Below are 56,124 nucleotides of genomic sequence, written 5' to 3'. Positions count from 1 at the left end.
CCACGTGGCCGCTGTCGAGCGCAACCGAGAACGAGTTGTCTTCCCAGCCCATCCGCCCCTCGCCTGCCACTATGGGCGGGTGGGTGCCGAGCGGACGGACCGCCAGGCCAGAGAAGTTCGACGTGACCGCCACCTCAGTCTCCACCTCTGGCTCGATCCTTAGGGCGGCGGCGACGTCATGCAGGACGCCGTCGGTCACGTTCTCCGCGATCCAAGCCCGCAATCCGGGACGAAACCGCTCGGGCCAGAGCGCAAGCAGGCCTTCTCGCGCCAGTTCGGCCAGCCGCGCGTCGAGTGCGATGCGCCATCCGTCCGGCGAGGCAGCGACCTGCCCCGACACGTCGAGCCGCGCCAGCCCCTCGCCCGGCAGACCAAGACTGGCCTCGGCGATCTCGACGCTGAATGGGTCCAGACGCAGGCGGAACTGCACGGTCGCCTCGGGCAGGTGCGCGGCTTCCTCATAGACGCCGGGAGGAGAGATCGCGATGTCGCGGAACGTGAATTGCCCAAGGAGCGCGCGGGGCAGGCCGGCCTCGATCTCCTTCAGATAGGCACGCCCCTCAGCTAGGACGCTGCCCCAGTCACTTCTGACCTCGACAGTGTCGAAGCGCACGGCCTGCGTAAGGGGGTCGTAGGACAGATACGCCCGCGCAAGGTCGAAGCCCACCGCGCTGGCGTTCGGATGAGGCCGCAGTCGCCCCTCAGCGATTTTCAGCGCGACGTTGGTGGGGCCCAAGCTCCCGGTTTCGTCGATCTGCACGCGCAACGCCATCGAGATCGGTGCATCGACGACGCGAAGCCATGTCAGGGCGGGGCTCTGGCTCGCCACGTCTGAGGCCGCCACATCGGTCAGGGTCAGGCTGATCCGGGCTGCCTTGCTCAGCCGCGGGCTTTCATAGTCAAGCCGGGCCCGTGTGACGTACGACCGCCCCGAGAGCACGGAGACCTCGCCCCGGAGATGTGTCCGCCCGTCGACGAGGTCCAAGGAAAATGTGCCGCCATCGACCGTCCAGACCCGCCCCGCCCGAGCGTCTTGGTAGTTCACCACGAGATTGTTGACGCGGACGGTCCGCAGGGCGGCCAAGGCTGGCCTCTCGAACAGCCGCTCGAACTGGTCGGGCAGCGACGCCAACCCGTCCACGCGGCTCACGCTTTGCCCCTGCCCGCCCGACCCGAAGGCCACCTCGACGCTTCCATCGGCAGCACGAGCGAGAGTAAGCTGGGCGCCGGTCAGGGCAATCTCCTGGACGAGCAGGCTCCGGGAGAAGAGCAGCCCTCGCGGTGACACTTGGATGGTTGCTTCGGGAATGCGGACCAGGAGCCTGCCTTCCTTGTCCGAAATGGTCACATCGAGAAGCCGGACTCGCGGATGGAGGTCGCCCGGCAAGGCAAGGGTGATCGCGCCGAACCGCAAAGCACCCCCACCCATCGCCTCGGCGGCTGCGGTCTCCACACGTTCCCTGATCCATGTCGGCGCCGTGATCTCCTTCCCAACTATGAGGAACGAGAGGGTCAGGATGAGCAGCAACACGACGACCACGACGATTCGCAGGGAACCGCGCCATGGCCCTCTGAGCCGAGGCCCTTCGCGCTCCCGCTTCGTTTTCTGGTCACGGTCCAGGGCCGCCAAGGCCGGCTCGGCCGCAGCCAAGGGCCCGGTCGCGTTCTGGATCATCGGACTCGGGTCTACCGGGGTGCTCATCAACTGTCATCATCGCGCCACGCCGAGGCGAACGGAAGCGGTCAGACAGCTAGAACGCTTTCCCGGCGCTCACGCTTGCGCGAAGAAGACACTCATGAGCATCGAACCCGGTCAACCCGCCCCAGACTTCACCCTGCCCCGCGATGGTGGTGAAATGGTCAGCCTGTCCGCCCTCCGTGGACAAGCCGTCGTGCTGTTCTTCTATCCGGCTGACAGCACGTCGTCCTGCACAACGGAAGCCCAAGACTTCACCACCCTCCTGCCCCAGTTCCAAGCCGCTCGGGCCCAAGTGCTGGGAGTCTCATCGGGGTCCGTCCCTGCGAAGGAGAAGTTCGTTCAGAAAGCCGGTCTCGGCGTCCCGCTTCTGGCCGACGAATCCGGGGAAGTCGTCAGATCCTATGGCGTCTGGCAGGAAAAATCCATGTACGGAAAGACTTACATGGGAATTGTCCGCACCACCGTGCTGATCGATCGCGACGGCTTTGTGTCCCATATCTGGAGCGTGAGCCGCGTTAAGGGACATGCCCAGCAGGTGCTGGAAGCAGCAAGGCATCTGCAAGCAACGGCTTAGTCCTGAGCACCGAAAGGACAGCGCCGTCATTCAGCCCCAGCGTCGAGCTAGCAGTGAGACCTTAGGGCAACATCTCGGCGGAAACATGTGTCAGGGGCGAAACTGGTAGGCAAGTTATCGCCACTTTAAGGTTTCGCTGGTCCTCACCGTCCTACGACACGCCCTAAAGCTGTTGCAGCAGCTTGGGGGCGCCGTTAGCCCTTGCCCCGGGACAACGGGCCTTAACCGGCCCGATAAGATGGGGCGGAACCAGTGGCTTCAGCAGTCATGCAGCGTTTGCACGCGGCACTCGAACGGCGTTTTCCTGAGCGGCGCCTTTTCCTGAAGTCTGAGGATCACACGCGCTTCATACGATTACGGCCAGCGACTCAGCTTCTGGCATGGACGGGCGTCGGCGTGGTCATGGCTTGGACCATCATTGCCACGGCCATCCTGCTCATGGATACGATCGGGTCGGGCAACTACCGGGACCAGGCCCAACGCGACAAGTCGATCTACGAGAACCGGCTCAATGCCATGTCCCAGGAGCGGGACCTGCGCGCGCAGGAGGCTTTGGCCGCTCAGACGCGCTTCTCTGCCGCGCTGGAGCAGATCTCCGCCATGCAAAGCGAGCTTCTCGCCTCCGAGGAAGAGCGGCGGGAGCTCGAAACCGGACTGGCCGTCGTGCATGACACCCTTCGCCGTACCATGTCCGAACGTCAGCAGGCCAAAGCCGAATTGGCGGCCATGACTGCGGCCAACGAACAGGTATCGGTGTCCGATGTCGACGGGATGGCGGACACGATCGACTTCATCACCGAGGCTCTGGCGGACACGGCGGCCGAGCGCGATGGCGTGGCGACCGAAGCGCAGCACGCCATCCAACTGGCCGGTGACCTGGATCTCGAACTGCGGCTCATGAAGGAGCACAACGACGAGATCTTCCGTCAGCTTGAGGATGCGCTCCAGATCTCGGTTGAACCGTTGGACAAGATGTTCCGCACAGCTGGCCTGGACCCCGAGACCCTCATCGAGGAGGTCCGCCGCGGCTATTCGGGCCAGGGCGGACCGCTGGTGCCGATCCAGATGTCCACCATGGGCAACGCGGCGCAGGACGACGGCACCCTTCGCGCCAACCAGATCCTGGATGAGCTGGACCGGATCAACCTTTACCGCATCGCCGTCCAGCGGATTCCCTTCAGCCTGCCCGTCTTGGACTCCTTCCGCTACACCTCGGGCTTCGCAATGCGCTGGGGTCGGATGCATGAAGGCGTGGACATGGCCGGGCCGATCGGGACGCCTGTCTACTCCACAGCCGATGGAGTCGTGATCTTCGCCGGCTGGGCTTCGGGCTACGGGCGCCTGATTAAGATCCAGCACGAATTCGGGATCGAGACGCGCTATGGCCATCTGAACGCGATCCGGGTGGAGGTGGGGCAAAGGGTCTCGCGCGGGGAAAGGATCGGTGATATGGGCAACTCGGGTCGCTCCACCGGGCCACACCTTCACTACGAGATCCGGGTCGGTGGCGAGCCTCTGAACCCCATGATCTACATCGGAGCAGGCAACGATGTTCTCTAAGTCCAAGATCAACGAGCCGGGTCCCGGCGCGGGCGCGCAGCCGCAGGCGGCCTCCGCCCCGGCGACCGTCCCGGGCACGGCCGTCGGTCAGGCCGCGGATTATCGTCCCCAAGCTCCGAAGGCCAAGCCTCCGGCGTCGATCCTGTCCTCGGACCTTCACATCAAGGGCAATATCCGCACGACCGGCGACGTCCAGATCGAGGGGCAGGTCGAAGGTGACATCCGGGCGCACCTCCTCACGGTTGGCGAGAGCGCGACCGTCAAAGGTGAACTGGTGGCCGATGACGTAGTCATCAACGGACGGATCATCGGCCGGGTGCGTGGCCTGAAGGTTCGACTGACCTCTACCGCCCGGGTCGAAGGCGACATCATCCACAAGACCATTGCGATCGAATCCGGTGCCCACTTCGAGGGATCGGTGCAACGTCAGGACGATCCGCTGAACGCCGCCACGAAGGTGCTTCCCAAGCCGGTGATGCCGACCGACGCCTGACCCTGCGGTCAATTGGTTACCAGAATGATGAAAGGGGCCGCGATTGCATCGGGGCCCCTTTTGATTTCCGGGCTGTCGGTCGAATTGGTTAAGAACCAAGGCAGACCTTGGTCTGACGCCACCGGCTCTGCCGCCGGATCGACTACCCCGGAGAGGGTCATCCGGGAGCACTGGCTCCCGGAGCTTGGTTCAGCAACCGATACGCTGGCGTTCCTCGATCGCGGCCTGACGGGCAACCTCGGTTGAGTCCGAGCTTTCGATACGCAGGGCGAGTTCTTCACACTGCCCGGCACGTCCTGGTGCGTCCAAGGCGGCCTGAACCTGACCATCGGGAGTCGTGGCGACCGTATCGATGTTGTTTGCCCCGATGCCCGTGTTGGTACCGGACCCCAGCACCCCCCCCTCCTCGCAGGCAGCGAGCAGGAACAACGCGGGAATGGCGACAAGGGTGAACTTGGAAATCATGTGTGGCCTCCTTGGCTTGCAGCCGAAGAGGTAGATCTATTCACCTGCAGGTCAATCTTCCGCGAGCGCCTCGGCGCGGCTCTTGCCTGACACATCCTGGGCCAGCGTCGCCGCCATGAAATCGTCCAAGTCGCCGTCCAGCACCCCCTGCGTGTCGGATGTCTCGAAGCCCGTCCGGAGATCCTTCACCATCTGATAGGGCTGTAGGACATATGAACGGATCTGATTACCCCATCCGGCATCGCCCTTGGCCTCATGGGCGGCATTTATGGCCGCGTTCCGCTTGTCGAGTTCCAACTGGTAAAGCCGGGACTTCAGGGCCTTCATCGCGATATCGCGGTTCTGATGCTGCGACTTCTCGGACGACGTCACAACGATCCCGGTCGGGAAGTGGGTGATGCGGACGGCCGAGTCCGTCTTGTTGACGTGCTGTCCCCCGGCACCGGACGACCGATAGGTGTCGATGCGGATGTCCTTGTCCAAGACCTCGATCTCGATGGCATCATCAACGACGGGGTAGACCCAGACCGACGCAAAGGAGGTCTGCCTCTTGTCGCCCGAGCCGAACGGGCTGATCCGCACCAGCCGGTGGACACCGGCCTCGGACTTCAGCCAGCCATAAGCGTTGTGCCCGCTGATCTTGTACGCCACAGACTTGATCCCGGTTTCTTCACCGGCCGTCTCTGCCTGGAGTTCAACGGCATGACCATGAGCCTCGGCCCAGCGCACGTACATGCGGGCCAGCATCGCGGCCCAGTCGCAGCTTTCCGTGCCGCCCGCGCCCGCGTTGATCTCCAGGAAGGTGTCGTTCGCGTCCGCCTCGCCGTCCAGCAGAGCCTCCAGCTCCTTGCCAGCGGCAACGTCACGCAACGCCCGCAAGGCCGCCTCGGCCTCGGCCACGATCTCCTCGTCGCCTTCGGCCTCACCCATCTCGATCAGTTCGATGTTGTCGTTGAGCTGCCGCTCCATGGCCTCGACGCCGTTCAGCTTGTCGAGAAGTATCTGACGTTCCCGCATGAGCTTCTGGGCGCCCTCGGGATCATTCCACAGGGTGGGATCCTCGACACGCGCGTTGAACTCCTCAAGCCGGTGCTTGGCCGTCTCGCGGTCCATCCGGCGGCTCACGAGATCGACCGACGTACGGATTGCATCGACGGTGTTCTGGGTCTCGGTGCGCATGGCGGGTCCTCCGGAATATCCGGAGGCTCATAGCCCGCCCCCTCGGGCCGGGCAAGCCGAGCCTAGTACAGGCCTCCTGACGATAGCGTTCCGAACCCGGCCGACGGGCCAACAGTAGCGGTGCCCCCCGTCGAGGTGGTGACATTGCGCGAGGCGGCCTGAACCTCGCTTACCAGGGGAAGGTCGCCGGACATCTCGAAGCCGCCGTCATACGTCACGCCGAAGATCGGCTCCTCGCCCGCTCGGAAGCATTCCGAGACGACGTTATCCCCCGACGCGTCGTCAGGCAGCCGCGAGCCCGAGAAGCGGTCGATGTTGATGAAGCTGCAGCCTTCAGGGATTGCGAAGGGCCCGCCGCCGAAGCGCTCGACCGCTGGCTCCATGAACTCCTGGAACACCGGAGCGCAAAGCCCGCCCCCCGAGGCCCCGCCCATAGAGCGCGGCGTGTCGTAACCGATGTAGCAACCCGCAACGATGTTCGACGAGTAACCGATGAACCAGACGTCCTTGGCCTCGTTGGTGGTGCCGGTCTTGCCGGCGATCGGTACCGGGAGTTCGATAGCCTTGGCTGCCGTCCCCCGCTGGACGACCCCCTCCATCATGGAGGTCAGCTGGAACGCGGTGACCGCGTTCATGATGCGCTGGCGGTCGCTCTGAATGTCGGGAGCCTCGCCCGGCGGCAGAGCCAGCTCGGAGCAGTCGACGCATACCCTCTGGTCATGCCGATAGATGGTATGGCCATAACGGTCCTGCACCCGGTCCACCAAGGTGGGTTCGACGCGTTCGCCGCCATTCGCGAACATCGCGTAAGCTGCGACCATGCGGAACAGGGTGGTCTCCTGCGCGCCCAAGGCGTTGGACAGGAACGGGCTCATGTCGTCATAAACACCGAAGCGCTCGGCGTATTGCGCCACCGTGTCCATCCCGATCTCCTGAGCGAGACGGATGGTCATCAAGTTCCGCGACTGCTCGATCCCCGTTCGAAGCGGCGTCGGCCCGTAAAACTCGTTGGAGGCGTTCTGCGGGACCCAGAGTCCCTGGGGGGTGTCGATCTCGATCGGGGCATCGACCACGATCGTCGCGGGCGTGTAGCCGGAATCGAGCGCGGCGGCATAGACAAAGGGTTTGAAGGCCGATCCGGGCTGGCGGCGCGCCTGCGTCGCACGGTTGAAGACCGACGCCTGATAGGAGAACCCGCCCTGGATCGCGAGGACACGGCCTGTGTTCACATCCATCGCCATGAACGCGCCCTGCACCTCGGGGACTTGGCGCAGAGTCCAGCGCAGGAAGCTCCCGTCATCTCCGAGCAGCTTGCGAACGAGCACCACGTCGCCAACCTGGAAGTTGTCGCCGAAGGAGCCTGGGATCCAGTCGATGTCCTCGCGCGGGACGACGGGCTCCTCGTCGTGGTCTCCCTCGATGCCAAGCCGCATCTGCTGGTCACCGATGTCCAGAACCACGGCCGGGTACCACACGCCATCCAACGTGATGTCGCGGGGCGCGTCTGTTTCCGCCAGCGCCTGCCGCCACGTGATGTCCTCGGCCAATGCGTCCGGCGGCAATGTCAGCCCCGTTGCACGCCAGACGCCCACGCCGCGATCAAAGGTCTCCAACGCGCGCTGGAGCGCATGCGCGGCCTCGATCTGAAGCTCCGGGTCCATCGTCGCGCGGATGGACAGGCCCCCGGAAAAGAATTCCTCCTCGCCGAAGTTGGCGGACAACTGGCGGCGGATCTCGTCGGTGAAGTAGTTGCGAGGTGGGAGGGACGCGCGGAAGCCCTCGTAGGCTCCCGACTGCACCGTGAGGAGCGGCTCCCTTTGCTCTGCCTCGAATGTGGCCTGCTCGATGTAGCCGTCCTCAGCCATCCGACGCAGGACATAGTTACGGCGCGAGACGGCGTCTTCGTAGTCCCGGACGGGATGGAGGTTGCCGGGCCGCTGAGCCAAGGCCGCGAGGTAAGCCGCCTCGCCCGGAGTGATATCGGTCAGGGGCTTGTTATAGTAGGTCTGCGCCGCAGCGGCGACGCCGTAGGAGTTCTGACCCAGGAAGATCTCGTTCAGATACAGTTCAAGGATATCCTCCTTGTCCATCGCATTCTCGATGCGGACGGCAAGGATCAGTTCCTTGATCTTGCGTTCGGCCGTGCGGGATCCATCAAGCAGGAAGTTCTTCATGACCTGCTGGGTGATGGTGGACGCGCCGCGCATGTCGGCGCCGCGCGACCGGACCGCCTCGGCCGCGGCTGCGGCCATCCCTCGGATGTCGAAACCCGGATGCGTGTAGAAATTCTGATCCTCCGCCGAGACGAAGGCATGCTTCACGAGGTCGGGGATGTCCTCGGATGGCGTGAAGAGACGCCGCTCCGTCGCGAACTCGTCGATGATGCGCCCCTCGGCGCTATAGACGCGGCTGATCGTCCGCGGCGTATACTGAGACAGCACCTCGATGGACGGAAGATCCCGGCCATAGATGTAGAAGACCGCACCCAGGGTGACGGCCCCCATTGCAAGCCCAAGGGTCAGCATCGAAAAGATGCCCCCAAGGAATGACATGACAAATCGCAGCAAGGGCCCGTCCACGAAGCGAGAGGATGGACTGCTTATAGGCACCGGACCCTGTGGGGTCAAAAGCCGATGCCGGTCGGTCGGCGCGATTGCGCCCTGTCGGTCATCACGAGGCTGTGGGCATGGGACTGGTTCGAACCGGCTCCTGGAGGAGTGAAACGACATGAAGTCCGACGATGTGATCGCCACCTACGACCGGGAAGGACCTGGTTGGGCCAAGACCAGGGACCGTCGCCTGACGGAGCGGCCATGGATCGACCGGGCGGTGGCCGTGGCGCCCCACCCTCTGGGAAGGCGCCGGGTTCTCGACCTCGGCTGCGGCGCTGGTCGGCCCCTGGCGGAGTACCTGCTCGACCGGGGCTGCATGGTGACGGGCGTCGATGCCTCGCGTCCGATGATAGAGCTGTTCGCCCGCATCGCCCCCCGCGCGGTCGCTTTGCATGCCGACATGCGGACACTGCGGCTTAGTCAGGAGTTCGACCTGATCCTTGCTTGGGACAGCTTCTTCCACCTGTCACCCGACGACCAGCGGGCGATGTTCGCCGTCTTTGCCGCCCATGCAGCGTCAGGTGCCGTGCTCCTGATGACCACGGGACCACAGGCCGGCGAAGCCATCGGGCGGATCGGGGAGGCTGATCTTTACCACGCGAGCCTTGATCCGCAGGAGTATCGCTCGCTCTTCGAGGCACACGGGTTCGAGGAATTGGGGTTCTGGCCCGAGGAACCGGCCTGTGGCGGTCGTACCATTTGGATGGCGCGGACGCGCCCCTAGCGGCGGAGGAGGGGTGCCATATCTCTTTCCATGGCCTGCCATTTGGCGAGCGCGTTGGTGATCCCTGCAACGATGGGTGACCGCCCGCTCTCCGAGGCCAGTCGCGCACGGTCGGCCGGATCGGACAGGAAGCCGACCTCGATCAGCACGGATGGGAAGTCCGCAGCGTTGAGCACTGCCAAGGGGGCTTGACGCAGGGGACGCGAGTTCAGCACCGCCCCTGCCCGGCCCAATTCGTCAGCCAGGGTTCTGGCCAGTTGCTCGGATCGAGGAGAGGTGTTTAGGCGGGCAAGATCCATCAAGGCCGTCGCCACGGAGTCATCCTGCCCTTGTAGGTCAAGCCCCGCGAGGAGATCGCCGCTCTCATGCCGCTCGACCATCCGTTCTGAAGCCTGATCGCCGGCTTCGGCTGTCAGTGTGTAGATCGAGGCACCCGAGGCATTGTCGTCGCGCAGAGCGTCGGCATGAAGGGACAGGAGCACATCGGCTCCGGCGGCGCGGGCAATGGACATGCGGTCTTGCAGAGAAACGAAGACGTCCTCGCTCCGGGTCAGGACGGTCTGGATCCCCGCCGCCTCAAGTGCCCGGGCAAGTTCCTGCCCCAAGGAGAGCATGGCATGAGCCTCGCGTAGCCCTTCCCGTTCAGCGCCGGGATCGATGCCGCCATGGCCTGGATCGATCGCCACCGTAAAGCGGGCATCGCCCTCTGGACCCGTAGTCGGGTCGGCGGACGAAGAGTGTGCCCCGACCTCGTCCGCCGGAGCCCCGGACGCAGCCGAGAAACTGTCCAGGTCCGTGGGACCGGCGACGACCCGCAGCACGGCCGAGCCGTCCGCTTCCGAAACGGCCATGCCAGCCTCGTTCACCTTCACGGGGCCGGTCAGGTCCAGGGTCAATTGGGACCAACCTGCTGAGGTCGTGCCGCCATGAATGGCGGATGCGCGATCGGTTTGAAGCAGAGGCGCAAGATCGGTCCCAGCCCACTCGGCCCCACGAAGTTCGAGGATCAGGCGAAGCGGATCCTCCAGCGTGAAGATGCGCCAAGGTACGGGGCGGCTTAGGGCAAGTGTCACCTCGAGGTCGCCCGCGGCATCCGTGATCCGGCTCGCGGCAGGATCGATGCGGGACAGCTCGCTGCCATCCTGCGCAGCCGCGGACCAAGCCAAGAAGCCCAGCATCATCGCGGCCGCCCAACATCTCGCAGCATGATGGCCTGATTTGATCCGCATGATCATCCTCCTCCTGCCCGCTCCTGTCTGCGCCCAGGTCTTCCGTCAATGGCAGGGTAACGCCGCCCGACGCCTTTAAGCCTGCGTGAGGTCGGGACGGCCCCTTGGAATGACCACGCGATTGTGCGCAGATCGCGGAACTCGTCGATCCGGAGATCCGACATGCCGATCCGCCGTTCAGCGCTCGCCATAGTACTGGCCGCCACCGCCCTGCCCGCCTCCGCGCTCGACCTGTCGGCGATGAGCGAGAATGAACGGGCTGCCTTCCGGGCCGAGGTCCGGGCTTATCTTCTGGAGAACCCCGAAGTGCTGACCGAAGCGATAGCGGTTCTGGAGCAGCGTGAACAGCAGCAGCAGGTCGCGGCGGACCAGATGCTCGTGCAGGACAACTTCGATGCCATTCTCGCGGATGGTCACTCCTGGATCGGTGGCAACCCGGAAGGTGACGTGACCGTCGTGGAGTTCATGGACTACCGGTGCGGCTATTGCCGGCGTGCGTTCGAGGAGGTCGAGGATCTCGTGGAGGGCGACGGCAACATCCGTTTCATCCTCAAGGAGTTTCCAATCCTGGGAGAACAGAGCGTGATGGCATCGCAGTTTGCGATCACGGTCCAGCAGCTCCATGGGAACGACGCCTACAAGGCCGCCCACGATGCCCTCATGCTCATGCAGACAGATATCAGCGAGCAGTCTCTGACCCGTCTGGCCGAGGGTCTGGCTTTCGACCCCGCGCCGATCATGGCCCGCATGGCCGCCCCCGAGGTCATGGCCATCATCGACGCGAACCATCAACTAGCCCAAGACCTCAGCATCTCGGGGACGCCGACCTTTGTGATGGGAGACCGGCTGGTACGGGGATACGTGCCATTGCCTACCATGGAGGCGATCATCGAGGAGGAGCGCGCAGGCTAGAGCCAGGTGCTACTCGGCCGCCTGTGGCGCAACATCCCGCGTCGCCTCGATCTCAGCCGCCTTGGCTTCAACCTGCTCGACGATGTGATCGATCATACGATCGTTGTCCATGCGATGGCTCTGCTTACCAGCCAGATAGACCATGCCGTGCCCGGCGCCGCCGCCAGTAAAGCCCACGTCCGTCATCAGCGCCTCGCCCGGTCCGTTTACCACGCAGCCGATAATCGATAGGCTCATGGGGGTCTTGATATGACCAAGCCGCTTCTCGAGAGCCTCGACCGTCTTGATGACGTCGAAGCCCTGCCGGGCGCAGGACGGGCACGAGATGATGTTCACCCCGCGGTGCCGCAAGCCCAAGGCCTTGAGGATCTCGAAGCCGACCCGGACCTCCTCCACGGGATCGGCCGAAAGCGACACGCGGATCGTGTCCCCGATCCCCATCCAGAGAAGGTTGCCCAACCCTACCGCTGACTTGACCGTCCCACTCATCAGGCCGCCTGCCTCGGTGATGCCTAGATGGATCGGGGCGTCCGTCGCTTCGGCGAGCTGCTGGTACGCCGCTGCTGCCAAAAAGACATCAGAGGCTTTGACGCTGATCTTGAACTCGTGGAAGTCCTCGTCCTGCAGAAGCTTAATGTGGTCCAGTCCCGACTGAACCATCGCTTCCGGGCAGGGTTCGCCATACTGCTCCAATAGATGCCGCTCCAGAGACCCGGCATTCACACCGATCCGCATGGAGCAGCCGTGGTCGCGTGCGGCCTTGACCACTTCGCGGACCCGCGCGGGCGAGCCGATATTGCCCGGATTGATCCGCAGGCACGCCGCGCCTGCCTCGGCAGCCTCGATGGCTCGGCGATAGTGGAAGTGGATGTCTGCGACGATCGGGACCGGGCTGTTGCGCACGATGTCCCGCAACGCGCGCGTGCTCTCCTCGTCCGGGGTCGAGACGCGGACGATATCGGCCCCCGCCTCTGCGGATGCGACGACCTGCGCAACCGTCGCCGCCACATCGGTGGTGGGCGTATTGGTCATGGTCTGAACCGAGATCGGAGCACCACCACCGACCGGCACTGCACCCACCATGATCCGGCGCGATGGCCGACGGTCGATGCTGCGCCAAGGGCGAATGGGATTATGGGACATCGATGGCTCCTTGCCCAAGTCACCCGACAGGTAATCTCGCCCTGCCGCGGCCGCAACGGGGCGTGTTGCCTCACTCCGTCAGTTCGGCTCCGGGCAACACGGCCCCAACCGGAAGTGCCTGAAGCGCAGTCTCTGCAGCAGAGGCAACCGCCACGTAGTCGGCCAGCCCCTGCTCCGCAGTCAGGTCGGCCTGCGCATAGGTTTCGGTGATCGCGTCCGCCGAAAGTGCCACATTCGAACTGACCTGCCCGGCAGGACCGACGGGCCCATACGGCACGCCATTCACCGCCATGTACAAAGCGCCCGACTCTCCGACGCGCAGCTTGGACGCCTCCTCGGTCGCGGGAACTTCAAAGGTGTCACCCGGCTCGAGAATGCCTTCGAACAGAACGGATCCATCTGGACCGTTCACACGGACCCAAGCCTCGCGGACAGCCACTAGTTCCACCTTGGGGGCAGGACCGGTCGTCACTACGACCGCGCCAGGGTCGGCCGGGGCTGCTGCCAGCACACCCGCAAGGACCTGCTCCACCCCATCGGCAACGGCTTCAGCGGGCGCGAGTGGCGAGCCGCTGGCCGGTGTCGTCGCGGTCACCGCGCCGGGTGTCGTAGTAGGTTGAGGGGCAGTCGGCCCCAGGGTTCCAACTGTAGCAGGATCCAGCGATGCGATGGGCCCATCGCGCGGGACCAAGACCGGAACATCGAGAGCCTCGGGACGATAAAGCCGGTCGAGCGCCTCCGCGGACGGCACTTCGATGCTGGCGAACTCATCGGCATCCGACTGAGCGGCTTCGGCCAGCGGTCCGACCTCGGCGACAACGGTCGGCGGCTGATCGACCGGGGCGAGGGTCACCTTCTGGATCTCGCGCAGGACCGTGTAGCCACCGTAGCCCAGCCCGGACAACAACGCGACAAGCACGAGCACCGAACCGATGGCCCGCGGCTCGATGTTGGAGAACATGCCCGGCGTGGAAGGGAGAAAGGGTGTGCTCTGGCCCGAAAAAAGATCCTTGCCGAGGCCGGTGCTCAGGACCCGCTCCTCGCGCGCGGGGCGCGGATTCGAACTCACGACCGACATTCCAAGGACCGTGTTGAATCCGGACTCGCGGCAGAACGTTTCAAAGGCCCAGTCGGGATCCATGTTCAGGTAGCGTGCGTAGGACCGTACGTAACCCGCGATGAATCCAGGCGTGTCGAACGCCGAAGGATCCGCGTTCTCGATGGCCGCGATGTAAGCGGCTTTGATCTTCAACTCGCGCTGCACGTCCAAGAGGGATTTGCCCAGAGTGGCACGTTCACCCCTCATCAGATCGCCCAGACGCAACTCAAACGTGTCGAACCCCTTGGAGTCCGCCGCTTCAACAGCCTTGCTGCGCAGATAGCCACGCCCGATCATGTAGCCGCCCCACGTCTCGTCCTGCCCCAACGGGTCCCATTCATGATTCGAGCACCATGAGGACCATTTGTGGAGAGACTAACACGAGGGGGGCGACCACGCATCATCCGATCGTGATGTCATCCTGCCTTTTCCGCTCGATTCAGCGCGCAATGGCTCCAAAGTGAATCCAGTGCGTGAACGAGCGCATCCATCTCCTTGGGACCGTGGACCGGCGACGGCGTGAAGCGGAGCCGCTCCGTCCCACGGGGGACGGTCGGAAAGTTGATCGGCTGCACATACATGCCGAAGTCGCTCAGCAGCATGTCCGAGATCATTTTCGTGTGGACAGGGTCGCCGACGATCAGAGGAACGATATGGCTTCCGTGATCGATGATCGGCAGTCCCAGTCCCTTGAGCCGGGTCTTGAGAATACGAGCCTGGGTCTGATGCTTCTCGCGCAGCGCTTGGTCGGTTTTCAGGTGCGCCACGGAGGCGGCAGCACCCGCCGCGATCACCGGAGGAAGAGACGTCGTGAAGATGAAGCCCGGCGCATAAGAGCGTATGGCGTCGCACATTTTCGCGCTGGCTGCGATGTAGCCGCCCATGACGCCGAACGCCTTGCCCAAGGTGCCGTTGATGATGTCAATGCGCCCCATGAGGCCAAGCTGCTCGGCCACGCCGCCGCCGCGCTTGCCGTACATGCCGACTGCATGCACCTCGTCCAGGTAGGTCAGCGCCCCAAACTCGAGCGCGAGGTCGCAGATCTCCCGGATCGGTCCGAAATCGCCGTCCATGGAGTAGACCGACTCGAAGGCGATCAGCTTCGGTGCAGCCGGATCATCGGCTTCCAAGAGTTCGCGCAGATGCTGGACATCATTATGCCGGAAGATGCGCTTCAGTCCGCCCCCGCGCCGAATCCCCTCGATCATGGAGGCGTGGTTCAGTTCGTCGGAATAGATGATCAGGCCCGGAAAGAGCAGCTTGAGGGTGGACAGCGTGGCATCGTTGGCGATGTAGGCCGACGTGAACAGCAGCGCCGCTTCCTTGCGGTGCAGGTCGGCCAGTTCCGCCTCGAGCCGCTTGTGATAGACGGTCGTGCCCGAGATGTTGCGCGTGCCGCCCGAACCCGCACCGACGGCATCCAAGGCTTCGTGCATGGCGTCTAGCACCACGGGATGCTGGCCCATGCCCAGATAATCGTTGCCACACCATACGGTGATCGTCTGTTCGGTGCCGTCAGGCCGGTGCCAGACAGCATGAGGGAAGTGACCTTTGTCGCGCGCGATATCGATGAAGGTCCGGTAGCGGCCCTCCTGATGGAGACGGTCGAGCGCTGCGTCGAGCTGGGCGTTGTAATCCACGGGTCGAAGGTCCTTGCCGTTAGCTGCCGGACCGGGTCTAGGACATCCCCTGGGCCGATACCTTGCTCTAGATCAAATGAGCCGCTTCGACCATGGCACAATTCGTCGCCCCGCCAAAGGTCGGAATACCCGACCGGCATGCCTGCGCCGTTGCCCCGGCGGGGACCGCGCTCTAGCCTCGGATGGGCATCCAGACCGGAGTAACCCATGCTTGATCCTGTGCTTGCCCGCATCGACGCCGATCTCCCGCAGGCGATCCAACGGCTTCTTGCGCTGCTTCGCATCCCGTCCATCTCGACCGATCGGATCCATGCGCCAGATTGCGAAGCCGCCGCGGACTGGCTGGTGCAGGACCTCACCGACATGGGATTTAGGGCGGAGAAGCATCCGACGACCGGCCGGCCGATGGTGGTCGGCACGGCCGGCGAGGGCCGTCGCCATCTTCTGTTCTACGGGCACTATGATGTGCAGCCAGTCGACCCGCTGGCCCTGTGGGACCGGCCACCCTTCCTCCCCGAGGTTCAGGACACGGCAGAGGGCAAGGTGATCCGGGGCCGTGGAGCGGCGGACGACAAGGGCCAGCTCATGACTTTCGTGGAAGCCTGCCGCGCCTGGATCGCGGTCCATCACAAGCTTCCTGGCCGGATCACCATGTTCTTCGAAGGTGAAGAGGAATCGGGATCGCCGTCTCTCATCCCTTTCATGGAAGCGCATAAGGATCTGCTTCGGGCGGACCTTGCCCTTATTTGCGACACCGACCTGTTCGACCGCGACACGCCCGCGGTCACCACCATGCTCCGGGGGCTGCTTGGAGAGGAGGTCATCATCACCGGACCCCGCATGGATCTACACTCCGGGATGTATGGCGGCGCAGCGATGAACCCAGCGCGCGTGCTGGCTCGCATCATCTCCGCGCTTCATGACGAGAATGGGCGAGTGACGGTGCCGGACTTCTACGATGGCGTTGAGGAACTCTCGCCTGAATTGCGGGCCCAGTGGGATGGCTTGGGCTTCGACCAAACATCTTTCCTGCGTGACGTGGGCTTGTCCATTCCGGCCGGGGAATCGGGTCGCGGAGTTCTCGAATCCATCTGGGCTCGCCCGACCTGCGAGGTGAATGGATTGTCCAGCGGCTATGCCGGCGAAGGCTTCAAGACTGTTCTGCCGTCCAAGGCCATGGCCAAGATCAGCTTCCGACTGGTCGGCCAACAGGTCCCGCACCGGATCCGCGAAGCCTTTCGCGCTATGGTGCGGTCAATGGTTCCCCCCGACTGCCAAGTCGAGTTCAAGGAGCACGGCGCCTCGCCCGCCAGCGTCATGGCGACTAACGACCCGGCCTTCGAGATGGCGCGGCAGGCGCTCTCGGACGAATGGCCCCGTGCGGCGGCCTTCACCGGGTCAGGCGGGTCGATCCCTGTCGCCGGATACTTCAAGACGATCCTCGGGATGGACTCTATGCTGATCGGATTCGGCAACGATGACGATCTCATCCACTCGCCGAACGAGAAGTACGATGTCCGCAGCTTCCACAAAGGAATGCGGAGCTGGGCCAGGATCCTGGCGGCCTTGGCCTGAGCTGCTTTGGAGTTCGCGGGGCGCGCAGTGCCTCGCAGCCCTGCAGTCCGACCTAAGGGCGGAGGAGGCGTGGCCTCGTCCGCCTCTGCCGATCACGGTGTCCAAGCTGGGTCTGCAGTCGAGCCACCCACCCGACCAGATCCGTTCAAGCTGCTGCAGGGCCAACAAACGAAAAAAGCGCTCCTTTCGGAGCGCTTCTTCACACCTTTGGGTGAGGAGGCAGTGGCGCGGTTGACGGGGCTCGAACCCGCGACCCCCGGCGTGACAGGCCGGTACTCTAACCAACTGAGCTACAACCGCGCATCTGCCGCCGACGCTGTCTTGTCTGCGTCGGACAAGGGGGCTTCTAAGGGGGGTGCCGGATGCCGTCAAGCCGATTCCCAGGACTATTTCAGAGGAAGCGGAATGTGCTCGGAATCATTCCCCGGGGGCAGGCTGAAGCGGCCGCTTTGCCAGTCTCCCTTGCGCCACGCCTCCTTGGCGGCTTCGATCCTCTCCTGTGATGAGGCGACGAAGTTCCACCATAGATGGCGCGGGCCTTCCATGGTGGCCCCCCCCGAGCACCACAAGAGGCGCGCCCTCCGGGCCTGCCGGTAGAGCAACCGAGTCGCCCGGGCGGAACACGAGCATCCGCCCTGCCCCATAGACCTCGCCAGCCACCTCCACCGTGCCCTTCAGGATGTATGCACCCCGGTCCTCCTGCCCCTTCGGCAGTGGAACTGTTGCCCCTGGAACGAGGGCCACGTCAGTGTAGAACCTCTCGGATGGCGTCTCGACGGGAGAAGCGGCATCCCAGGCGCGCCCCAGAATCAGCCGAACAGTCTCGGCCCTGGCCTCCAGTACCGGAAGAGCTTCGGCCGCAGTGTGCCCAAAGGCCGGGGCGTTATCCTCTTTGTCGGAAGGCAGAGCCAGCCACGTCTGGAGACCGCACAGGCTCTGCGGGAGGGCACCCTGGTCCATCCGCTCGGAATGAGTGATTCCCTGCCCCGCCGTCATAAGGTTGATGGCTCCTGCCTCGATCCACTGGTCGGTGCCCAGCGAGTCACGGTAATGGATACGGCCGCGGAACAGATAGGTAACGGTCCTCAGCCCGGTATGGGGATGCGGACAGACATCCAGGCCCTTGCCGGTCAGGAACTCGGCCGGTCCCATCTCGTCGAAGAAGATGAACAGCCTGACCATCTGGCGCTTGGCGGACGACAGGGCCCGCCGAGGTCCCGCGCCCGAGGGACGATGACGGTCTCGATAAGATCTGTTGCCGCGCGTTCGGGAAGACTGGGCATGAGAAAAGGGTTCCAACTCATGACAACGCCCTTCACGATGGATCATGAAAGGCAGGTAAGCAGGAGCCCAGCGACATCCAAGCGGAAGGGCCATTCTCACCCGCACATGGGAGGTGCGCCTTCTGTGCATGCCAGTCGGCATGCCTAGGAAAATGTGCGTCTCAGGCGACAACAGAAAGCCATTCCGGCAGCAGTCAGGCCCTGTCCGGCTCCCCCGACCGGCAAGCGACATCGGGAGGATGGTGGTGGGTGGTGAGGGACTCGAACCCCCGACATTCTCGGTGTAAACGAGACGCTCTACCAACTGAGCTAACCACCCCGCGGGGACGTGTTATCTGGTGTCGGGTCGGCTGGCAAGGCGAAGGCAGCCGGCGTCAGTATCTCCAGGCGGTCGCCTGCGATCCGGACGACGCAGCCCTGCCGCAGCGCAAGGTCGCCGCCGAAGCTGAGAGGTCGTTTCAGCGCCAGTGCGCAAAGAATCCTGAGGGTTACGCCATGCGTGACGATGACCAGCGGGCCCGTCTGATCATCGAGAACACCCTGCGCCCGCTGAGCAACCTCAGTGAGAGACTCCCCCCTGGGACACCGCGCATAGAAGCCGAAAAGGGATTCGTGCTGCGGACCGGGCCAGCGTTCGTCGATCTCGGGACGGCTGAGCCCTGTCCAATCACCCATGCCGATCTCGACTAGTCGCGGGTCAGTTCTCGGAGTGAGGCCCAAGGGTTCGAGGGCGATCTGTGCTGTCGCCGACGCTCGTCCCTGGGGGCTGGTTCTGGCCCCATGAGACAAAGCCGATACGCTCAAGGTCTTGAGAAGATGGCCCATCGCCTGCGCCTGCACCCGCCCCACGGAGGTGAGATCGGAGTCGGCAGCGCCCTGAAACCGCCCCTGACGATTCCACTCGGTCTCGCCGTGGCGCAGCAGAAGGAGTTCGGGGCGTATCGGCATTTCATGAAGGCGTGGTGGGCGATGAGGGATTCGAACCCCCGACTTCTTCCGTGTGAAGGAAGCACTCTACCACTGAGTTAATCGCCCAATGCCGCGCCGTTTATCGGCTCCTTCTGAGGGGTGCAAGCGGTCTTCGGGATTCCTTTGCTTGACCTGAGGATTCACGGGCCTTCCCCTGCCTTGGCACCCAGAACGGAGCCCGATCCATGAGCTATCTTGGCCGAACCCTCGCATTGGCCCTGCTGAGTCCCGGAGCGACGCTTGCGCAACCGCTCGACTCGGAGCCGCGCATCGCTGTCATGTCTGCCTTCGAACCTGAATGGACAACGCTTCTGGCCGACATGGCTGAGCCCCAAGAGCACGTCCTGAATGGCATCCGCTTCATCACGGGCAATCTCGGGGGAAAGCCCGTGGTCCTGTTCCTGTCGGGCGTGTCCATGGTCAATGCCGCCATGACGACACAACTTGTGCTCGACCATTTCAACGTCGAAGGGGTGATCTTTTCCGGGATCGCGGGGGGCGTCGATCCGGCGCTTTCCATAGGGGACGTCGTCGTTGCAGCTGAGTGGAGCCAATATCTTGAGTCTGTTTTCGCGCGGGAAAGCCCCGATGGCAGCTTCGCGTTGCCGCCCTGGATGGAGCCCAGCGGCATCGCCAGTTATGGCATGATCCATCCGCAGGCGGTTGGTGTCATGCGCCAAGGCAGCGAAACTGTTGAGCAGTTGCTATGGTTTCCGGCCGATCCCGAGTGGCTGAAGGTCGCGGAGCAGGTGGCGGGACGTACCACGTTGGAGGATTGCGGCACTGCTGGGGAGTGTCTGGCGGAAGCGCCGCAGATCATTGTTGGCGGCAAGGGCGTGTCAGGCCAGGCGTTCGTCGACAACGCCGAGTTTCGCGAGTGGGTTCATGCCACATTCGATGCCCAGGTGCTCGACATGGAGAGCGCGGCCGTGGCGCATGTCGCCTATGCCAACCGGGTGCCGTTCATCGCCTTCCGGAGCCTGTCCGACCTGGCGGGCGGCGGCGAGGGCGCCAATCAGATGGCGACCTTCATGGACCTGGCCGCCAGCAACTCGGCGGCGGTCATGACAGCTTTTCTGGAGGCGTTGCCTGACTGACATGGAAAAGGGGGCGCGGCTCTCGCCACGCCCCCCGACACTGTTTGCCGATCTTTCAGTGGGCGATCGCGCCGGACGCTTCTTCGGTCGCCTTGGTCCGAGCGAGAGCGGCGGCCTCTTCCGCTTCCTCATCCCACTCCACCGGCTCGGGCTGCCGGACAAGGGCGTGCCTCAGGACTTCGGAGACGTGCGACACGGGGATGATCTGCAATCCCTGCTTCACGTTGTCCGGAATTTCCGGGAGGTCGCGCTCGTTCTCCTGCGGGATAAGGACGGTCTTGATGCCCCCGCGCAGCGCCGCTAGCAGCTTCTCCTTGAGCCCGCCGATGGCCATCGCGTTGCCCCGGAGCGAAACCTCGCCGGTCATGGCGATGTCCTTGCGGACGGGGATCTGCGTCAGCACCGATACGATGGACGTGACCATGGCCAGACCCGCCGAGGGGCCGTCCTTGGGCGTCGCACCGTCCGGAACGTGGACGTGGATGTCGATCTTGTCGAATTTCGGCGGCTTCACCCCGATCTGCGGCCCAATGGAACGCACATAGGATGCCGCTGCCTCGATCGACTCCTTCATCACGTCGCCGAGCTTGCCCGTCGTCTTCATCCGGCCCTTGCCAGGCAGGCGAAGCGCTTCGATGGAGAGCAGATCGCCACCGACGCTCGTCCAAGCCAAGCCCGTGACAACGCCGATCTGGTCCTCCTTCTCAGCAAGACCGTAGCGGAACTTCTTGACGCCCAGGTAGTCGTCCAGATTCTCCTCGTTTACCGCAACCTTGGTGACCTCGCGCTTGACCAGCTTGGTCGTGGCCTTCCGGGCCACCTTCGCGATCTCACGTTCCAGGTTCCGCACGCCCGCTTCACGGGTGTAGGTCCGGACCATCTCGTTGAGCGCCTCATCGGCGATGGTGAATTCCCCGGCCTTGAGGCCGTGGTTCTTCATCACCTTGGGCAGCAGGTGCTGCTTGGCGATCTCGCGCTTCTCGTCCTCGGTGTAGCCGGCAAGGGAGATGATCTCCATCCGGTCAAGAAGCGGCCCCGGCATGTTGTACGAGTTGGCCGTCGTGAGGAACATCACGTTGGACAGGTCGTACTCCACCTCGAGGTAGTGGTCGACAAAGGTCGAGTTCTGTTCGGGATCGAGAACCTCGAGCATGGCCGACGCGGGGTCACCACGGAAATCCTGGCCCATCTTGTCGATCTCATCGAGCAGAATGAGGGGGTTCGTAGTCTTGGCCTTCTTGAGAGCCTGGATGATCTTGCCGGGCATGGAACCGATATAGGTCCGGCGGTGACCGCGGATCTCCGACTCGTCCCGGACGCCGCCGAGCGAGATGCGGATGAACTCACGACCCGTGGCCTTAGCCACCGACTTGCCGAGCGAGGTCTTACCCACGCCGGGAGGACCGACGAGGCACAGGATCGGGCCCTTGAGCTTCTGCGAGCGCCCCTGCACGGCGAGGTACTCGACGATCCGCTCCTTGACCTTCTCCAAGCCATAGTGGTCGGCATTCAGCACGGCCTCGGCCTTGCTGACGTCCCTGGAAACCTTGGACTTCACGCCCCATGGCACGCCCAGGAGCCAGTCGAGGTAGTTGCGGACGACGGTGGCCTCGGCCGACATCGGCGACATCGACTTGAGCTTCTTAAGCTCGGCCTCGGCCTTCTCTCGCGCCTCCTTGGAGAACTTGGTCTCAGCGACCCGCTTCTCCAGCTCCGCGATCTCGTTCTGGCCTTCGTCGCCATCGCCCAGCTCGCGCTGGATCGCCTTCATCTGCTCATTGAGGTAGTACTCGCGCTGGGTCCGCTCCATCTGGCTCTTCACGCGGGTCTTGATCTTCTTCTCGACCTGGAGGACCGACATCTCGCCCTGCATCAGGCCATAGACCTTCTCAAGCCGCTCGGCGATGACGAGCGTCTCGAGCAGATCCTGCTTCTGCTTCACATCGATGCCGAGGTGGCCGGCGATCAGGTCGCCGAGCTTCGCCGGGTCCGTGGCCTCGGTCACGGCGGCGATCGCTTCCTCAGGGATGTTCTTCTTGATCTTGGCGTACTTCTCGAACTCCTGACCGACGGAGCGCGTCAGGGCCTGCACAACCTCCGGGTCGCCAGACGCCTCTTCGAGCCGCTCGACGCGGGCTTCGAAGAATCGATCGTTCTTGACAAATTCGGTGATGCGGACGCGCGCCTTGCCTTCAACCAGAACCTTCACGGTGCCGTCAGGCAGCTTGAGAAGCTGAAGCACGTTCGCGAGAACGCCGGACTTGTAGATGCCATCGGTGCCGGGATCATCAACGCCCGGATCGACTTGGGACGACAGCAGGATCTGCTTGTCGTCGCCCATCACCTCTTCCAAGGCTCGAACGGACTTCTCGCGGCCCACGAACAGGGGCACGATCATGTGCGGGAAGACCACGATGTCGCGCAACGGCAGCACGGGATAGCTGTTCGCGAGGGATTCGGTCATTAGGGATTCCTCTTAAGCGGAAGGCTCTGGCCCCGGACATCGGCGGCGCTCGGCCCTCCCCGGTCGGTGAAGCATAGTTGGTGGCTCGGGGCCGGGGTGTCAACCTGGGGAGGAGCCCTCCCTCCCTGCCCCACCCACTTGGGCAGGTGCCCCCACTATACAGCAACAACAATACCCTACAGGACGGCAGATCGTTGCTGTACCGGGGCACTCGACCTTTGTCGAAGGTCTAAAGTGGCTCGATATCGCCCTCGGACCGGCGACTCTGGAAATCGTTCTCCCAGGAAGCGAAGCGACCCTTGGAGATCGCCTCGCGCATGCCGGCCATGATCTCCTGGAAATAGTGGAGATTGTGCCAGGTCAGCAGCATCCCGGCGATCATCTCGTTGGCCCGGACCACATGGTGAAGATAGGCGCGGGAGTAGTTGCGGCAGGCCGGACAGCTGCATGCCTCGTCCACCGGCCGAGGATCGTCGGCGTGACGCGCGTTCCGGAGATTGACCTGCCCACGCCGGGTCCAGGCCTGCCCGGTCCGTCCCGAACGGGACGGGAGCACGCAATCCATCATGTCGATCCCGCGCTTGACCGCGCCCACGATGTCGTCGGGCTTGCCCACTCCCATCAGGTAGCGGGGCTTGTCATCAGGCAGCATGCCGGGGGCATAGTTCAGCACATCGAACATCTGCCCCTGTCCCTCGCCCACCGCGAGGCCGCCCACCGCATAACCGTCGAAGCCAACGGCTTTGAGAGCCTCGGCCGACTCCTCGCGCTGCTCTCGAAAGACCGAGCCTTGCTGGATCCCGAACAGCGCGTGCCCCAGACGATCTCCGAAGGCGTCACGCGACCGGCGAGCCCACCGCATCGAGCGTCGCATGGATTCAAGAGACACGTCCTGCGCCGCAGGGAACGGCGTGCATTCGTCGAAGGCCATCACGATATCCGACCCGAGAAGGCGCTGTATCTCCATGGACCGTTCGGGCGTGAGGACGTGCTTCGAGCCGTCGATATGGGACGAGAAAGTCACCCCTTCCTCGGTCATCTTTCGAAGGGACGACAGGCTCATCACCTGGAAGCCCCCCGAGTCCGTCAGGATAGGACGCTCCCAGTTCATGAACTTATGCAGCCCGCCAAGCCGGGCGACCCTTTCGGCGCCAGGCCGAAGCATCAGGTGGTAGGTGTTGCCCAGCAGAATGTCCGCCCCGGTCGCACGCACACTGTCCGGCAGCATGGCCTTGACCGTGCCAGCCGTGCCGACCGGCATGAAGGCCGGGGTGCGGATCTCCCCGCGCGGAGTGGTGATCACGCCGGTCCGGGCTCGGCCATCCGTTGCGGCGAGAGTGAAACTGAAGCCTGTGGCCATGGAAAGCGCCTCCTGACGGGCTCCCATATCGAAGCCTGGCAGCGGACGGAACCTGCCCGATGCGGGATCGGCTCGCGTCGGCGTGCATTGATCGGTGCCGCCCATCACGTCACAATCAAGGTGAGCGTCCGGGAGTTCGCCGTTGGCCCGTCTTGCCGCCCTTCTCTGCCTGTTCGCCTGCGCGGACGTCCAGGACGATGCCGATCGCAGCCCCTTGCGGGATCGGGGAGGTTCGGTGGCCTTGCGCGTCATCGAGATCGGAACCCTTGAGGCACGCCGGCAGGAGAAGCGTGTATCCGGCGAATGCCTGAGCGCCTGCACGATGTATCTTGGCCTGTCTACAGCCTGCTTCGAGCACGATGCCGTGCTCGGATTCCACGGACCGCGATTGGCATTCGATCTTCCTATGACAGGCATGCAGTTCGAGGCGATCACGCAGACCATGGCCTCCTACTATCCCCCCCGCATCGCGAGGCAGTTCCTTGAGGAGTGGCGCCACAGCTGCAGCTTCCATCGCATCCCCGCCTCGCGGCTGATCGCCCGAGGAGAGGCGCGGGCCTGCGGAACCGACTAGGTGCGACGGTCGGGGCACTTTACCCCGAGCCATCCATTCCTTATATGATTGCTCAGGATTTTAGCGGGGACAGCGGATGTCGTTCACCGAAGCCAAGATCGAGGGTACGCCTCTCATTGCCCCCTCCACCATCGAGCACCCGCTCTATGACAGCGTGGTCGAGGCCTGCCGCACGGTTTTCGACCCCGAGATACCGGTCAACATCTTCGACCTCGGGCTGGTCTATACCATCCGCATCGACGACCAGGGCGTCGTCGATATCGTGATGACGCTCACGGCCCCGGGCTGCCCCGTGGCGGGCGAGATGCCAGGTTGGGTTGCCGATGCAGTCAACGCGCTTCCAGGCGTGAAGCAGGTGGACGTTCAGATGACCTTTGAGCCGCAGTGGGGCATGGAGATGATGTCCGACGAGGCGCGGCTCGAACTGGGCTTCATGTGATCGCACCCCCGGTCAGCTAGGACTTCATAAGATCCTGAGATGCTCGCTCGGGGTGCCGTTCGCGAAGTCGCGCTCTATGTGGCGCAGGACGGATCGCTGGCCGGAGAAGGGCACCAGAGCGACTGCGGCGTCGAATTCGAGCCATCGAAACTCGCTGTGCTCGTGGTTCAGAGCGACCAACTGATCCGCTGCCACCATAGCCAAGAACACCGGTAGGAGACTGATCGAGTTCTGGTCAGCCTCGTAGAACTGCTCGCAGATGTCAGCGCTGTAGAGGGCCTGAGGCACGAGACCTGTCTCCTCCCGCATCTCGCGCAAGGCGGTTTGCCACGCTGTTTCACCGTTCTCTATGCCTCCGGCAATTTGGCACCATTCTCCACGCAGGCTGCCAGTGCGACGCAGCAGCAGAACCTCGTTCCTGCCCGCCTTTCGGCGCAGCGCGACCACAGACACCGCACGGCAACGGACCGGGATTTCACTCATCAACGGCTCCCGGTTTTGCAGGGCTGTCCGGGAGCGGACCGCCTGGAATGAATAAGGCCCGGACAGAGGTCCGGGCCCGGTTCTCTGGAAACTGCTGTCCGCCTTACTTGGCAGGCGCGATCATCATCACCATCTGCCGCCCTTCCAAGCGGGGAAACGATTCGATCTTGCCTTGGGCCTTTACGTCATCGGCAACGCGGTCGAGAAGGGCCTTGCCGAGATCCTGGTGAGCCATCTCGCGACCACGGAAACGCAGAGTGACCTTCACCTTGTCGCCTTCCTCAAGGAACTTGAACACAGAACGCATCTTCACATCATAGTCGTGCGTGTCCGTGCCGGGCCGGAACTTCACTTCCTTGATCTCGATGACCTTCTGGTTCTTGCGAGCCTCGGCTTCCTTTTTCTGGTTCTCGTATTTGAACTTGCCGAAATCCATGATCTTGCAGACGGGCGGGACCGCCGTGGGCGAGATCTCGACCAGGTCGAGCCCGGCCTCCTCAGCCAGTGACAAAGCCCGTTCGGGCGAGGTCACGCCAAGATTCTCGCCGTCGGCTCCGATCAGACGGACGTCACCTCCACGCAGGAGGCGCTCATTGATGCGGGGGCCAGTCTCACGCACCGGTGGTGCGTTATGGGGTCTGCGTCCTATGGCTTCGGTCCTTCGACAGTGTCTGGGAATGCGGCCAAGAACATAGTCCTTCGCGAACTTTTCTTCAAGCCCGCCAGGATGGCATCACGGCCCCGCGATCAACCTTTGCCGGCACACGGGATCGTGACATATCACCACCGAGGTTGGGCGCTCTCTGCGCCTCCGCAAGCATCAAAAAGGGACAGATGTCATGACACGGATCATAGCCATCGTCGTGGTCGTCATAGCCGCAATAGTGGCATACATGTACAGCCGGGCCGACGACGTTGTAATCGGCGAGCAGCCCGAAGCGACGTCGGGAGAACCCGCAGGAGAGGGCGAGGCTGCAACCCCGGACAGCGGCGAAGTCGAGCCCGCTGTGACCAACCCGGCCCAGGAGAGCGCCGGCGACGCCGCCACCGCTGGTGAGGAACCCACTGCAGCGCCCGAGGAGGAAGCCGGGACCGCCGACACCTCCGAAAGCCAGCCCGCGGAGGAGGGACCGGCCGATGAGGAGCCGGACGCCGGCGTTGGTGCTACATCCGCCGAAGAGGAGACCGACGGAGCTGGGGTCGAAGGTACCACATCCGACACGGGCGAGGCGGCTTCGGCGACCGAAGGTGGAGACGCCGAGGCGCCTGCCGGCTCGACGCAGGACAGTGGTAACGCCGACGCCTCCGAAACGCCCCCTGGCCTTGAGACCACCAATGAGAATGCCCCTCAGGCCGCTGACGAGGTGGATCCAGTCGAACCCGAAGCGACCGAAGGCACCGACGCCACAACCGGCGCAGGGGAAGCAGAAGCACCGACTGACGGAGTCACCAGCACCGACGGCGCCGCCAATGGGACGGCAACAGAGCCGGCCGCTCCCGAAGCCGAGGTGGGTGCCACGACCCAAGAGGCTGCCCCTGCCGCCGAACCCGCCACTGACGCAGCGGCTGATGCGCCGGAAGCGGTTGTGACCCCCGAAGAGCCGGCAGAGGCAACCGAAGCCGCAGATGCCGCAGGCGACCAACCGGCCGACGAAGTAGGCGGCGCTGCCGAGACCGAGTCCGCAGAACCGGCAGACGCCGCAACCGAAGGAGCAGCTACTACGAACGCTTCCGATTTGGATGCTTTGCTCGACCCCGAGAACCTGGACGTCCCGGCGGTGACCGCCGCAATCGACGCGTCTGCCGCAGACGAGACCCTCAAGTCGCAACTGAAACTCGCGCTGACGAATGCGCAGAACTTCCCGACGCTGCTCCCCGATGTGCTGACGCGCATCCGTGGCGCCCTGTCGGGCGAGTGAGAAAGATCTAAGGTCGTTCCAGCCCCATTGCGCCGCCCGGACTTCGGGCGGCGCTTCTCGTTCGTAAAGAACGCTGTCGGCTCAGATCACCCGACCGGCGAGGCTCACGTGCTCACCGCAGGCACAAGAAAAAGGGGCGCGGGATCAGATCCCACGCCCCTACTTCAACTAACCTAGCAGTCGATCAGACGCCGTCGCCGACGAAGGCCTTCTCGACCACGAACTCGGCTGGATCGCTGTTGGCCCCCTCACGCAGGCCCGCCTTTTCCAGCAGTGCCTTGATGTCGAGGTTAAAGGCGAGCGAGCCACAGACCATTGCCCGATCTACGGTCGGGTCAAGCGGGGCGATATCCAAGTCGCGAAATACCTCCCCGGACTCGATCAGGGTGGTGATCCGTCCCATCTTGGCCGACTCCTCCCGAGTGGTCGTCGGGTAGTATCGCAACTTGTCGCCCACCAACTCGCCGATCAGTTCGTCGTCCTTAAGGCTTTCGACGACTTCCCGGCCATAGGCCAGTTCGGCCACCTCACGGCAGGTGTGGGTCATGATCACCTCGTCGTACTTCTCCCAGGTGTCCGGGTCGCGAAGCAGTGAGGCAAAGGGCGCAAATCCGGTCCCCGTAGCGAACATCCAGAGCCGCTTCCCAGGAAGCAGCGCGTCATGAACCAGGGTACCCACGGGCTTGGGCCGAAGGATGATCTCGTCTCCGGGCTGGATATGCTGGAGCTTGGACGTCAGCGGACCATCCGGAACCTTGATGGAATAGAACTCCAGTTCCTCGTCCCAGGAGGGCGAGGCGATGGAGTAGGCACGCAGCAGGGGCTTGCCGTTATCGCCCATGAGCCCGATCATGACGAACTCACCCGAGCGGAACCGCAAGGAACGCGGCCGCGTCACGCGAAACGCGAACAGCCGGTCGGTGTAGTGCTTCACGGAGGTGACCGTCTGCGCATCCGGCAGGGTCACGGGGGTGGCGGCCTTGTCCTTGACGGGGCTTTGATCGGTCATCTGTCCTCGCACGCTCGCGGTCGAGCGCCTCATATAAGGGGAATCTGACGTAAAGGAATGCGTCTCAGGCGCGCAGGCGCCCTTGGTAGTAGTTCTCGCGCCAATCGGCACGGGCCAGCCATTGCGGCTCGGGCTGGCGCTGGGCCAGCGCCTCGTCGATCTCGACCTCGTCGAAGCCTACGCGACGCGCCATGGCATACTGGTCCGCCAAGACGTGGCCAGCCGCGCGAAGACGGCCATGGTAGCCGAAGCTGCGCAGATCCCGCGCGTGAGAGAAGCCGCGTCCGTCGTTGAAGGCCGGAAAACGGACCCGGATCAGGGCAACCTGTCCAAGGACGCCCACAAGGGCGCGCGGATCATCGGCGGGCCCGATCTCGACTCCGTCGCCCTCTTGAATGGCTTCGATCTCGCTCAAGGGACGGATCACGCCGGGAAAGTCGTCCACGCCGAAGCCGGTATCAGTCACTATTATGGTCATGGCACCTGTCCTCAGCCGGCGGCAACGGGGCCGCGCACAAGCTTCCCGTTCACGAAATGAATGCCGCATTCTTCCTTGCCCGAGTTCCGCCAACGGCCCGCGCGCGGATCCTCCCCATCCTTCACGGGACTCGTACATGGCGCACAGCCGATCGAAGGATACCCCTTGGCCACCAGCGGATGCCGGGGCAGACGGTTCTCGGTGATGTAGTCCTGAAGATCCTCGGTGGTCCAATGAGCCAGCGGGTTCACCTTGATCCGGACATCACCCTCGTTCTCGAAGAAGTCGAGCGCGGCCCGGGTCTTGCTCTGGTAGCGCTTCCGTCCTGTGATCCAAGCGTCGTAGCCCCGGAGCGCGCGTTGCAGCGGCTCGGTCTTGCGCAGGTTGCAGCAGGCGTCGGTGTTGCCCTGATGCAGGAGCCCGAACGGATCCTGTTCAGCAACCTGGGCCTGATCCGCCTGAATCACTTGGACATTCGTCAACCGCAGCCTTTCCGTCAGCTCCAGTTGATAGGCCAGGGTTTCCGCGAACAGCATCTGAGTGTCGATGAAGAGCACCGGCAGATCACGGCTTTTCACGGCTACCATGTGGAGGAGCACCACTGACTCCGCCCCAAAGGACGAAACCAGTGCAAGCCGGCCGACCTGCGGGTCGGTCACGGCATGGTGCAGCACGTCGGTCGCGCTGTGATGCTTATACCGGGCGTTCAGTTCGGCCACCCGGTCGGCGACCGGGCTCAGGCCCGATCCGCTGACCGGCGTCGCGTCGACCGAGATGATGGGTTCAGGCCGCATCCGCCGTTTCCTCTCCGCCATATAGGAAGCCCTTGAAGGGCTCCGGGCCGACCCGGCGGAACGTCTCGAGGAAGGTTTCCTCGGCGTCGCGCCGGATCTCCAGATAGCCGAGCACCAGCCGCTCGATGGCGCCTACGATCTCCTCGGCCGGGAAGCCGGGACCCATCTTCTCGCCGATGGCAGCAGTCTCGGTGCCGTCGCCGCCGAGAGTGACCTGATAGTTCTCGACCCCTGCCCGATCGAGACCCAGGATGCCAATGTGACCCACGTGATGGTGGCCGCAAGCATTGATGCAGCCCGAGATCTTGATCTTGAGCGGGCCCACCTCGTGCTCGACCTGCAACTCCTCGAAGCGCGTGGCGATCTGCTGCGCGATGGGAATAGACCGGGCCGTCGCCAGGGCGCAGTAGTCCATCCCAGGGCAGGCGATGATGTCCGATACGAGGCCGATGTTCGCCGTGGCGAGATCCGCCTCGCGCAAGATCGCCCACACCGCCGGCAGATCCGACTTGTGCACGTGCGGCAGGATGATGTTCTGCTCGTGCGAGACGCGCAGCTCGCCATGGCCATAGCGGTCCGCAAGGTCGGCCATCACGCGCATCTGGTCAGCCGTGGCATCCCCCGGCGTCGCGCCATGCTTCTTGAGCGAGATGGACACGATCGCGTAGCCATCCACCTTGTGCGGATGGAGGTTGACGTCCGTCCAAGCGCGGAAGACCGGGTTCGTGGCCCGCACGGTTTCATACTCGTCGGTTGGCGCGTTGCGGAATGCAGGAGGCGCGAACTGCGCCTCGATGCCTTTCAGGATCTCCTGATCGGCGCCGCTCCACTGAGACCGAAGACGCGCGAAACGCTCTTCCACGTCGGCCTTGAAGGCATCGAGCCCGTTCTCGAACACGGTGATCTTGATGCGCGCCTTGTACTTGTTGTCGCGCCGGCCCTTGAGGTTGTACGCGCCCAGGATCGCCTCGATGTAAGGCAGCAGGTCGGCTTGCGGCAGGAAGTCCCGGATCACCTGGGCAAGCATCGGCGTCCGACCAAGGCCACCGCCCACCAGCACCTCGAACCCGGGCTCGCCCGCGTCGTTCCGCACCATCCGCAGCCCGATGTCATGGGAACGGGTGACCGCACGGTCGTTCGGCGATCCGGTGATCGCGATCTTGAACTTGCGGGGCAGGAACTGGAATTCCGGGTGGTCGGTGGACCACTCGCGCAGCAGCTCCGCGATGGGGCGCGGGTCCGCGATCTCGTCCGCAGCGGCGGCGGCAAAGTGATCGGCGGTGACGTTCCGCACGCAGTTGCCCGAGGTCTGGATAGCGTGCATCCCCACATCCGCGAGCGCGTCGAGGATGTCTGGCACGTCCTTGAGACGCGGCCAGTTGAACTGGATGTTCTGCCGGGTGGTGAAGTGGCCGTAGCCCTTGTCCCAGCGTTCAGCGATCATCGCCAGTTGCCGCATCTGCGAGGAACTGAGCGTGCCATAAGGGATGGCCACCCGAAGCATATAGGCGTGGAGCTGCAGATAGAGGCCGTTCATCAGCCGCAGCGGCCGGAACTCGTCCTCGGTCAGCGATCCATCGATGCGGCGCTCGACCTGACTGCGGAACTGGGCCACGCGCGAGCGGACGAAGGCCTCGTCGAATTCGTTGTACTGATACATCAGAGTGCCTCGTTGCCCGGGATGTGGCCGCGCGGGCGGAACCCTTCGGCTCGCTTGCCCAGGTTGTAGTTGGTGGGGCCGTGGGTGCGGAACGCCTCACGGAAGTGAACCGGAACCGGCCCGTCGGCACCCGCCACCGCGTCCACCAGTTCCGCGCCCACCACGACGCTTGGCTGACCCTTGGCGAACAGGAGCCGAATGGCTGCGTGGGCTTCGTCCTCGATCAATTCGGCCTGGGCCATGTCGCGAGTCCAGCGGTCATCCTCGGTCAACCAGACGGCATCGCCCTCGATGAGATCATTGGCGGAGATGACTTTCGGAGTGAATCGGCGGCTCATGACACGGCCTCCTGGACAAGGGTTCGAACGACGGCTTGGCTGGCGCGAGGCGCCAAGCCAATAAAGGTCAGGGCGGGCCCGTCAAGCGCCGCGTCCGACATCGCAGGCTCCATTTCGGCCAGGTTGGTCGAAAGGATCCGCTGATCGGCGCGCGAGGCATTCTCGACGACCGTGACGGGGGTCTGCGGGTCGCAACCATGCATCAGGAGACGGCCTTGCACGAATCGGGCGGACCGCTTGCCCATGTAGATGGCGGCCACCTCTCCGGGACGGGCCAGCGCCTTCCAGTCATGATCGGCGAAGCCCGCCATGTCGTGTCCGGTCAGCAGCCGGACCGAGGCATTGCGGCCCCGCTTGGTCAGGCTTTGGCCAATGGTCGCGACAGCAGCCGACGCCGCTGTGATACCGGGAACGATGGCGAAGGACACGCCTGCGGACACGCAGGCCTCAACCTCCTCGTCCAGACGGCCGAAGACCGTGGGGTCGCCGGACTTGAGTCGGACGACATGGCGGCCTTTCCTCGCGTGCGTCACAATAAGGGCATCGATGTCGGCCTGAGGCATGGACGGGCCGAAGCCTTCCTTGCCCGCATCGATAATCGTCGCCTCGCGGCGGGCAAGGTCGAGGATCGCGGGCGTCACCAGCCGATCATGAAACACCACATCCGCCGCATCGAGAGCCCTGCGCGCTCTAACGGTGAGCAGATCCGGATCGCCTGGCCCCGAGCCCACGAAGTCGACGTGCCCTTTCCTGGGTGTCTGGCTCAGGTGGTCCGCCAGGAGTTGTGCCAGAGCCGGCGCCACGGCATCCTCGCCGCCCTTCGCAAAAGCCTGCGGCCCGACCTGGCCATAGTAGTCGGCCCAGAAGTCGCGCCGCCTGCGTCCGAACGGCAGCTGCTCGGCCGCATGCCGGAAAGAACGGCCGATGCGGGTCAGGAACCCCAGCGAGGACGGAAGCCGCGCTTCAAGGTCCGACTTGATCGACCGGGCCAGCACCGGAGCCGCGCCTTCGGTCCCGATTGCGACCACGACCGGATCGCGATCCACGATGGCAGGGGTGATGAACGCGGAGTCGTTGAGATTATCGACGATGTTGTGGGGGACCCGTGCCTCCACGGCATAGGCGGCAAGACGGGCGTCGGCTAGATCATCCTCGTCCGCGCCATAGGCCAGAACGGCCCCCATGACGTCGGACGCCTCGATATGACGGCGGCAGAGCGTCAGCCGGCCTTCCAGTCCCCACTGCACGACCTCGGGATCGGGATCGGTGGCATAGACCTCAAGCCGGGCATCGGTCTTGAGCAGGAGGCGCAGCTTTGCCACGGCCGCATCCCCGCCGCCCGAGACGACGATACGACGTCCCTTGACCGCCATGAAGACCGGGAAGTGCTGCATAGGCCAACTCCGTCACAGACCCTGCGCCTGTCGAAGCAATATAGAACTTCGTTCCGGAAATACGCTATGCCGGTCCACGGAAAAGGACGATCGTTTCGGGGCTGCCAGCTTGAGAGGCTTTTGTTCCAAGATGACTAGGGGAAAAGGATGACGTTCCAGCCCGACGACACCGACCGGAAAATCCTGCGGGAGCTACAGGCCGATGCGGGCCGGTCGCTGGACGAGATCGCCCGCGCGGTCGGCTCGTCCAAGACGCCCGTTTGGAATCGCATCAAACGCATGCGGGAGGCCGGGATCATCGGCCAGCAGACGGTCATGCTGGACGCTGAGGCTTTGGGTTTCGAGGCGACCTTCTTCGTCCTCATCCGGACTAGCGAGCACGAGGCCGAATGGCAGCGCAAGTTCCTGGCGACCCTGAGAGCCCGTCCCGAGGTGCAGGAGGCCCATCGCTTGGCCGGAGATATCGACTACATCCTTAAGGTCCGCGTGAAGAACGCGAGGGCGTACGACCAGTTCTACCAAGCGCTCATCTCCGAGGTCCGGATCTACAACGTCACGGCCCTGCTTTCCATGGAGGAGATCAAGAGCACGGTGGCACTGCCCTTGTAAGGACATCCGTGCTCGGGTGCTCCGCACTGCTGGGCAGGGATGCCCCTACCCTTCGACCATCAGCCGTTCGAGCCCGTGGAAATGATAGACGTCGGCATAGCGAGGAGGCTCGGCCAGTCGCAGACGCGGCCGCCGCTCGAACAGGGATCTCAGTCCGATCTCCAGTTCCAGACGAGCCAGCGGAGCGCCTACGCAGAAATGAATACCGCCGCCAAACGCGGTATTTGCCGGACCCTGCCGCCTTGCCTGAAAGCTGGCGGGATCGACATACGCCGCCGGATCCCGATTGGCGGCAGCCAAGAGGCAAGACACCTGATCCCCACGCCGGAAGACATGATCGAAGAGTTCGACATCCTCGTAGACCCAGCGGGTGAACATGTGGAGCGGGGGGTCGAACCGAAGGATTTCCTCGACGACAGCGGCATCCACGGACCGGAGATCCCGCTCGAGAAGCAGCTTCACGCCATTCCCGATGGTATGCACCGTGGCTTCGTGACCGGCATTGAGAAGAAGGATGCAGGTTGTCACCAGTTCGTCGAGCGAAAGCCTGTCACCACCCTCCTCGGCTGCGATCAGATGCGTCAGCAGGTCGTCGCCCGGCTGCATTCGCCGCTCGGCGATAGTGTCCGCGATGAAGCCACGGAAGGCCAGCGCCGCATCGACCGCGGCATCCTCGATGGCCCGCGATCGGCGGGCCTGGTACATCGCGACCATCGCATTCGACCAGCCCAGCAGGTCTCCTGCCCGGTCCTCCGGCACCCCGAGAAGGCGCGTGATGATGACCACGGGAATGATGCGCCCATATGCGTCCAGAAGGTCAAACGCCCCATTCGGGAAATCGTCGATCAGCTGATTGCAGAGCACCGCAATCTCGGGGGCCAAGGCGCTGATGCGTCGCGAGGTAAAGGCCCGCAGCACGAGCCCTCGGAGCCGGGTGTGCCGGGGAGGCTCGAGTTCCAGCATCGAGTGCGCCTCGATGTCATAGAAGGGCCGTGTGTGAGGAGGATGGTCCGGCGCCATCTCGGCCGGAGCTTCGCGACCAAGCCGGCGGTCGCGAAGCAGGGTGGACACCGCACGATGCGACGTCGCGCAGACCAGACCGTAATCCTCCCAAAAGAAGAGGTCCCCGCTTTCACGAGCCCGGTCGTAGAATGCGTAGGGATCCTGGACGAAGGCCGGTTCGGTCGGTGACTGCGTCAAGCGCAGCATCAGGGAAGATCCATGTCCGCCGCCTGTTCCAGCGCCGTCACGATGGGGGAAAAATCCGCGGCCTTCAGGCTGGCGCCGCCCACCAAAGCTCCGTCCACGTCGGGAATGGCGAAAATCTCAGTAGCGTTCGAAGGCTTCACGCTGCCGCCATAAAGCAGCCGGAAGTATGCGCCATCCGCGCCGAAGCGGGCCGACAGCCGCGATCGCATGAACTCGTGAACCTCGCCAATCTGTTCGCTGGTCGGGGTGAGCCCCGTCCCGATGGCCCAGACCGGCTCATAGGCGACGACGGTGTTCAAGCCGGTGGCTCCGTCCGGCACGCTGTTGTCGAGTTGTCGTCCCACGACGTCCAGGGTCTGCCCCGCTTCGCGCTCGGCCAGCGTTTCGCCCAGGCAGATCACGGCCACGAGGCCGGCCGCGTGCGCGGCTCGCGCCTTGCCTGCGACCACATCGTCGGTTTCGCGGTGATCGGTCCGCCGCTCGGAGTGGCCGACGAGCACGAAAGTGGCCCCCGCGTCCTTGAACTGTTGGGCCGAGAGGTCACCTGTATGGGCGCCTGACGCGGCGGCGTGACAGTCTTGCCCGCCCACGGCCAGCGGATGCTGACCCTTGCGCGACGCCATGGCGGCGATCAGTGTCGCAGGGGGGCACAAGAGGATCTCCACGCTGGGGGACAGATGCGCCTCGATCAGGGCATCCATCTCCGACAGGCTCGCGGCTGTCCCGTTCATCTTCCAGTTCCCGGCGGCAAGTCTGCGGCGCATCCCGATCCCTCCTGTTGGCGCAAGGGACTTAGCAGTCGCATCCCTGACCGGGAAGGCTTTAGCGGGCGACAGGCTCCGCGAACTTGATCGACTCGCCGCAGCCGCAGGCGTCCACCACGTTGGGGTTGCGGAACTTAAATCCGGCTTCCAGGAGGCCGGTCTCGTAGTGGATTTCCGTTCCGATAAGGAACATCTGAGCCATGGGGGCGATCATCACCCGCGCGCCATCCTGCTCCACGACCTCGTCCAGCGGATTGACAGCGTCGGCCCAGTCCATGGTGTACTCCATGCCTGCGCAACCGCCCTTCTTGATGCCGACGCGCAGCCCCTGACGACCCTCGCGCTGCATCATGCGGGCGATCTGCGTGGCAGCGGCGGGCGTCATGGTCACGGCCTGCTTTCCGGGGATCGAAAACATCGGGAGCCTCCTGGGTGAACCTCAAAGATAAGGGCTGATGGCGGATGTGAAAAGGGGGCCGCCAAGGCAGCCCCCTATCGATAGTTCGAGATTCGGCTACTCGGCCGATGCGATGTTCAGCAAGGGCGTAATCCGCCGGATCGTGGCACGCCGATTCTCTTCTTCGTCCGCCTCGGTTCGCACCTTCAGGAACTCTTCTCCATAACCTTGCACGACCAAGTTCTCGGGCGGGATGTCGAAGTTCTCGGTCAAGGCCAAGGCCACCGATTCGGCTCGGCGGTCGGACAGCGCGAGGTTGTAGGCCTCCGATCCCACCGCGTCGGTATGTCCTTCCACAAGGAAAACCTCACCCGGATTGGCCTCCAACGCATCCTCGATCAGGATCCCCATCTGCACGAGATCCGTGAGCTGATCGCCTGGAATGGCCGCCGACCCGCTGGCGAACGTCACGGCGTCAAGGTCGATGGCCGGAACGAGATTCCGCACGGCCGAGATTTCCCTGATCTGACGAAGGGAGAAGCTCCGACCCGGATCGTAGACCGGCTCCTCCTCCAAAAGCGCCCGAAGTTCGGCGACGTTCAAGTCCTGTGAGGACACCACGACCGGCGGAGGCGCCTCATCGACCAGGGTGGTGACATCCACAGGTTCCACGTCACCGAGGTCGTCGAACAGCTGGATCTGGGTGCCGTCGGCAAGAACCCTGGCGCGGCGGAGCACTCGACCCGTGGAGTCGCGGATGGTCACGACCCTCGTGCCGTCCTCGCGTTCAAGGATGGTGCGCGTCGAGCCGTCCGAGAAGGTTTCGGTCCGCACTGTGGATCCGGCCTGGCGGAGGATCGCATCATCGTCCCGGTAGACTTCGTAGTCACCCGTCGTATCATTGCGGGTGACCACCCGGTCGCCCGAGTTCGACACGACCTCCTGACCGTTGTTCAGGAGCGCACCGACCGTAGCGGCGCCCAGTCCCAGCAGTAGGATCTTTTCAAGATCGCTCAGGCCATCGTCGCCGTCATCCTCCTCAGCTCGGGCGGCTTCTCGTTCCTCGCCGGTGACGCTGGTCTCGAAATCTTCGGTCGCCGAGCGGATGTCGTCTCCGGAGATCGTCTCGACCTCCACTTCGGCATCGCCTGCTTCGGCACGGGCTTCCGCCTCATCGCCACCCGCTTCGGCCTGGGCCTCCGCCTCCTGTTCCCGCAGAGCGTCCTCCTGTGCGGCGATGGCTTCGGCCTCCGCACGGGCAGCCTCGTCCAGAGCGGCAGCCGCCTCGGCTTCGGCCTCGGACTGGGCGCGCTCTTCGCTTTCGCCCCGAGCCTCGGCGTCGGCCTCCTCCGCGGCACGAGCCTCGGCTTCAGCGGCTTCGATGGCCCGCCGCTCGTCCTCGGCCTGCGCTTGGGCTTCGGCGTCCACCTCGGCCTCGGCCGCAGCCTCCTCCTGTGCCCTGACTTCGGCTTCCGCTTCCTCTATGGCCTGCTGTTCAGCCTCGCTCTCGGCCTGAGCGCGCGCTTCCGCGTCGGCCGCAGCTTCATCCTCGGCGCGCCGGGCAGCCTCGGCCTCGTCTTGGGCGCGAGCTTCGGCCTCAGCTTCCTCAAGGGCGCGGGCTTCCGCTTCTTCCTGAGCTTGAGCGTCGGCTTCTTCCACAGCACGGGCTTCGGCCTCTGCCTCCTCAAGGGCACGGGCTTCGGCATCGTCCTGCGCCCGGGCCTCGGCCTCGGCTTCTTCCTGGGCCAGGGCTTCTGCTTCGACTGCTTCGCGGGCCTCGGCCTCGGCTTCCTCCTGGGCGCGGGCTTCGGCTTCGGCCTCGGCCTCCGCTTCCGCAGCGGCTTCGGCTGCAGCCTGCTCCTCGGCTTCCCTCTCGGCCCGTTGTTCGGCTTCGGCCGCGGCCTCCGCCTCGGCCTGCGCTTCCGCCTCGGCTTCGGCATCCTCCTGGGCCCGCGCTTCCTCCTCGGCGCGGGCTTGGGCCTCGGCTTCGGCCTGAGCTTCAGCCTCCTGCTGGGCCCGCGCTTCCGCCTCGGCCGCAGCCTCGGCTTCCGCCTCCGCATCCTCGCGAGCCCGCCGTTCGGCCTCGGCCTGTGCCTCCTCGCGGGCCTGGGCCTCAGCCTCGTCCTCTTCGGCGACCTCAGCCTCCTGCTCGATGGCTTCGGCCTCGGCTTCCGCCTGAGCCTCCTCGGCAGCCCGGGCCTCGGCCTCGGCGGCGTCCCCGTTGCCCTGTTGCTCCTCCTCGGCTCGTCCCCTCTGGCCGCGGCCCACGGGCTCGATGCTGCCGTCCGGGTTCAGGACGTGGGGGGTGCCGCGCCGGGGCTCGCCTTGCGGGCAGGGCGGCTCGGAGAGGTCGAGGCACAGCCTGACGCGCTCTTGCGCCTGCGCCTGCGGCACGAGGGACACCTGGGGCAGGATGAGGGACAGCGAGGCAGCCAGCGCCGTGGTGGCGCGGATGGGTCGTTTGGTCATGAGGTCCTTCCTCCGGGCGGACGGGGGCCCGACCCGAGGAAGGGCGGGCCGCATTCCGCGATCAACGCATGTTGGCCCAGTTGGTTTCCCAGGGCAGGATAGGCAATAACACGCGCCCAGAAGCGCATAACCCTCGGGGGAATGGCAGGGACATGCAGTTGCACGCGCCCTGCCCCCTCCCTTAGTAGTTGAGTTCGGTGATGATCAGTTGGCCCGGATTGCGGCGCGAACCGTCGTAGCTGCCGATCCAGATGTCGTAGAGGCCCTGCTGGGGATTGGCGAAGGTGATGGCCGGGTTCGACCCGCTGCTGTCGTCGTTGTAGTACCAGGTCCCGTCGGGCGCGTTCACAAGCAGCACCGCATCCGCGCTGGCTTGGACGGCGATGGTCATCTTTGCCGACGCTCCGTTCCAATAGAGATCGAAGTCTGGGCGCGCCGTCACGAAACCGGCCCAACCCGACCCGCCGCATCCCTGGATGCTGGTCGTCCCACCCGCCGTGATGTTGCGGACATAAGGGTCCGGAGCGAAACCAGCCTGTAGGTCGATCTGCCCGAAATGCGGCGCGCCTTCCCAGTCGGGGCATGCGAACGCCGGGGCGGCCACCACGAACAGAGCCGCGGCGGCAGTCATCAAATTGGTCATCTCAATCTCCTGAAACCCGGCGACGTTCCCTTACGTCGTCGAATGGCGGATCCTTGCGGCGCTGCCGCTTGATCCGTCAACGATTCGAACGCCTTGGTCAGGAAAACCAGACCCTGCGGCCATCCTGTGGCGGCATTGCGGCGGCAGCGGCGCGGACCTACCCTAGAGACGCCGCAAGAGGAGACCCAGCCATGAACGAGACCACCCGCATCGTCGTGTCCTCGGGCCATGGCCCCGGCCTATCCTCCTTCGACTGGGCCGACCCCCTCCGCCTGGAAGACCAGTTGACCGAGGATGAGCGGATGCTGCGGGACGCTGCCCGCCAGTTCGCCGAAGCGCGCCTCTCTCCCCGGGTCCAGCAGGCCTACCACGAGGAAACCGCCGATCCGGCCATCTTTGCCGAAATGGGAGAAGCCGGGCTGCTCGGCATCACCATCCCCGAGGAGCATGGAGGCTTGGGCGCGGGATACGTGTCCTACGGTCTGGTGGCGAGGGAGGTGGAGCGCGTCGACTCGGGCTATCGCTCCATGATGTCGGTTCAGTCGTCGCTGGTCATGTACCCCATCCACGCCTACGGATCGGATGCACAAAGGGCCAGGTACCTGCCCCCGCTGGCATCGGGCCGGGCGATCGGCTGCTTTGGCCTGACCGAGCCCGACGCCGGCAGCGATCCGGGCGGGATGCGCACAACGGCGCGCAGGACGGCGGGTGGATACCTGCTCAATGGCACCAAGACCTGGATCAGCAACGCGCCTTTGGCCGATGTCTTCGTCGTGTGGGCCAAGTCGGAAGCTCATGACGGGAAGATCCGGGGCTTCGTGCTGGACAAGGGCACCAAGGGACTGTCCGCGCCCAAGATCGGCGGGAAGCTGTCGTTGCGAGCGTCCGTCACGGGACAGATCGTGATGGAGGACGTCGAAGTGTCCGAGGACGCCCTCCTTCCGGGGGTCGAAGGGCTCAAGGGTCCCTTCGGCTGCCTCAACCGCGCCCGCTATGGCATCAGTTGGGGCGTGATGGGCGCGGCCGAGGCTTGCTGGCACACCGCGCTCCAGTACGGGCTCGACCGCAAGCAGTTTGGCAAGCCCCTCGCCGGAACGCAGCTCTACCAGAAAAAGCTGGCCGACATGCAGACCGAGATCGCCCTAGGCCTTCAGGGCGCCCTGGCCCTTGGTCGCCTCATGGAGGCGGGCCACGCCTCGCCCGAGGCGATCTCGCTCATGAAGCGCAATAACTGCGGCAAGGCGCTCGACGTGGCCCGCGCTGCACGGGACATGTTGGGGGGCAACGGCATTTCCGACGCCTTTCCGGTGATGCGCCACATGATCAACCTTGAAACGGTCAATACCTACGAGGGGACGCATGACGTGCACGCGCTCATCCTGGGACGGGCACAGACCGGGTTGCAGGCCTTCCAGTAGGGTGAACAGCGACCACGCGTGAGATCCACGTGCGGTTTCTGCACCGCGCGTAGCAGCTTGGGCGGGGCTGCGCCGTTCTGGCGGGTCGGACGACAGACTGGCCTAGAGCGACCTGACCGTGCTAGCAGCCCCCATGCCCAATCGATCCTCGACCCGCATCACCCTTCGACGTCCCGACGACTGGCACCTGCACCTCAGGGACGGGGCCATGCTTCGTGCCGTGGCTCCTCATTCAGCCCGGGATTTCGGGCGCGCGATCGTTATGCCAAACCTCGTGCCGCCGGTGGTGACGTCCGAAGAGGCCGCTCAGTACCGGGACCGCATCAGGTCCGCCCTGCCCGCCGGGTCGCGGTTCGAGCCGCTGATGACCCTCTATCTGACCGAGGCCACCGAGCCCAGCGATGTGGCGCGCGCCTACATGAGCGGCGTGGCGCAGGCCGTGAAGCTTTATCCCGCCGGTGCAACCACAAACTCGCACGCGGGGGTTCGCGATCTGGAAAAGGTCCGGCCGGTTCTCGAACGGATGGCCGAGATCGGGATGCCGCTTTGCGTCCATGGCGAGGTGACCGATCCCGAGGTGGACATCTTCGACCGCGAGGCCGTGTTCATCGACCGGGTTCTCAGACCCCTGCGCCGCCGCATTCCCGACCTCCGCATCGTCCTTGAGCATGTGACCACGCAGGACGGCGTCGATTTCGTGCGCGACGCTCCCCGAAACTTGGCCGCCACAATCACCACGCATCATCTGGTCATCAACCGCAACGCCATCCTCGCGGGTGGCATCCGTCCGCATTACTACTGCCTGCCTGTAGCTAAGCGCGAATCCCACCGTATCGCCCTGGTGCAGGCGGCCGTGTCGGGGGACGAGCGTTTCTTCCTGGGCACGGATTCGGCTCCGCATCTGGACAGCGCCAAGTTGCAGCCCTGCGGGTGCGCCGGAGTTTTCTCTGCGCCGGTGACGCTTCCCATCCTGGCCGAGGTCTTTGCGGCTGCCGGGGCGTTGAGCCAGCTTGAAGCCTTCGCGAGCCTGAATGGACCGGCCTTCTATGGCTTGGCCCCGAACGAGGAGCGTGTGACCCTTGTCAAGGGAGAGGTTTGGTCCCCGCCAGCGTCCATCGTGACCGACGAAGGGCCCGTCACCGTCTTCGACCCGGGTTTCCCTCTCCACTGGCGTGTCGAGGAGGCGTCATGATCCCCACGAGTTTTCCTGCCAAGGACGAGATCGCCCGCCTTTCAGCCTCCATGCTAATCGAGGCCAAAGCCGTCCACTTCAACGCGCGAGAGCCCTTTACCCACGCGTCCGGGCGCAAGGCTCCGACCTACATCGACTGCCGCCGACTGATCTCCTTCCCGCGCATCCGCTCCGCTCTCATGGATTTCCTGTGCGTGACCGTCATGCGCGAGGCGGGGCTCGAAGCCTTCGACAACATCGCTGGCGGCGAGACGGCGGGCATCCCGTTCGCCGCCCTGGTCGCCGACCGAATGGCGTTGCCGATGACTTATGTGCGCAAGAAGCCCAAGGGCTACGGCCGCAACGCCCGGATCGAAGGGGTGATGACCGAAGGCCAGCGGGTTCTTCTGGTCGAGGACCTCGCCACTGATGGCGGCTCCAAGTTGTCCTTCGTGCAAGCCATCCGCGACACGGGCGCACGATGCAACCACACGGCCGTCATCTTCGCCTATGGCATCTTCCCGGAGATGCACGAGCGCTTGGGCGCCGAAGGTGTGGCTCTTCACGCACTCTGCACATGGTGGGATGTTCTGGCCGAAGCGCGGCGCCGGGGGGCCTTCGATGAGGAAACCCTAGCGGCGGTAGAGGCTTACCTGCACGATCCCGCAGGCTGGCTGCCCAGCTGAAACCTGTTGTCCACAGGACCATCCACCGTTTTCATGACTCCATCCACGGGAGAATCTGTTCCCCCTCTGGTCGCACTCACGTAAGCTCTAGAAAAACAGAAAGAGAACATGGGGCCCGTGTCATGACCGAGATCGCGCCGTTCCGGCCGCGCCAGCCTGCCGAGTCCTCCCCTGCCCCCGTGCAGGAGGCGATGCCTCACTCCATCGAGGCCGAGCAGCAGATCCTGGGTGCGATCCTTACAAACAACGACATCTTCGACCGGATCTCGGCCATCATCGGGCCCGAGCACTTCTACGATCCGGTCCATGCCCGCATCTATGAGGTCGCAAAGTCCCGCATCCTCAAGAACGCGCTGGCCTCGCCCGTGACGCTCAAGGCGTTCCTCGAGAACGACGAGGGCCTAAAGGAGCTGGGGGGGCCCGCCTACCTTGCCCGTCTGGCCGGAGCGGCGATCTCGGCCTTCGCGGCGAAGGACTATGCCCAGCTGATCTATGACCTCGCCATCCGGCGCGAGCTCATCAAGCTTGGCAAGGACATCGCCGACCGGGCCGCGCAGGTCGAGGTGGAAAGCCCCCCGGATGAACAAATCATCCAGGCCGAATCGGCCCTTTACAAGATGGCCGAGCAGGGCCGGACCGAGTCGGGCTTCCAGAGCTTCCTGCGCGCCGTCACGGACGCTGTGCAGTCCGCCAACGCCGCCTACCAGCGTGACGGACAGCTTTCGGGGATCTCGACCGGTCTGATCGACCTCGACAGGAAGCTGGGCGGCCTGCATCCGTCCGACCTCCTGATCCTCGCCGGTCGCCCTTCGATGGGAAAAACGTCGCTGGCCACCAACATCGCCTTCAACATCGCCAAGGCCTACAAGCGGGGCCGTCGTCCGGACGGGACCGAAGGCACCGTGAACGGCGGCGTCGTGGGCTTCTACTCGCTCGAGATGTCGGCCGAGCAGCTGGCCGCCCGCGTGCTTTCCGAAGCCTCGGAGGTTCCCTCGGAGCAGATCCGCCGTGGCGACATGACCGAGGCCGAGTTCCGGCGCTTCGTCGAGGCCGCCAAGGACCTTGAGGCCTGTCCGCTCTTCATCGACGACACGGCCGCAATCCCGATCAACCAGCTGGCCGCCCGCGCCCGCCGCCTCAAGCGCACGCACGGACTGGATGTGCTGTTCGTGGACTACCTTCAGCTTGTGCGTCCCGCGACCGCCAAGGACAGCCGCGTGAACGAGGTTTCCGAGATCACGCAAGGCCTGAAGGCCATCGCCAAGGAGCTCGATATCCCCGTGATCGCGCTGTCCCAGTTGTCCCGTCAGGTCGAAAACCGGGAAGACAAGCGTCCTCAGCTCTCGGACCTGCGCGAGTCGGGCTCAATCGAACAGGACGCCGATGTCGTGATGTTCGTGTTCCGCGAGGAGTACTACAAGGAACGCGAGAAACCGGGCGAGCATGAGTTGGACAAGATGGCGACGTGGCAGGCCGAGATGGAGCGCCTTCACGGCCGGGCCGAGGTCGTGATCGGAAAGCAGCGGCATGGCCCCATCGGGACGGTGGATCTCAGCTTCGAAGGCCGGTTCACGCGGTTCGGCAACCTTGTGAAGCCATGGCAGGGCGAGGAGCATCAGCACTAGCCCGGTGTCCGACACGTCAGGGTGAGTTCGGGATCCGCGGGCCGCTCCCTCTTGCCGCCTCGCGCGCCTCCTGACAGAAGGGCCCGCATGGGCACAGGACGTCTTTCGATCGATCTTCAAGCCATCGTCGCCAACTGGCGGGCGCTGGCCAATCTTGCGCAGTCTGACGCAGCCCCTGTGGTGAAGGCGGATGCCTACGGCCTGGGCATAGGACCGGTGGCTCGCGCGCTCGCACAGGCTGGCGCGCGAAAGTTCTTCGTGGCCTATGCCGAAGAAGGATTCACACTGCGCCGCGCGTTGGGACCGGGACCGGAAATCATGGTTCTTTCCGGCCACATGGCCGGCGATGCTCGCGCACTGGCCGAATGTCGGCTGACGCCCATGCTGAATTCCGTGGACCAGCTTACCCGCCATCTTGAATCGCTCCCCGATCACCCCTTTGGCGTTCAGCTGGACACGGGCATGAACCGGCTGGGGATGGAGTGGTCGGAATGGGCTGCGGTGGCCGAGATCGCGCTGTCCCAGAACCCCGTTCTGCTGATGAGCCATCTCGCCTGCGCGGACGAGACCGACCATCCCATGAACGCCTATCAACTCGATCTTTTCCATCAGATGACGGACGGCTTGAACGTCCCCCGATCCTTGGCTGCGACCGGAGGCATCCTGCTTGGAAGCGACTACCGGTTCGACCTCGTGCGACCCGGCATCGGCCTTTATGGCGGTCTCCCCTTCGATCAGGCGCAGCCCGTCGTCACGCTTGACATCCCCGTCATTCAGGTTCGGGACCTTCAGGAGGGTGAGGTAGCCGGATACGGCAATGCATGGCAGGCGCCCCGGCCGTCGCGCCTCGCCACAGTAGCGGCAGGCTACGCCGACGGGCTCCTGAGAAGCCTCAGCCACCGGGTCAATCTGTGGCACGGCGACGTGCCCTGCCCTGCGGTCGGCCGGGTGTCCATGGACCTGATCATCGTGGACATCACGGACCTGTCCGACGACCCCGAGTCCCTTCGCGTGATCGGCCCGAACCAGACGGTCGACCAGCTGGCCGACGCTGCGGGGACGATCGGCTACGAGGTGCTGACCTCCCTTGGCACCCGTTATGCCCGCAGTCATCGCGAATGATCTTGGTGTCACCGCTTGCTCGCCTCGGGCACTGGGCCCTGGGCCTGCTGGCTGGGATCGGCCGTTTCTCGACCTTCACCCTGGACGCCATCAGCCATGGCATTCGTCCACCATTCCACGGGCGTGAGATCGCCTTGGCGTTTCTGCAGATCGGCTGGCTGTCGCTGCCGGTCGTGGGGCTGACGGCGCTCTTCACGGGCGGGGCGCTTGCCCTGCAGATCTATGCGGGCGGAAACAGGTTCGGGGCGGAAGCGGTGGTACCGCAGATCGTCGCCATCGGCATGGTCCGCGAGCTCGGGCCCGTTCTGGTCGGCCTCATGATCGCGGCCCGCGTGACCTCGTCCATTGCCGCAGAGATCGCGACGATGAAGGTGACCGAGCAGATCGACGCGCTGGTCACCCTGTCGACCGATCCGATGAAGTATCTGGTCCTGCCTCGAGTCCTCGCGGGGCTGCTCTGCGTTCCTGCGCTGGTGGCCGTGGGCGACATCATCGGCGTCATGGGTGGCTGGCTGGTGGCGACCGAGCGCCTCGGCTTCGTTTCGGCCCCCTATCTTCGCAACACCATCAACTTTTTGGAGCCGCTCGATATCGTATCTTCTTTGACGAAAGGCGCGGTCTTCGGCTTTCTGGCGACGCTGATGGGTTGCTGGTTCGGCTTGAACTCAGGGCGGGGGGCGATGGGCGTGGGCCGCGCGACCAAGGGCGCCGTCGTTGCAGCGGCCGTGGCGATCCTTGCGGCCAATCTCATCCTTACGGAAGCATTCTTTTCCGCATGATCGAATTGCGTGGCCTCACAAAGTCGTTCGGCGCAAACACGGTCCTGAATGGCATCGACCTCGATGTGAAGCGGGGCGAAAGCTTGGTCGTCATCGGAGGCTCGGGGACTGGAAAATCGGTCCTCCTCAAGTGCATCCTGGGTTTGATCGATCCTGACTCAGGCACCATCCGCATCGACAGCCAGGACGTCACACGCATCCCGCGCCAGGCCTTGCTGTCGCGCTTCGGCATGCTGTTCCAGGGTGGCGCACTCTTCGACTCGCTCCCTGTCTGGCAGAATGTGGCGTTCAGGCAGCTCAAGGGTCGGATGCCTCGCGCGATTGCAAAGGCGCACGCCATCGAGACGCTCGCTCGGGTCGGCCTGCCTGCCAGGACGGCCGACCTGTATCCGGCCGAACTGTCCGGGGGCATGCAGAAGCGGGCAGCGTTGGCCAGGGCCATCGCGGCGCAGCCCGAGGTCATCTTCTTCGACGAACCAACGGCCGGTCTCGACCCCATCATGGCCGGCGTGATCAACGACCTGATCCGCGAAGCTGTGACCGACCTTGGCGCTACGGCGATCACGATCACCCACGATATGACCACTGTCCGTACAGTGGCCGACAGGATCACGCTGCTGCACGGCGGCCTGCTGCGTTGGGTCGGGGCGGTCGCTGACCTTGACCAGAGCGGCGATGCCTATGTCGACCAGTTCATTCATGGTCGTTCCCAGGGACCAATAACGGCGTTGCGGTGAACGTCTGCAGGTCACGCCGGCGAACTGGGCGTAAGATTTTATCCACAGCCGTGTTATAGTCCAGACGACAGGGAACTTACCCTGGATTCGACCATTAGATCGGCAAGAAACCGCCTGGACGGGCCTGGGCGGCAAGTTTGGATGAAGGAGGGCGTCGATGCTGTCCCGCGCCACCATGCAGCAGCTGGTACGAGTTTTTCACGTTGTTTCCTTGTATGTGCTTGGGCTGGCAGCCCTGACCATGGTGGTGACGACACTGCTATCGGCCTTGGGCGTTCTGCCTTGGCTCACGCTTCAGGCCAGCTTCGGCGAGGCGTCCGCGCCCCAGGCCGGCATGATGGCCCAGCTTGGGCTGACGGTGCTGCTCGTCCTGCTGGTCGGGTTCTTTCCGTCCAGCAACCGCGTCCTAGACCTTGAAAAGAGCCATCGGAACTTCCGCATGTCGATGCAGGACGTGGCGAACGCTTACCACGCGGCCCATGTTGCCGATCGCAAGGGCGTGTTCAGCATGTCGGCCGAGTTCGACGCCGTGCGCGAGCGGATCGACTACCTACGCGAACATCCCGACCTGAAGCTTCTGGAAGCCGATATCCTCACCGTCGCTGCGCAAATGTCCAAGCAGTCTCACCGGCTGGCCGAAATTTATAACGATGAGAGGGTGAGCCGGGCCAAGGATTTTCTGACCCAGCGCCAAGCCGAGGTCGAGGAGCAGCAGCAAAGGATCGCCGAAGCCCTCAAGGCCTGTCGCGAGATCATGCGCTGGAGTTCCCAAGTCGAGTTGGAGGAAGCCGTGGTGGCGAGCCAACTGCAGCAACTGGACGAACAACTGCAGGCTGCGCTTCCGGTTCTGGGGTACAGCTTCGGCCAGGCCGAGCCGGCCGGTCTGGTGCAAGGCCCGGGCGTCACCCGCCCGGACAATCTCGTATCCTTGAGCCAGCGCCCCGCTGCCGAGTAATGCCCCCGCTGGTGTGAAGGACCGAAGCTTGCGTTACCCGGTCCAATGGCCCACATCGGGATCATCATGGGACGTGAGCAAGTTTTTTCCTGCACGGTCTGCGGAGCGACGCAGTCCAAGTGGTCGGGCCGGTGCGAGTCCTGCGGGGCTTGGAACACCATCGTCGAGGAGGTTCCTCTCGCGACAGGTCCGGGCAAGCCGCTGAAGCGCGGAAGCACACTCGCCTTGACGGATCTCGCGACCGCCGAGGCCCCGCCCCCTCGTACCGAGGCCGGCGTCGCCGAGCTCGACCGCGTGCTGGGTGGGGGACTTGTGGCTGCCTCGGCCATTCTGGTCGGTGGGGATCCGGGCATCGGCAAGTCGACCCTGCTGCTTCAGGCGGCGGCACGATTCGCCCGAAACGGCCTCAAGGTGATCTATGTCACCGGTGAGGAGTCGGCGGGTCAGGTTCAGATGCGCGCCCAGCGCCTTGGCCTCACGGAAAGTCCGATGAAGCTCGCGGCCCACACCAACCTCCGCGACATTCTGGCAACCCTGGAAGCGGAGCAGCCACAGCTCGCCATCATCGACTCCATCCAGACCATGTGGCTCGACACGGTCGAGTCGGCGCCGGGCTCGGTGTCGCAGGTGCGTGCGGCTGCACACGAGCTCACCTCGTTTGCCAAGCGACGGGGAATCGCCGTCGTTCTTGTGGGCCACGTGACAAAGGAAGGCGCGATCGCCGGGCCGAGGGTGGTGGAACATATGGTAGATACCGTCCTCTACTTCGAGGGCGACCGTGGCCATCAGTTCCGGATCCTGCGCGCGGTGAAAAATCGCTTCGGCCCAGCGGACGAGATCGGCGTGTTCGAGATGACCGGCAAGGGCCTCGTCGAGGTCAAGAATCCCTCGGCTCTGTTCCTCAGCGAACGGGGCACGCCGGCCCCGGGGTCCGTCGTCTTCGCAGGCATCGAGGGAACTCGGCCGATCCTGTGCGAGATTCAGGCGCTCGTTTCCCCGGCTGCGCCCGGCCAGACCCGTCGCAGCGTGGTGGGATGGGATGGCGGGCGCCTTGCCATGATTCTCGCGGTCCTCGACGCGAGGGCGGGCCTCAGCTTCGCGGGGCTGGATGTCTACCTCAACGTGGCCGGTGGCCTCCGCATCACCGAACCCGCAGCCGATCTGGCGGTGGCGATGGCACTGGTCTCGGCGCAGTCCCAACAGGCTTTGGACTCGCAGACGGTCGTTTTCGGGGAGATCAGCCTTTCCGGAGCGCTTCGTCCTGTCTCTCAGACCGAAAACCGGTTGAAGGAGTCGCAGAAACTTGGTTTCTCGACAGCAATCCTGCCGACGCTGGCCAAGCGCGCGGCTGGATCGGGTTTGACCTTGCGTGAGAAACCCGATCTGGCAACTGCCGTGGCCGACCAGCTTGGCCGGACCTGACTCGGGACAGGGGACGTATGGAAGGCTTCACCATCATCGACGGCGTCGTGGCGATCGTGATCGTCGTCTCGGCTCTGCTGGCCTATAGCCGTGGCTTCGTCCGCGAGGCCCTGGCCATAGCAGGCTGGATCGGGGCAACCATCCTGGCCTTCATCTTTGCCGATCAGGCCCAACCGCTCGTCCGGCAGATCCCGATGCTGGGCGACTTCATCGGAGACTCCTGCGAGTTGTCCATCATCGCGGCCTTCGCCGCGGTGTTCGCGGTCGCCCTGATCCTGTTCTCGATCTTCACTCCGCTTTTCTCGGGCGTCATCCAACGTTCGGCCCTGGGAGGACTGGACCAAGGGCTGGGGTTCCTGTTCGGCGTCTTCCGTGGAGTCCTGCTGATCGCGGTCGCCTTCTTCGTCTACGAGACGGTTCTTTCGGCGCAAGCCATTCCCATGGTGGAGGACAGTCGGGCGAGCGCGGTCTTCTCTCGTCTGACCGGCCGAATTGCCGAACAGGACCCCGAGGCCGCGTTGGGCTGGGTCACCCGCCAATATGAACAACTGGTCGGCACCTGCGGTGCATCCGGCGGGGATGCGGCCTGAGAATCAGGCGGAGCCGTCACGTCCACGTGCATCCATGCCGCCGTTTCGTTACGGGTGCGTGACACCCCTCGCCGACATCGCTATCAGAGCGCCAAGCCCCATCGTTTGCCGCCACGGAGCCGGACTCATGGCCGAACAGGTCCACTACGCCCATCCCTTCGACGACGACAAACTTCGGGAGGAGTGTGGCGTCTTCGGCGTGGTCGGCGTGGCCGACGCTGCGAGTTTCGTGGCCTTGGGGCTTCATGCTCTCCAGCATCGCGGGCAGGAAGCCGGCGGCATCGTCACCTACGACCCGGAGGGCGGGTTCCATCAGGCCCGCCGAATGGGTTACGTCCGCGACAACTTCACCTCCCGAGAGGTCATGGACACGCTTCCGGGTGCCATCGGCATCGGGCATGTGCGCTATTCGACGTCGGGTGACAAAGGTCCGGCGGTCATCCGGAACGTCCAGCCATTCTTCGGTGAGTTTGCAATTGGCGGGGCGGCAATCGCGCACAACGGCAATCTGACGAACGCAGTGGCGCTCAAGCGCGAACTCATCGAGCGCGGATCGATCTTCCAGTCCTCGTCCGATACGGAATGCATCATCCACCTGATGGCCCGATCCATGGGGCGCACGCTCGTGGACCGCATGGAGGACGCGCTCCGCAAGGTCGAAGGCGCGTTCTCGGTCGTGGCCATGACGCGGAGCAAGCTCGTTGGATGCCGGGATCCGCTGGGGATCAGGCCCCTGGTTCTCGGGCGCCTGGGGTCGGGCTGGATCCTGGCAAGCGAGACCTGCGCCCTCGACATCGTAGGAGCCGAGTTCCTTCGCGAGGTCGAGCCGGGGGAGATGGTGGTTGTCACCGCAGAGGCTGGGATTGAGAGCCATTTCCCCTTCCGTCCACGGAAGTCCCGCTTCTGCATCTTCGAGCATGTCTATTTCAGCCGCCCCGACTCCCTGATTGGCGGCCGTTCGGTTTATGAGACCCGCGAGGCCATAGGGCGGGAGTTGGCGCGGGAAGCGCCGGTCGAGGCTGACCTTGTCTGCCCGGTGCCCGACTCCGGGACTCCGGCTGCGATTGGCTTCGCCCATGAAAGCGGCATTCCTTTCGGCATGGGGATCATTCGCAACCAGTACATGGGTCGAACTTTCATCGAGCCCACCGAGCAGATCCGCAACATGGGCGTTCGGCTCAAGCTGAATGTGAACCGCGCGCTGATCCGGGGGAAGCGGGTCATCCTGGTGGATGACTCCGTCGTGCGCGGGACGACCAGCCGCAAGATCAAGGAAATGATTCTTGATGCGGGCGCGCGCGAGGTCCACTTTCGGATCGCCTCGCCACCGACCGCATGGCCCTGCTTCTATGGCGTGGACACGCCCAACCGCGAGAAGCTGCTGGCCGCCAACATGTCCGAGGAGGAGATGCGTCTCCATCTCGGCGTCGACTCCCTTCGGTTTATCACCCTCGACGGTCTGTACCGGGCTGTCGGTGAGGTAAATGGACGGAACCCCGCCAGTCCTCGATATTGCGACGCCTGCTTCTCGGGGGAGTACCCCGTTGCCCCGGCCGATATGATGGACCAAGGCTTTGAGATGAAGACGGCCGCCGAATAGAGCGTGTCCTTGTGTTCTATAGGCCGCCGTGCGGCCTTAGGGATGCAAGCTGTTATCCGCCGACAGCTGCGCCATGGAATGGCAGACGTTCGCCTAGCCGCCGCTGGCCAGTCGGCTGCACTTCTATGAACTGGTCGATCATGCCACTGCCCTGTGCTGCAACCGCGGCGCCTCGACCGCGTGATTCAGAGGCAGGATCGAACATGGCAGATACTTGGGACATCGATGATCCTTTACGGCCGCGCTTGCGTCCGACAGGTTCGACCGACGGGCGTCTCCGGCCTGAGGAGAGGCCGGATCGACTGGGCCAAGTGTCGGAGGCGGTCGCCAGCGACGCGACGCATCTGAATGTCCTGCCGCTCGACAGGACTGCGCTCATCGGTCTGTTCGACGGACCCAAGGGCACTGCTGCCCTGCTGCGGCTCGCCGACGGGACCGTGGTCAAGGTCCAGCCGGGAGAGGCTGTGGACGGCGGCCGGGTCACGGCCATCGACCTCCAGGGGCTCCGGATGCAGCGAAACGGCGAGGAAGTGGTGCTGACCCTGCCAAGCTGATCCGGGTCGCTTGCGGGCCGACCCTGAACGGGGCAGAAGGCGCCCACCGTGCCCCGGTCGGGGCTGGCCTTGCTGTTCGGAGACCGCCAGATGCCCACTGCCCTCGTGACCGGAGCCTCGCGCGGGCTGGGATATGCTGTCGCGATGGCGCTGGCACCAACGCACCACGTGGTGGCGGTGGCTCGGACCGTGGGCGGTTTGGAAGAACTCGACGACCGCATCCAGGCCAGTGGCGGTCAGGCCACTCTTGCCCCTATGGATATCACGGTGCCCGAGGCGATGCGCCAGCTCGCGCGGTCGATCTTTGATCGATGGGGGAAGCTGGATCTTTGGATTCATGCAGCCATCCATGCGGGACCGCTTGCCCCGGCGGGCCACCTTGCGACAAAAGACTTCGACAGGTCGATTGCGGTGAACCTGCGGGCCACCGCCGATCTGATCGCGGTTCTAAATCCGCTGCTGAGCCCATCGGGCCATGCGGTCTTCTTTGACGACGCCAGCGCCGGAGAAAAGTTCTTCGGCCATTATGGCTCGACAAAGGCGGGGCAGATCGCATTGGCGCGCTCTTGGCAGGCCGAGGGAGAACGGATCGGGCCGCGCGTGTCGATCTTGGAACCTTGGCCGATGCCGACTGCCACCCGGAGCCGCTTCTTCCCCGGTGAGAACCGGGCCGCGCTGACCAGCCCCCAACAGGAGGCCGCGCGGCTGCTGCCCGCCATCCTGGGCTGAGAGCCCTGCTTGCCCGCCCCTGGCGCCTGCCCTAGGAAGGTCGGGTACAAGCCGGGGGCTTCATGCGCATCCTCATCACGAACGACGACGGGATCAACGCACCCGGCCTCGAGATCCTTCGTGCCATCGCCACGGAGATTGCCGGCGAGGCAGGCGAGGTCTGGACCGTTGCCCCGGCCTTTGAGCAGTCGGGCGTAGGCCATTGCATTAGTTACACCCACCCGACCATGATCGTGCAACTGGACGAGCGTCGGTTTGCTGCCGAGGGATCGCCCGCAGACTGCGTGCTGGCCGGTCTTTACGACGTCATGGTGCATGCCCGACCGGATCTGGTCCTGTCCGGGGTGAACCGCGGCAACAACGCCGGTGAGAATGCCATGTATTCCGGCACCCTCGGCGGCGCGATGGAGGCTGCGCTTCAGGGCCTGCCTGCGATCGCCCTGTCCCAGTTCATGGGGCCGCGAACGGCAATGCTGGACGATCCCTTCGACTGCGCTGCCCGTCATGGCACTCGGGTCGTGAGGACGCTGTTGGAGAAGGCCATTTGGGACGACGGACCATACCGCTTGTTCTACAACGTCAACTTCCCTCCTATGTCCGGTCGCGATTGTGGGGGTCTCGCCGTTACGCGCCAAGGCTTCCGACGCAAAGCACGACACGGCGTAGAGCCGCACGTCTCGCCTTCGGGTCGCCGCTTCCTTTGGGTCCGAGGCGGTGCGCAGGACGAGCGGACTGGCCCAGGAACCGATGTCGAGGCAAATCTGGACGGGCTGATCTCGGTGCAGCCGTGCCGGGCGGACTTGACCGCGCATGACGCGATCGACGCCGTGACGCGGGCCCTGGCGGGCGAATGAACAGCGACGCCGAGCAGCGGATGCAGTTCGTCTATGCGATCCGAAGCGCCGGCGTGACTGACCCGCGCGTGCTGACGGCGATGGAGAAGATCGACCGCTCGCAATTCCTTCGTGGCATCTTCGCCGAGCGAGCGCACGAGGACGTGCCCCTACCTATCCCGTGCGGCCAAACGATCAGTCAGCCCTCGGTAGTAGGGCTGATGACGCAGGCGCTGGATGTCACGCCACGCGACAAGGTGCTCGAGGTCGGCACCGGGTCTGGCTACCAGGCCGCGATCCTGAGCCAGCTCGCGCGGCGCGTCTACACGGTGGACCGTTTCCGCAGCCTCGTCCTGCAGGCACGCGACGTCTTCGAGGGCATGGGATTGCACAACATCACCACGCTCGTCGCCGACGGGAGCCACGGCCTGCCCGAGCAGGCGCCCTTCGACCGTATCCTGGTCACCGCAGCCGCGGAGGACCCGCCCGGCCCCCTCTTGGCCCAGTTGCGTATCGGTGGCATCATGGTTTTGCCGGTCGGGCAATCGGACACAGTTCAAAGCCTGATCCGCGTGACCCGTACCAGTGAAAAGGGTTTCGATTACGACGAATTGCGCCCCGTCCGCTTCGTTCCCCTGCTTGGGGGCATTGGGCAGGAATGAGGCGCCAACGGACCGGCAACAGGTCCAGAGCGGGCGAATGAGGGCAGGAACGATGTTGAACCAACTGATGAGCGTCCGACGCGCGGCTTGCGCCGCCTTGGCCTTGGGCGCGCTTTCCGCATGCCAGCAGCCGCTGGACATGGACCTCCGAGAGCTGGGGGACGGCTTTTCGACCACGGACGCGGCGCTCTCGGCCGTGGAGCGGCCGACGCCCGACGATCGAGGGGTCATCTCGTATCCGACGTATCAGGTTGCGGTAGCGCGACAGGGCGACACCGTTGGCACGTTGGCGGGACGGCTCGGGATCGATGCACGGACCCTGGCCTCGTACAATGGCCTCGCGCCCGACGCGGCGCTTCGCGCCGACGAGGTGGTTGCGCTCCCCAACCGTGTCGCAGAACCGGCCACGGCACTGGCCGCAGCCCCGGCAACCGACCTTATCGGCGCCGCGTCTGCTGCCATAAACCGCGCAGGTCCCGTGACCACCACGGCCCTGGCGCCGAGCGCACCCGCGGCGGCGTCCCCTGCCGCTTCCGCCATCCCGAGCGGAGCGGAGCCCATCCGGCATCAGGTTGTTCGGGGCGAGACGGCTTATTCAGTGGCGCGGCTATACAACGTGCCGGTCCGGACCATCGCAGAGTGGAACGGCCTTGGTGCGGACCTGACCGTGCGGGAAGGGCAGTTCCTCTTGGTTCCATCTCCCGGCACAAGCACGTCGGCGGCGGCTCCGCTCACCACACCCGGCCAGGGGAGCCGGACGCCGATTCCGCCCAGCGCCGCCGCACCCCTTCCCGATGAGCAACCCGTTCCGACGTCCCAAGCACAGCCCGAGATCGAGGCAGCGCCCCAGGATCTTGGAGCGGAGCAGACGCAGACCAGCGACGCACAGCTCGCCATGCCAGTGTCGGGATCCATCATCCGGGCCTACGCGCCGGGGCGGAATGAAGGAATTGACATAGGGGCCCCCGCAGGGACCGAGGTACGCGCTGCCGATGCAGGCACCGTCGCGGCCATCACGACGAATACCGACGGCATCCAGATCGTCGTGGTGAAGCATGCAAACGACCTGCTCACCGTTTACACGCACCTCGAGAACCTCAAGGTAGCCAAGGATGATCGCGTTTCGCGCGGGCAGGCCCTAGGTCAGGTCAAGGCCGGTGACCCGTCGTTCCTGCACTTCGAAGTGCGGCGAGGCATGGCAAGCCAGGACCCCACAGCGTTCCTGCCTTGATCCAACTTGGGGCCGCGTGCTGCGCGGCCCCGACCTCCACCGTTCAGGCGAGCTTCGCTCCGCGCCGTCCAGCCAGGTCGATGACATACTGCCACGCGACCCGCCCTGAGCGGGAGCCGCGCGTGGCCTGCCATTCGATTGCTTCGGCCCACAGCGTCTGATCGTCGATGTCGATCCGGAAGGCATCGCAGTAGCCGCGGATCATGGCCAGGTACTCGTCCTGCGAGCAGGGATGGAAGCCCAGCCAAAGCCCGAAGCGGTCGGACAAGGAGACCTTTTCTTCCACCGCTTCGGACGGGCTGATCGCGCTTGACCGTTCGTTCTCGATCATATCGCGCGGCATGAGGTGCCGCCGGTTCGACGTGGCATACAGCACGACGTTGTCCGGTCGCCCCTCGATGCCGCCGTCAAGCACAGCTTTGAGCGACTTGTAGTGGGCATCGTCATGGCTGAACGACAGGTCATCGCAGAACAGGATGAACCGCCCTGGTGCGCCCCTGAGAAGCGCGAGACACCGGCCGATCGAAGGCAGATCCTCACGGCTGACCTCGACGATCTTGAGCGAGGGTTCCTCTTGATGGACGGCAGCATGGACGGCCTTCACCAGGCTCGACTTTCCCATCCCGCGCGCACCCCAAAGAAGCGCGTTGTTGGCCGGGAACCCTTTGGCAAAAGCGCGGGTGTTCGCGACCAGCGTCTCCCTGGAGCGGTCCACACCGACCAGCAGGCTTAGGTCCACCCGGCTCACCTGCTC

The 56,124-nt window shown here is 64.5% G+C and carries 52 protein-coding genes, 3 tRNA genes and 1 pseudogene (2 of these 56 running past the window's edge); 27 read left to right on the top strand and 29 right to left on the bottom strand.

Annotated features, from left to right (window positions below; genetic code table 11):
- Positions 1-1,702 carry the 5' portion of a DUF3971 domain-containing protein gene (locus tag FHG66_RS07390; protein ID WP_139076108.1) on the bottom strand. The gene continues 1,667 nt to the left of window position 1, outside the view, so the window shows 1,702 of its 3,369 coding nt (coding positions 1-1,702); its start codon is at positions 1,700-1,702; its stop codon lies off the left edge, out of view.
- 94 nt (positions 1,703-1,796) lie between these two features.
- Here FHG66_RS07390 and FHG66_RS07385 point away from each other — a divergent pair, with 94 nt between their 5' ends.
- The 3 genes from FHG66_RS07385 to FHG66_RS07375 all read left to right on the top strand — a co-directional run bounded on the left by FHG66_RS07385 (position 1,797) and on the right by FHG66_RS07375 (position 4,326).
- The gene (locus FHG66_RS07385; protein ID WP_139076107.1) at positions 1,797-2,273 is read left to right on the top strand and encodes a peroxiredoxin; all 477 of its coding nucleotides are present in this window, start codon (positions 1,797-1,799) and stop codon (positions 2,271-2,273) included.
- Between the two features lie 267 nt (positions 2,274-2,540).
- Positions 2,541-3,833: a M23 family metallopeptidase gene (locus FHG66_RS07380; protein WP_139076106.1), complete on the top strand. Its 1,293-nt coding sequence runs from the start codon at positions 2,541-2,543 to the stop codon at positions 3,831-3,833.
- Entirely contained in the window at positions 3,823-4,326 is a 504-nt protein-coding gene (locus tag FHG66_RS07375; RefSeq protein ID WP_139076105.1) for a bactofilin family protein, read from the top strand. Before FHG66_RS07380 ends, FHG66_RS07375 begins: the two co-directional genes overlap by 11 nt.
- A gap of 189 nt (positions 4,327-4,515) precedes the next feature.
- On the opposite strand, the gene FHG66_RS07370 is transcribed toward FHG66_RS07375, so the two are convergent.
- From FHG66_RS07370 to FHG66_RS07360, 3 genes are all read right to left on the bottom strand, one after another.
- A complete protein-coding gene (locus FHG66_RS07370) occupies positions 4,516-4,791 on the bottom strand; it encodes a hypothetical protein (RefSeq protein ID WP_139076104.1) in 276 nt (91 codons plus the stop codon).
- Positions 4,792-4,842: 51 nt separating this feature from the next.
- Positions 4,843-5,970, bottom strand: coding sequence for a peptide chain release factor 2 (prfB, locus tag FHG66_RS07365; RefSeq protein ID WP_139076103.1), 1,128 nt, complete (start codon positions 5,968-5,970; stop codon positions 4,843-4,845).
- Between the two features lie 62 nt (positions 5,971-6,032).
- Positions 6,033-8,537: a penicillin-binding protein 1A gene (locus FHG66_RS07360; protein WP_342777481.1), complete on the bottom strand. Its 2,505-nt coding sequence runs from the start codon at positions 8,535-8,537 to the stop codon at positions 6,033-6,035.
- Positions 8,538-8,697: 160 nt separating this feature from the next.
- Between FHG66_RS07360 and FHG66_RS07355 the strand changes: the two genes are divergently transcribed.
- Positions 8,698-9,306 (top strand): class I SAM-dependent methyltransferase, encoded by a 609-nt coding sequence (locus FHG66_RS07355; RefSeq protein ID WP_139076102.1) that lies wholly within the window; start codon positions 8,698-8,700, stop codon positions 9,304-9,306.
- Here the strand turns inward: FHG66_RS07355 and FHG66_RS07350 are convergent.
- Positions 9,303-10,535, bottom strand: a complete 1,233-nt coding sequence (locus tag FHG66_RS07350; protein WP_246082501.1) for an N-acetylmuramoyl-L-alanine amidase — start codon at positions 10,533-10,535, stop codon at positions 9,303-9,305. The two genes, FHG66_RS07355 and FHG66_RS07350, sit on opposite strands and share 4 nt — an antisense overlap.
- A gap of 162 nt (positions 10,536-10,697) precedes the next feature.
- Between FHG66_RS07350 and FHG66_RS07345 the strand changes: the two genes are divergently transcribed.
- Entirely contained in the window at positions 10,698-11,447 is a 750-nt protein-coding gene (locus FHG66_RS07345) for a DsbA family protein (protein ID WP_139076101.1), read from the top strand.
- A 9-nt stretch (positions 11,448-11,456) separates the two neighbouring features.
- Here FHG66_RS07345 and ispG read toward each other — a convergent pair whose 3' ends face one another.
- The 3 genes from ispG to hemA all read right to left on the bottom strand — a co-directional run bounded on the left by ispG (position 11,457) and on the right by hemA (position 15,329).
- Positions 11,457-12,590 (bottom strand): flavodoxin-dependent (E)-4-hydroxy-3-methylbut-2-enyl-diphosphate synthase, encoded by a 1,134-nt coding sequence (gene ispG / locus FHG66_RS07340; RefSeq protein WP_139076100.1) that lies wholly within the window; start codon positions 12,588-12,590, stop codon positions 11,457-11,459.
- A 70-nt stretch (positions 12,591-12,660) separates the two neighbouring features.
- The gene (locus tag FHG66_RS07335) at positions 12,661-13,986 is read right to left on the bottom strand and encodes a helix-turn-helix domain-containing protein (protein ID WP_139076184.1); all 1,326 of its coding nucleotides are present in this window, start codon (positions 13,984-13,986) and stop codon (positions 12,661-12,663) included.
- 119 nt (positions 13,987-14,105) lie between these two features.
- Positions 14,106-15,329: a 5-aminolevulinate synthase gene (gene hemA / locus FHG66_RS07330; protein ID WP_139076099.1), complete on the bottom strand. Its 1,224-nt coding sequence runs from the start codon at positions 15,327-15,329 to the stop codon at positions 14,106-14,108.
- A gap of 207 nt (positions 15,330-15,536) precedes the next feature.
- Here hemA and FHG66_RS07325 point away from each other — a divergent pair, with 207 nt between their 5' ends.
- Entirely contained in the window at positions 15,537-16,904 is a 1,368-nt protein-coding gene (locus FHG66_RS07325; protein WP_139076098.1) for a M20/M25/M40 family metallo-hydrolase, read from the top strand.
- 223 nt (positions 16,905-17,127) lie between these two features.
- Here FHG66_RS07325 and FHG66_RS07320 read toward each other — a convergent pair.
- The 5 genes and pseudogenes from FHG66_RS07320 to FHG66_RS07300 form a co-directional block, all read right to left on the bottom strand.
- Positions 17,128-17,204 (bottom strand) — tRNA-Asp (locus FHG66_RS07320).
- A gap of 86 nt (positions 17,205-17,290) precedes the next feature.
- A pseudogene (locus FHG66_RS07315) lies at positions 17,291-18,208 on the bottom strand (pirin family protein).
- A 222-nt stretch (positions 18,209-18,430) separates the two neighbouring features.
- Positions 18,431-18,506, bottom strand: a tRNA-Val gene (locus tag FHG66_RS07310).
- Positions 18,497-19,135: a histidine phosphatase family protein gene (locus tag FHG66_RS07305; protein ID WP_139076097.1), complete on the bottom strand. Its 639-nt coding sequence runs from the start codon at positions 19,133-19,135 to the stop codon at positions 18,497-18,499. Before FHG66_RS07305 ends, FHG66_RS07310 begins: the two co-directional genes overlap by 10 nt.
- Before the next feature lie 12 nt (positions 19,136-19,147).
- Positions 19,148-19,222, bottom strand: a tRNA-Val gene (locus FHG66_RS07300).
- 119 nt (positions 19,223-19,341) lie between these two features.
- Here FHG66_RS07300 and FHG66_RS07295 point away from each other — a divergent pair.
- Positions 19,342-20,253, top strand: a complete 912-nt coding sequence (locus tag FHG66_RS07295) for a 5'-methylthioadenosine/S-adenosylhomocysteine nucleosidase (protein ID WP_139076096.1) — start codon at positions 19,342-19,344, stop codon at positions 20,251-20,253.
- 55 nt (positions 20,254-20,308) lie between these two features.
- Here the strand turns inward: FHG66_RS07295 and lon are convergent, their stop codons facing one another.
- Both lon and tgt read right to left on the bottom strand, forming a co-directional pair.
- A complete protein-coding gene (gene lon, locus FHG66_RS07290) occupies positions 20,309-22,717 on the bottom strand; it encodes an endopeptidase La (RefSeq protein ID WP_139076095.1) in 2,409 nt (802 codons plus the stop codon).
- Between the two features lie 229 nt (positions 22,718-22,946).
- A complete protein-coding gene (tgt, locus tag FHG66_RS07285) occupies positions 22,947-24,077 on the bottom strand; it encodes a tRNA guanosine(34) transglycosylase Tgt (RefSeq protein WP_139076094.1) in 1,131 nt (376 codons plus the stop codon).
- A gap of 142 nt (positions 24,078-24,219) precedes the next feature.
- Here tgt and FHG66_RS07280 point away from each other — a divergent pair, with 142 nt between their 5' ends.
- The gene (locus FHG66_RS07280; RefSeq protein WP_139076093.1) at positions 24,220-24,651 is read left to right on the top strand and encodes a hypothetical protein; all 432 of its coding nucleotides are present in this window, start codon (positions 24,220-24,222) and stop codon (positions 24,649-24,651) included.
- A 76-nt stretch (positions 24,652-24,727) separates the two neighbouring features.
- A complete protein-coding gene (locus FHG66_RS07275; RefSeq protein ID WP_139076092.1) occupies positions 24,728-25,090 on the top strand; it encodes an SUF system Fe-S cluster assembly protein in 363 nt (120 codons plus the stop codon).
- A 24-nt stretch (positions 25,091-25,114) separates the two neighbouring features.
- On the opposite strand, the gene FHG66_RS07270 is transcribed toward FHG66_RS07275, so the two are convergent.
- Together FHG66_RS07270 and infC are read right to left on the bottom strand one after the other, a co-directional pair.
- Positions 25,115-25,573 (bottom strand): NUDIX hydrolase, encoded by a 459-nt coding sequence (locus tag FHG66_RS07270; protein ID WP_139076091.1) that lies wholly within the window; start codon positions 25,571-25,573, stop codon positions 25,115-25,117.
- Positions 25,574-25,676: 103 nt separating this feature from the next.
- Positions 25,677-26,192, bottom strand: coding sequence for a translation initiation factor IF-3 (gene infC, locus FHG66_RS07265; protein WP_246082500.1), 516 nt, complete (start codon positions 26,190-26,192; stop codon positions 25,677-25,679).
- 220 nt (positions 26,193-26,412) lie between these two features.
- On the opposite strand from infC, the gene FHG66_RS07260 reads away from it, so the two are divergent.
- Positions 26,413-27,492 carry a hypothetical protein gene (locus FHG66_RS07260; RefSeq protein ID WP_139076089.1) on the top strand — a complete coding sequence of 360 codons (1,080 nt, stop codon included), beginning with the start codon at positions 26,413-26,415 and terminating at the stop codon, positions 27,490-27,492.
- A 184-nt stretch (positions 27,493-27,676) separates the two neighbouring features.
- On the opposite strand, the gene FHG66_RS07255 is transcribed toward FHG66_RS07260, so the two are convergent.
- From FHG66_RS07255 to cysG, 6 genes are all read right to left on the bottom strand, one after another.
- Positions 27,677-28,501 (bottom strand): ferredoxin--NADP reductase, encoded by an 825-nt coding sequence (locus tag FHG66_RS07255; protein WP_139076088.1) that lies wholly within the window; start codon positions 28,499-28,501, stop codon positions 27,677-27,679.
- Between the two features lie 64 nt (positions 28,502-28,565).
- Positions 28,566-28,979 (bottom strand): DUF934 domain-containing protein, encoded by a 414-nt coding sequence (locus FHG66_RS07250; protein WP_139076087.1) that lies wholly within the window; start codon positions 28,977-28,979, stop codon positions 28,566-28,568.
- A gap of 11 nt (positions 28,980-28,990) precedes the next feature.
- Positions 28,991-29,773 (bottom strand): phosphoadenylyl-sulfate reductase, encoded by a 783-nt coding sequence (locus tag FHG66_RS07245; RefSeq protein ID WP_139076086.1) that lies wholly within the window; start codon positions 29,771-29,773, stop codon positions 28,991-28,993.
- Positions 29,763-31,433 (bottom strand): nitrite/sulfite reductase, encoded by a 1,671-nt coding sequence (locus FHG66_RS07240; RefSeq protein WP_139076085.1) that lies wholly within the window; start codon positions 31,431-31,433, stop codon positions 29,763-29,765. The genes FHG66_RS07245 and FHG66_RS07240 overlap by 11 nt, the downstream gene beginning before the upstream one ends.
- A complete protein-coding gene (locus FHG66_RS07235) occupies positions 31,433-31,771 on the bottom strand; it encodes a DUF2849 domain-containing protein (RefSeq protein WP_139076084.1) in 339 nt (112 codons plus the stop codon). Before FHG66_RS07235 ends, FHG66_RS07240 begins: the two co-directional genes overlap by 1 nt.
- Positions 31,768-33,165: a siroheme synthase CysG gene (gene cysG / locus FHG66_RS07230; RefSeq protein ID WP_139076083.1), complete on the bottom strand. Its 1,398-nt coding sequence runs from the start codon at positions 33,163-33,165 to the stop codon at positions 31,768-31,770. The genes FHG66_RS07235 and cysG overlap by 4 nt, the downstream gene beginning before the upstream one ends.
- Before the next feature lie 147 nt (positions 33,166-33,312).
- On the opposite strand from cysG, the gene FHG66_RS07225 reads away from it, so the two are divergent.
- Positions 33,313-33,774 (top strand): Lrp/AsnC family transcriptional regulator, encoded by a 462-nt coding sequence (locus FHG66_RS07225; RefSeq protein ID WP_139076082.1) that lies wholly within the window; start codon positions 33,313-33,315, stop codon positions 33,772-33,774.
- A gap of 45 nt (positions 33,775-33,819) precedes the next feature.
- Here FHG66_RS07225 and FHG66_RS07220 read toward each other — a convergent pair whose 3' ends face one another.
- The 5 genes from FHG66_RS07220 to FHG66_RS07200 all read right to left on the bottom strand — a co-directional run bounded on the left by FHG66_RS07220 (position 33,820) and on the right by FHG66_RS07200 (position 39,256).
- The gene (locus FHG66_RS07220) at positions 33,820-34,983 is read right to left on the bottom strand and encodes a cytochrome P450 (RefSeq protein WP_139076081.1); all 1,164 of its coding nucleotides are present in this window, start codon (positions 34,981-34,983) and stop codon (positions 33,820-33,822) included.
- Positions 34,983-35,747, bottom strand: coding sequence for a triose-phosphate isomerase (gene tpiA / locus FHG66_RS07215; RefSeq protein ID WP_139076080.1), 765 nt, complete (start codon positions 35,745-35,747; stop codon positions 34,983-34,985). Before tpiA ends, FHG66_RS07220 begins: the two co-directional genes overlap by 1 nt.
- 58 nt (positions 35,748-35,805) lie before the next feature.
- Entirely contained in the window at positions 35,806-36,165 is a 360-nt protein-coding gene (locus tag FHG66_RS07210) for a HesB/IscA family protein (RefSeq protein ID WP_139076079.1), read from the bottom strand.
- A gap of 96 nt (positions 36,166-36,261) precedes the next feature.
- Positions 36,262-38,613 carry an OmpA family protein gene (locus FHG66_RS07205; RefSeq protein ID WP_139076078.1) on the bottom strand — a complete coding sequence of 784 codons (2,352 nt, stop codon included), beginning with the start codon at positions 38,611-38,613 and terminating at the stop codon, positions 36,262-36,264.
- Between the two features lie 181 nt (positions 38,614-38,794).
- The gene (locus FHG66_RS07200; RefSeq protein ID WP_139076077.1) at positions 38,795-39,256 is read right to left on the bottom strand and encodes a peptidase S1; all 462 of its coding nucleotides are present in this window, start codon (positions 39,254-39,256) and stop codon (positions 38,795-38,797) included.
- Positions 39,257-39,447: 191 nt separating this feature from the next.
- Here FHG66_RS07200 and FHG66_RS07195 point away from each other — a divergent pair, with 191 nt between their 5' ends.
- The 16 genes from FHG66_RS07195 (at position 39,448) to FHG66_RS07120 (ending at position 55,370) form a co-directional block, all read left to right on the top strand.
- Entirely contained in the window at positions 39,448-40,674 is a 1,227-nt protein-coding gene (locus FHG66_RS07195; RefSeq protein WP_139076076.1) for an acyl-CoA dehydrogenase, read from the top strand.
- 133 nt (positions 40,675-40,807) lie between these two features.
- Positions 40,808-41,866: a dihydroorotase gene (gene pyrC / locus FHG66_RS07190; RefSeq protein ID WP_139076075.1), complete on the top strand. Its 1,059-nt coding sequence runs from the start codon at positions 40,808-40,810 to the stop codon at positions 41,864-41,866.
- A complete protein-coding gene (locus tag FHG66_RS07185) occupies positions 41,863-42,531 on the top strand; it encodes an orotate phosphoribosyltransferase (RefSeq protein WP_139076074.1) in 669 nt (222 codons plus the stop codon). Before pyrC ends, FHG66_RS07185 begins: the two co-directional genes overlap by 4 nt.
- Before the next feature lie 122 nt (positions 42,532-42,653).
- Positions 42,654-44,156 carry a replicative DNA helicase gene (locus tag FHG66_RS07180; RefSeq protein WP_139076073.1) on the top strand — a complete coding sequence of 501 codons (1,503 nt, stop codon included), beginning with the start codon at positions 42,654-42,656 and terminating at the stop codon, positions 44,154-44,156.
- Between the two features lie 87 nt (positions 44,157-44,243).
- Positions 44,244-45,278 carry an alanine racemase gene (alr, locus tag FHG66_RS07175; protein WP_139076072.1) on the top strand — a complete coding sequence of 345 codons (1,035 nt, stop codon included), beginning with the start codon at positions 44,244-44,246 and terminating at the stop codon, positions 45,276-45,278.
- The gene (locus FHG66_RS07170) at positions 45,275-46,057 is read left to right on the top strand and encodes an MlaE family ABC transporter permease (protein WP_139076071.1); all 783 of its coding nucleotides are present in this window, start codon (positions 45,275-45,277) and stop codon (positions 46,055-46,057) included. Before alr ends, FHG66_RS07170 begins: the two co-directional genes overlap by 4 nt.
- Positions 46,054-46,794 carry an ABC transporter ATP-binding protein gene (locus FHG66_RS07165; protein ID WP_139076070.1) on the top strand — a complete coding sequence of 247 codons (741 nt, stop codon included), beginning with the start codon at positions 46,054-46,056 and terminating at the stop codon, positions 46,792-46,794. Before FHG66_RS07170 ends, FHG66_RS07165 begins: the two co-directional genes overlap by 4 nt.
- Before the next feature lie 157 nt (positions 46,795-46,951).
- The gene (locus tag FHG66_RS07160; protein WP_176556156.1) at positions 46,952-47,749 is read left to right on the top strand and encodes a DNA repair protein; all 798 of its coding nucleotides are present in this window, start codon (positions 46,952-46,954) and stop codon (positions 47,747-47,749) included.
- 66 nt (positions 47,750-47,815) lie between these two features.
- Positions 47,816-49,171, top strand: a complete 1,356-nt coding sequence (radA, locus tag FHG66_RS07155) for a DNA repair protein RadA (RefSeq protein WP_139076069.1) — start codon at positions 47,816-47,818, stop codon at positions 49,169-49,171.
- A gap of 17 nt (positions 49,172-49,188) precedes the next feature.
- A complete protein-coding gene (locus tag FHG66_RS07150; protein WP_139076068.1) occupies positions 49,189-49,761 on the top strand; it encodes a CvpA family protein in 573 nt (190 codons plus the stop codon).
- Between the two features lie 127 nt (positions 49,762-49,888).
- Positions 49,889-51,361: an amidophosphoribosyltransferase gene (gene purF / locus FHG66_RS07145; RefSeq protein WP_139076067.1), complete on the top strand. Its 1,473-nt coding sequence runs from the start codon at positions 49,889-49,891 to the stop codon at positions 51,359-51,361.
- 203 nt (positions 51,362-51,564) lie between these two features.
- On the top strand, positions 51,565-51,915 hold the full coding sequence (locus FHG66_RS07140) for a pilus assembly protein PilP (RefSeq protein WP_139076066.1): 351 nt from the start codon (positions 51,565-51,567) through the stop codon (positions 51,913-51,915).
- A 90-nt stretch (positions 51,916-52,005) separates the two neighbouring features.
- Positions 52,006-52,644: an SDR family NAD(P)-dependent oxidoreductase gene (locus FHG66_RS07135; protein ID WP_139076065.1), complete on the top strand. Its 639-nt coding sequence runs from the start codon at positions 52,006-52,008 to the stop codon at positions 52,642-52,644.
- 62 nt (positions 52,645-52,706) lie between these two features.
- Positions 52,707-53,498: a 5'/3'-nucleotidase SurE gene (surE, locus tag FHG66_RS07130; RefSeq protein ID WP_139076064.1), complete on the top strand. Its 792-nt coding sequence runs from the start codon at positions 52,707-52,709 to the stop codon at positions 53,496-53,498.
- Entirely contained in the window at positions 53,495-54,139 is a 645-nt protein-coding gene (locus tag FHG66_RS07125) for a protein-L-isoaspartate(D-aspartate) O-methyltransferase (protein ID WP_139076063.1), read from the top strand. The genes surE and FHG66_RS07125 overlap by 4 nt, the downstream gene beginning before the upstream one ends.
- 67 nt (positions 54,140-54,206) lie before the next feature.
- Complete coding sequence (locus FHG66_RS07120; protein WP_246082499.1) at positions 54,207-55,370, top strand: peptidoglycan DD-metalloendopeptidase family protein; 1,164 nt, start codon at positions 54,207-54,209, stop codon at positions 55,368-55,370.
- A gap of 43 nt (positions 55,371-55,413) precedes the next feature.
- Here the strand turns inward: FHG66_RS07120 and FHG66_RS07115 are convergent, their stop codons facing one another.
- Positions 55,414-56,124: the 3' portion of an ATP-binding protein gene (locus FHG66_RS07115; protein ID WP_139076061.1), read on the bottom strand. It continues 141 nt past the right edge of the window; 711 of the gene's 852 nt are visible here — the last part of the coding sequence; its start codon lies off the right edge, out of view; its stop codon occupies positions 55,414-55,416.

This window comes from Rubellimicrobium rubrum (genome assembly GCF_006152115.1).
GTDB classification, from domain to species: domain Bacteria; phylum Pseudomonadota; class Alphaproteobacteria; order Rhodobacterales; family Rhodobacteraceae; genus Rubellimicrobium; species Rubellimicrobium rubrum.
Note: the sequence above shows the minus strand (reverse complement) of the source record. Positions and strands in the feature narration are given on the sequence as shown.

Excerpts from the sequence above, each read along its gene's own strand:
- FHG66_RS07385 (WP_139076107.1), top strand. The coding sequence starts at position 1,797 with ATGAGCATCGAACCCGGTCAACCCGCCCCAGACTTCACCCTGCCCCGC.
- FHG66_RS07380 (WP_139076106.1), top strand. The coding sequence starts at position 2,541 with ATGCAGCGTTTGCACGCGGCACTCGAACGGCGTTTTCCTGAGCGGCGC.
- FHG66_RS07375 (WP_139076105.1), top strand. The coding sequence starts at position 3,823 with ATGTTCTCTAAGTCCAAGATCAACGAGCCGGGTCCCGGCGCGGGCGCG.
- FHG66_RS07370 (WP_139076104.1), bottom strand. The coding sequence starts at position 4,791 with ATGATTTCCAAGTTCACCCTTGTCGCCATTCCCGCGTTGTTCCTGCTC.
- prfB (WP_139076103.1), bottom strand. The coding sequence starts at position 5,970 with ATGCGCACCGAGACCCAGAACACCGTCGATGCAATCCGTACGTCGGTC.
- FHG66_RS07355 (WP_139076102.1), top strand. The coding sequence starts at position 8,698 with ATGAAGTCCGACGATGTGATCGCCACCTACGACCGGGAAGGACCTGGT.
- FHG66_RS07350 (WP_246082501.1), bottom strand. The coding sequence starts at position 10,535 with ATGCGGATCAAATCAGGCCATCATGCTGCGAGATGTTGGGCGGCCGCG.
- FHG66_RS07345 (WP_139076101.1), top strand. The coding sequence starts at position 10,698 with ATGCCGATCCGCCGTTCAGCGCTCGCCATAGTACTGGCCGCCACCGCC.
- ispG (WP_139076100.1), bottom strand. The coding sequence starts at position 12,590 with ATGTCCCATAATCCCATTCGCCCTTGGCGCAGCATCGACCGTCGGCCA.
- FHG66_RS07335 (WP_139076184.1), bottom strand. The coding sequence starts at position 13,986 with ATGATCGGGCGTGGCTATCTGCGCAGCAAGGCTGTTGAAGCGGCGGAC.
- FHG66_RS07325 (WP_139076098.1), top strand. The coding sequence starts at position 15,537 with ATGCTTGATCCTGTGCTTGCCCGCATCGACGCCGATCTCCCGCAGGCG.
- FHG66_RS07305 (WP_139076097.1), bottom strand. The coding sequence starts at position 19,135 with ATGCCGATACGCCCCGAACTCCTTCTGCTGCGCCACGGCGAGACCGAG.
- FHG66_RS07295 (WP_139076096.1), top strand. The coding sequence starts at position 19,342 with ATGAGCTATCTTGGCCGAACCCTCGCATTGGCCCTGCTGAGTCCCGGA.
- lon (WP_139076095.1), bottom strand. The coding sequence starts at position 22,717 with ATGACCGAATCCCTCGCGAACAGCTATCCCGTGCTGCCGTTGCGCGAC.
- tgt (WP_139076094.1), bottom strand. The coding sequence starts at position 24,077 with ATGGCCACAGGCTTCAGTTTCACTCTCGCCGCAACGGATGGCCGAGCC.
- FHG66_RS07275 (WP_139076092.1), top strand. The coding sequence starts at position 24,728 with ATGTCGTTCACCGAAGCCAAGATCGAGGGTACGCCTCTCATTGCCCCC.
- FHG66_RS07270 (WP_139076091.1), bottom strand. The coding sequence starts at position 25,573 with ATGAGTGAAATCCCGGTCCGTTGCCGTGCGGTGTCTGTGGTCGCGCTG.
- FHG66_RS07260 (WP_139076089.1), top strand. The coding sequence starts at position 26,413 with ATGACACGGATCATAGCCATCGTCGTGGTCGTCATAGCCGCAATAGTG.
- FHG66_RS07255 (WP_139076088.1), bottom strand. The coding sequence starts at position 28,501 with ATGACCGATCAAAGCCCCGTCAAGGACAAGGCCGCCACCCCCGTGACC.
- FHG66_RS07250 (WP_139076087.1), bottom strand. The coding sequence starts at position 28,979 with ATGACCATAATAGTGACTGATACCGGCTTCGGCGTGGACGACTTTCCC.
- FHG66_RS07245 (WP_139076086.1), bottom strand. The coding sequence starts at position 29,773 with ATGCGGCCTGAACCCATCATCTCGGTCGACGCGACGCCGGTCAGCGGA.
- FHG66_RS07240 (WP_139076085.1), bottom strand. The coding sequence starts at position 31,433 with ATGTATCAGTACAACGAATTCGACGAGGCCTTCGTCCGCTCGCGCGTG.
- FHG66_RS07235 (WP_139076084.1), bottom strand. The coding sequence starts at position 31,771 with ATGAGCCGCCGATTCACTCCGAAAGTCATCTCCGCCAATGATCTCATC.
- cysG (WP_139076083.1), bottom strand. The coding sequence starts at position 33,165 with ATGCAGCACTTCCCGGTCTTCATGGCGGTCAAGGGACGTCGTATCGTC.
- FHG66_RS07225 (WP_139076082.1), top strand. The coding sequence starts at position 33,313 with ATGACGTTCCAGCCCGACGACACCGACCGGAAAATCCTGCGGGAGCTA.
- FHG66_RS07220 (WP_139076081.1), bottom strand. The coding sequence starts at position 34,983 with ATGCTGCGCTTGACGCAGTCACCGACCGAACCGGCCTTCGTCCAGGAT.
- tpiA (WP_139076080.1), bottom strand. The coding sequence starts at position 35,747 with ATGCGCCGCAGACTTGCCGCCGGGAACTGGAAGATGAACGGGACAGCC.
- FHG66_RS07210 (WP_139076079.1), bottom strand. The coding sequence starts at position 36,165 with ATGTTTTCGATCCCCGGAAAGCAGGCCGTGACCATGACGCCCGCCGCT.
- FHG66_RS07205 (WP_139076078.1), bottom strand. The coding sequence starts at position 38,613 with ATGACCAAACGACCCATCCGCGCCACCACGGCGCTGGCTGCCTCGCTG.
- FHG66_RS07200 (WP_139076077.1), bottom strand. The coding sequence starts at position 39,256 with ATGACCAATTTGATGACTGCCGCCGCGGCTCTGTTCGTGGTGGCCGCC.
- FHG66_RS07195 (WP_139076076.1), top strand. The coding sequence starts at position 39,448 with ATGAACGAGACCACCCGCATCGTCGTGTCCTCGGGCCATGGCCCCGGC.
- pyrC (WP_139076075.1), top strand. The coding sequence starts at position 40,808 with ATGCCCAATCGATCCTCGACCCGCATCACCCTTCGACGTCCCGACGAC.
- FHG66_RS07185 (WP_139076074.1), top strand. The coding sequence starts at position 41,863 with ATGATCCCCACGAGTTTTCCTGCCAAGGACGAGATCGCCCGCCTTTCA.
- FHG66_RS07180 (WP_139076073.1), top strand. The coding sequence starts at position 42,654 with ATGACCGAGATCGCGCCGTTCCGGCCGCGCCAGCCTGCCGAGTCCTCC.
- alr (WP_139076072.1), top strand. The coding sequence starts at position 44,244 with ATGGGCACAGGACGTCTTTCGATCGATCTTCAAGCCATCGTCGCCAAC.
- FHG66_RS07170 (WP_139076071.1), top strand. The coding sequence starts at position 45,275 with ATGATCTTGGTGTCACCGCTTGCTCGCCTCGGGCACTGGGCCCTGGGC.
- FHG66_RS07165 (WP_139076070.1), top strand. The coding sequence starts at position 46,054 with ATGATCGAATTGCGTGGCCTCACAAAGTCGTTCGGCGCAAACACGGTC.
- FHG66_RS07160 (WP_176556156.1), top strand. The coding sequence starts at position 46,952 with ATGCTGTCCCGCGCCACCATGCAGCAGCTGGTACGAGTTTTTCACGTT.
- radA (WP_139076069.1), top strand. The coding sequence starts at position 47,816 with ATGGGACGTGAGCAAGTTTTTTCCTGCACGGTCTGCGGAGCGACGCAG.
- FHG66_RS07150 (WP_139076068.1), top strand. The coding sequence starts at position 49,189 with ATGGAAGGCTTCACCATCATCGACGGCGTCGTGGCGATCGTGATCGTC.
- purF (WP_139076067.1), top strand. The coding sequence starts at position 49,889 with ATGGCCGAACAGGTCCACTACGCCCATCCCTTCGACGACGACAAACTT.
- FHG66_RS07140 (WP_139076066.1), top strand. The coding sequence starts at position 51,565 with ATGGCAGATACTTGGGACATCGATGATCCTTTACGGCCGCGCTTGCGT.
- FHG66_RS07135 (WP_139076065.1), top strand. The coding sequence starts at position 52,006 with ATGCCCACTGCCCTCGTGACCGGAGCCTCGCGCGGGCTGGGATATGCT.
- surE (WP_139076064.1), top strand. The coding sequence starts at position 52,707 with ATGCGCATCCTCATCACGAACGACGACGGGATCAACGCACCCGGCCTC.
- FHG66_RS07125 (WP_139076063.1), top strand. The coding sequence starts at position 53,495 with ATGAACAGCGACGCCGAGCAGCGGATGCAGTTCGTCTATGCGATCCGA.
- FHG66_RS07120 (WP_246082499.1), top strand. The coding sequence starts at position 54,207 with ATGAGCGTCCGACGCGCGGCTTGCGCCGCCTTGGCCTTGGGCGCGCTT.